The following is a 44,267-nucleotide window of genomic DNA, read 5'->3' as shown; positions in this document are numbered from 1 at the left end:
GAAGGCTATGGCGCAAGATTCTTGCCGCGTATTAATGAAATTGTGGTCATCGACTTCTTTGACGGCAATATCGACCGACCATTTGTGGTGGGGCGCATACATGAAGCACAGCGCAGTCCGACCAAGTTTGACAATAAAGGTCAATTACCCGAGACCAAAAAGCTGGCTGGAATAAAAAGCAAGGAAGTACAAGGTGAAGGCTTTGGACAACTGCGCTTTGATGATACGACTGGACAGATATCTACACAATTACAAAGTACCCATGGCGCCACTCAGCTCAACTTAGGAAACCTCAGTCATCCCAAAGAAACTGCAGAAAGTGAAGGTCGAGGCGAAGGTTTTGAACTAAGAACAGACCAATGGGGCGCAGTACGAGCAGGACAAGGGCTACTTGTCAGCACACACTCACAACAACAAGCGACTGCAATGCACCTCGATGCACAAGTTGCGAAAGAACAAATCGAAGCCAACTTAAACAGCAGTAAAGCATTAAGTGAAGTGGCGAAAAATCAGCAAACAGACCCACTTGAAGTCTTGGATAATTTAAAGCACTTCCTTGGTCAAATCGAAAAAGGCAGTCAAGAAAAAGCCGATGCTTTTAAACAAGCCCTCATGATTTTATCTGCGCCCAACTCAATTGCGATGACGAGCAATGAAGATATACATGTTTCAGCAGATAGGCAGATCAGCCAAAGTGCTGGGGATAGTATTAATATCAGTAGTCAAAAATCCTTAATTGCCCATGCACAAAGCAAGATCAGTCTATTTGCGGCACAAGAAGGATTACGTGCGTATGCAGGCAAAGGCAAAGTTGAAATCCAAGCCCAAGGAGATGGGGCTGACTTGATTGCTCGTAAAGGTATTCAAATTATTTCGACTGAAGATAGCGTGGAAATTAAAGCCAGTAAGAAAATAGTGCTGACTGCAGGTGGCAGTCAAATTGAGATTAGTAGTGCAGGGGTGCTGCCAACAACGGCTGGAAAGTTTGAGGTGAAGGCAGGTCAGCATACGTTTATTCCTGGAGCACAGGTCAATATGCAATTGCCATTTTTTCCGCAAAATGTGTGTTGGGAGTGTTTAGCACGAAGAATGAATCAACGCGGTGCATTTGTGAATAAAGGAGATGGTTTATAAATGTCATATTATATTCACGATGATATTAAAAGAATTTTTTCCACGCAAAGTGATCATGTTGCAGAAGGATTATCTATATATGCCCTTGCTGATGCGGCTCAGGATAAGTTCTTTTTAAGCAAATGGATGCATTTGCCCCAGCGTAATTTGCTTACAGAAGCTGCAGGTGAAAAAGCTGCACAAATATCGCCACATTTAATACAGTTAAATAGTGAAATGACCAGTTTGGAATGGATACACATTCAAAAAAGAGTGATATCTACACCTAAAATGACATTGATTGTATCGCCTCTAAATTTTGAGGAAATGTATGCACATTTAAGGCAATTTACCAATGTGAGATTCGATGGCGGTTTAGAAATGTTTTTGGCATTTTGGGACCCTATCATCTTAGCGACCTTGCTTGGACATCAAGCTGATGAGACTTTGTATATCCAAGAACAAGTATTAGATAAGGAACAAAAGCAGATTTTACTAGGGCCAATACACACGTGGTGGTATTGGGATCGGCTAGGTCAATTACAACAGATAACAGGATTAAACCTCCAATCTTTTCAGCAAAGTTATGATTCACAAAATCCATTGTGTTTCTCTGTGGATCAGGAAGAGAAAATGGTCGAAGCGACATTTCCTGATCATTTAATTTATTACTTAAAATTGAATAATTATTTTTTGGTTGAAAACTTTACCGCTTGGGATTTGTATCAATACGTGATTTCTGCACTTAAACAAGCAAGATGTTTTCACTTGCAAGGAACACGAGATATTTTAAATTTCATTTGTTTAAAATTAGGTTATCAGGAACATTTTGAAATGGATCTACAGCTGCAGACAGTCCTGTTAAGGGTTAAAGAAAAGCAAATCACGATGGATCAAGCCATGGAGATGCTAGAGGATTCCTCGCCAGCTTTGTAATGCGGAAAAATATATTTTTAGATTTAAAAATATGAACTGAATAAACAGTATAGATAATGAATAAGTTAATAAAATTGATGTTATTCCCTGTGTCTTTAACCTTAGGCTTAGCTGGGTGTATGGGTATAGGTCCGAATAAAATTTATGTGTTGACCACAACTTCATTTAACTATGCTCCAAATTATCAAGCTTATATGGTTATGATGAATGGAGAAGAAATGGGCGGAGGCTTTGGCGGAGCGACAAAGCGCTCAGGAGTGATACTTGGCCAACAGAATATTACTTGGGGTGAAGGGAATAGTGATAGAAAACATAAAGCGATTAATGTTGAAAATTTAAGCAAAAAAGATTTAAAGAATAAACGATATTTAGCGGTGCATTTATATCCTGATGAGAGCGTAGAAATTATCACGTCGAATGACTTGCCTGATCCAACGCAAAAAGGCTTAGAGTGGATGAAACACTTAAGAGAACAGAATAAGCAATTATTAAATAAAGAGTATAGAAAATGAGTAAATTAACCAAGTTGATATTATTGCCTGTGTCTTTAACCTTAGGCTTGGCTGGGTGTATGGGTATAGGTCCGAATAAAACTTATGTGCTGACTACAACTTCATTTAATTATGATCCAAGTTATAGAACTTATGAGGTGAGAGTGAATGGTGAGGAAGTGGGAGGAGCTTTTGGTGCTGGAACGAAGCGTTCGGCCGTGATACTTGGTCCACAAATTATCACTTGGGGAGAAGATAACAGCAAGCGTAAACATAAAGCGACCAATAGTGTTAACTTAGCTAAAGAAGACTTAAAAAATAAACGATATTTAGCGGTGCATTTATACCCAGATGATAGCGTAGAAATAACCACGTCGAATGATCTGCCTGACCCGACACAGAAGGGTTTAGATTGGCGGGATAAATTAAGAAAACAATCTAAGAATAAATAAATGAAAATTTAAATTCTGTAATTTTGACAATAATTTATTTCAATAAAGAAATTAACATTAGTACTGCCATGGTTGATATATGAGTATAGAAAATGAGTAAATTAACAAAAATGATGTTATTGCCTGTGTCTTTAACCTTAGGCTTAGCTGGGTGTATGGGAATAGGTCCGAATAAAACTTATGTGTTGACAACAACATCATTTAACTACGATCCGAGTTATAGGACTTATATGGTTAAGATGAATGGAGAGGAAATGGGCGGAGGCTTTGGTGGAGCAACCAAACGATCTGCCGTGATACTCGGCCCACAAATTATTACTTGGGGGGAAGATAACAGTACGCGTAAACATCAAGCCATCAATGTTGTGAATTTAACAAAAGATGATTTAAAGAATAAGCGGTATTTGTCTGTACATTTATATCCTGATGACAGTGTTGAAATAGTGACTTCTGAAAATGGACCTAGGCCAACATCAAAGGGGTTAAAATGGAGAGATACATTATGGGAAAAATAAGTCCCTAATGATGGGGAAAATATTGATTTATAATTAAGGATAATAAGTAGAATATATAATGCGTAAATTTAAAAAAATGATTTTACCAGTCTCTTTGATTTTTGGCTTGGCTGGGTGTATGGGTATAGGTCCAAATAAAACCTATGTGCTGACCACAACTTCATTCAACTATGATCCAAGCTATCGGCCTTATATGGTTAAAGTGAATGGATATGAGGTGGGTGGCGGATACGGCAGTGCAACAATGCGTTCTGCTGTGATACTCGGTCCACAAATCATCACTTGGGGTGAGGATAACAGTACGCGTAAACATCAAGCCATCAATATTGTACATCTAAGCAAAGAAGAGTTAAAAAATAAGAGTTATTTGGCGGTGCATTTATATCCTGATGATAGCGTAGAAATTACGACTTCAAATGACCTTCCGGATCCGACGAAAAAAGGTATAGATTGGGAAAATAAATTAAAATAATCATTGGGAGTTTCTTGTGTCTTTAACGATCTCAGAAAAAATTAAAAATAATAATCAAGATGTGTCTAATCAGCCACCTGTAAGTAAGCAAAGCTGTGAAGATATAGTAAATCTGTCGGTTTATTTTGATGGTACAGGTAATAATTTAAAAAATGATGAAACTGATAAAAAATGGGCAAATCCAGCTCGCTTGTGGCGTAACGCAGATACTTTTAGTCAGTCTGAAATAAAAATAAATAAACTTAGCAATGCTTTAAGTCATGCGATTTATATTTCAGGTGTTGGGACACCATTTAATGGTGAAATGGATCATTTAGAAGCATCTGTATGCTGGATGCAAGACAATGACTTAACGGGAGGAAGTACCGGTATTGGTGGAAGTAAAAGGCTACAGTATGGTAAAGATGAAGTAAATAAGCAGTTACAGAATATATTAGCTCAAAAAATTGAAAAGCTGGAAGCTGAACTGCAACAGGATGTGATGCAGCGAAAAAATGAAGTGAATACTAAAGTTATCAGCAATTTAAATCAGCATCGATTAATCAAAAAAATCAATCTTTCTGTATTTGGCTTTTCACGTGGCGCAGCTTTGGCGCGTGTATTTACCAATGAAATGATTTGGAAAGCTGAAGCAGAAAATTTAGAGCTGAAATATGAAATGGAAGGCTATGCCGAAAAAATACCGATGGAAGTCAAGTTTTTAGGCTTGTTTGATACGGTGGCTTCTTTTGGCCTGCCGGCAACAAATTTGCCGAATAAACTGACTTTCTCTGGGCGGGATATGGTGGTCGATCCTCGCGTAAAAAATTGTCTGCATTTGATTGCGGGCAATGAGCAGCGCTTTGCCTTTCCGGTAGATCTGGTTCGAAAGGATGGGGTATTGGCTAACCCTAAAAACTGGAAAGAAGTGGTTTACCCCGGCATGCACTCCGATGTCGGCGGCGGTTACGAGACAAACTCTCAGCATGTAAGTAATAATTTTGCCCGTATTACTTTAAGACATATGCTGGATACCGCTGAGCAAGCTGGTGTAAAGCTGTTTAATTATGAAAAAACAGCTGTGGAAGCAACAGAATTATTTAATCAGCAATTTAAAATTGAAGCAGAGACGCAAGCCTGTTGGGATGCCTTGCAAAAGGAGGCTGGAGCAAGCACAGGTAAAGTTGAAGATGATATGAAGCGCTATATGCAGATTTACTATAGCGCATATGGAACATTGCATAGACAAAAACAGGCATTGCATGCTGCTGGCAATTCAGATGCGAATATAGCTCAATCCGTTGCGCAGAAAAATCGTGCTGAAAGCAGACGCTGGTGGGGTCCTACTGATATGGCGACTGAAGTTGAACGGGTGAAAAAAGCCAGAGGGTATACCAGTGCAGACAGTAATCAAGTGACTGGATATAAACAGTTATATCGAGTGTTTTACCCCTTGCAAAAATTTTACGAATTTTATATTGGTCTTGATGACTGGGAACTTGAAAGCTTTGAAAAAGAAGCAAAGGAAAACACGATTAAATTTTATTCAAACTATGTTCATGATTCAAAATATGGCTTTATTTATAATGCTGAACCATTCAGTTACTTTAGACAGCGGACGGTGTATGAACCTAAGCGCAGCTGGAAAGGTAAGCGTGTAGATAAAAAATTAGGACCAGTTCATGAGCAAATTGCCCGTGAAAATGCGATGTCTGAAGCTGTGAATCAATCAGAAACTGTACCCGAGACAGCATTAAATTAACTTGCTTTAGATGTATGCTAAGTTTTTTATCAGCGCATCACCCTATTTTTATATGGAGATATTTCTTTTCTGTTTCCTGCAACGCTTAGTAGAAAGCGATATTTTAGATCGTATTATTTATTGAGTCATATCTTTCAGAAGGAATAGCCCTACTCATTTGCAGGTTTGGAGTACAAAAAAAGCGCATGATGACATGCGCTTTTTAATTTACAGCTAATTATTTTTCAACGAATGCACGTTCAATTACGTAGTCACCTAGAACGCCCATTTTTGGAGATTCTTTAAGGCCATGCTGGTCAAGAAGCGCAGCAACGTCGTCTAGGAATGCAGGTGAACCGCAAAGCATTGCACGGTCAGATTCAGGGTTGAAACGTGGCAGACCGATTTTTTCGAATAGCTGACCAGATTCAATTGCAGTTGTTACACGGCCTTGAGTGTGGAATTCTTCACGCGTTACTGTTGGGTAGTAAACCAATTTTTCTTTCGCGCCTAATTCACCAAAGAATTCGTGATTAGGAATTTCATTTTCAATTAAGTCTTGGTAAGCCAATTCTGAAATGAAACGCGTACCATGCACAACGATGATTTTTTCAAAACGTTCGTAAGTTTCAGGGTCACGAATCACAGAAAGGAATGGTGCAAGACCTGTACCTGAAGAAAGAAGGTATAAGTTTTTACCTGGGTTTAAGTCATCAAGTACTAAAGTACCTGTAGGCTTTTTAGAAACTAAAATTTCGTCGCCAACTTTAACTTGTTGCAAAATAGATGTTAAAGGACCATCTGGCACTTTAATAGAGAAGAATTCAAGTTCTTCTTCATAGTTTGCACTAGCAATAGAATAAGCACGCATTAAAGGCTTACCGTTTACTTCAAGGCCGATCATCACAAATTGACCGTTTTTAAAACGTAGTGCAGTGTCGCGAGTCGTTTTAAAAGAAAATAAAGTGTCATTCCAGTGGTGAACGTGAGTAATCTTTTCGACGTTGAAAGCAGCCATTAAAGGTCTCAATAAAATTATCAAATTAGAACAGCTTACTATTCTAATCTAAAATCATTCTCGATAAACTGAATATATTTAATTGAGCTTATCAGAAAAAGTGATTATGTCGGGTTTGATTTTGCCAATTATTGGTTATATGCGTTCTCCTTACCAAGAAAAGTTCGGAATACCGCGTCAGCCGAATTTGGTGCAGGTTGAGTCATATATAGAAATGACAGGTGAATATAATACCTTGCTGGCATTTGAAGGAATTGAAGCCTTTAGTCATTTATGGCTGATTTGGCAGTTTCATGACAATAAAAATCAGGATACTCAAAAGTTCCGTCCGCAAGTGCGTCCACCACGCCTAGGAGGCAACGAAAAAATAGGTGTCTTTGCTACGCGGAGTATGTATCGACCTGCGCCGATTGGTTTATCTGTAGTACAGCTAAAAAAAGTGGAAAAAGTTGGAAAATCTGTACGGGTTTATGTGCAGGGCAGTGATTTACTCAACGGCACACCCATTGTAGATATTAAACCTTATATACAGTATTCGGATGCAGTGGTCGATGCACAAAGTGGTTATGCACAAGACGAGCCTAGGCGTAAAGTGGTGTTATGGCAGCAAGTCGCAGAGCAGCAAAAAATCCACTTATTGCAGACCCAAAAAATTGATGTACGGCAATTGCAAGAACTTGAACAAGTATTGGCGCTTGATCCGAGGCCTGCCTATCAGGAAGATGCAATGCGTGTTTATAAAATGCGCTTTGCTGATGTTGATGTTGCATTTACCGTAAGCGTTGAAGCAGTACATATTTGTGAGCTTAATACAGTAACTGAATAGCGTGATTCCTTATAGGCAATACAGTAGCGTGATGAGCACAGCAATATGCAAAATTTGAATTGGTGCAAAGTAGGCAAAATAGCGATAACCGCCAGTGATAAATGCATTGATCGATTTAGCAATTGCATGTGCAATCATCCCAAGAACAAATGCATAAAATACGGTGCTATTGTCGGGCGTACCTTGTATTACAACAGTTGCCATCGCGGCATGAATTTCAAATAAAGATGCTAGTAAGGTTCCAAGAATTAAACCTGCATAGCCCAAACTCAAATTAAGCGCGTAAACACCTGCCTGAATCACCGTTAAGGTTAAGGCGATAATTGCAGCCTCTTTTAAGCTAAACATACGGCTATCTAAATCTTGATTGGGTGTTGTAAGAGGAGCATCTCTTAATAAGAGCCATGCACAGGATGCCAAAACAACTGTGGCGATGAGAGTAGCAATGACAATGCTTTTTAGCCACAGCATGCTCAGACCAGCCACAATAATCAGTAATTGCAATAGTGTAGCGACACAAGACATGAGTGCAGCACCTGCATTGTGTTTTGCATTGGCACGTCCAGCGCGAACTTCCATGCCTAAGCTTGCAACCGTGGCAGTGCTGGACACAAAACCCGAGGCAATAGCAGATAGCATCATGGCATTTTTAGAAGACAATAAACGTTTTGCAATATGTGCTAAGGATTGCACGACCAAGATCAGTGTAAGAAGTTTTAAAATAATATAAGGATTAAGTACGTCGCCCCAAAGTGGGGTATTGGGAGTAAGTGGAAGTGCGATTAGGATTAATGCCAATAAACACAGACCATCTCTAAATTCGGCTTCAGTAATCCATTTTCCTGCAAAGCTGTGCATGGAGTGTTTGGCTCTTAAAATGATGGTTAACCCCACTGACAAACCTGCAGCCAAAGGCATATTCCATAAACATAGTGCCCCAATAAAATAGGTCATCATAAAAGCCAGTTCTGTGGTAATGCCTGGGTCATCCGTTTGGTTTTTAATTGAAAATACTACCATTGCGCCCACAATGGCCGCGCCCATTAATCCAATATACTGACCAAATAAAAAACAGAGTGCGCCAAGTAAGGCACAAATGGCAAAGGAGCGAAGTCCTGCAAAGCTGTGCTGATTTTCACGTTGTTTACTACGTTCACGTTCTAAGCCAATGAGTAAGCCACAACCTAGTGCAGATGCAAATATAGAAAGCAATGTAGCAAATGAGCCTGGAAATTGTGTGGCAAATGAATAATCCAAAAGGTCACCAATACTGTCGTTATTATCTAGATGTGCTTGAAATATAGGCGAAGTTTTGAATGTCTTTCAAGCGTTGTATTGCTCAAAATAAGAAATATCCTTATTTATTTTAAGATTTTGCTTTAGGCAGATTAATAAGGCAGGACCATTAAATACTTTTAGGTGTTAATTGATGGTTTATTGATATAAAAAGCAAGGTGAAACTTGTTATAGTAAAAGTCTGTTTGGGGACTGAAAATAATGATACATAATTTTGAAATTGACACGGTTTGGTGTTTAGAGCAATTAGAAAAAGATGGCCGAATTACCGAGCGAGATCGATTATTAATTCAAACGACACATCGTCAACGTGAACAACTGAAATGGCATCCATTACAGTGGATTTCAAATTTTAATTTGCCTGATCAAAGTCACCCGCAGTCAGTTTTAACGCTGAATCGCTTATGTCAGTGGTTGGCAGAAAAAAGCCAGTTACCTTTTTATATTATTGATCCATTAAAAGCGGATGTGGCGGCATTAACCAGTGTGATGTCACAAGAATTTGCATTTCGAAATCGTATTTTGGCTGTTGAGTTACAAAATGATGTGGTGCTGATTGCTACAGATCAACCGTATAAAATGGAGTGGATGGCCAATTTAGAACGTACGGTACTACCGCGTAAAATTCAGCGCGTATTGTTAAATCCTGAGCAATTACAGCGTTATTTGGTCGAATATTATCAGGTCAGCCGTGCGGTGAATAATTCGCAAAAAACCTCGGCTTATGATCGTGATAATAAAGGCGTGGAAGCTTTACTCCAGCTAGGGGATACGCAAAACCCAGATGCCAATGATCAGCACATTGTGAAGTTAGTTGATTGGGTACTGCAATTTGCCTTTGAGCAAGGAGCAAGTGATATACATCTTGAGCCGCGCAAAGAAGCAGGTAAGGTGCGTTTTCGTATCGATGGAGTATTACACACCATTTATAATATGCCAGCCAATACACTGACCGCAGTCATTTCACGTATTAAAATTTTAGGTCGAATGAATGTGGCCGAGAAGCGTAAACCGCAAGATGGCCGTTTAAAAACCCGTACACCAAAAGGCCAAGAAACGGAATTACGTTTATCAACCTTGCCAACTGCATTTGGTGAAAAACTAGTGATGCGTATTTTTGACCCTGAAGTGTTGGTACGAAGTTTTCAGCAGTTGGGTTTTGAAGGGCGTTTACAAAATGCGTGGAATGAACTGACCAGCCATAGTCATGGCATTATCTTGGTGACTGGTCCAACAGGTTCGGGTAAAACTACTACGCTGTATTCATCTCTTAAACAATTGGCTACAGATGAAGTGAACGTTTGTACTATTGAAGACCCGATTGAAATGTTAGAGCCTAGCTTTAACCAAATGCAGGTCAATACAGGCATTGATTTGGGTTTTGCTGATGGTATACGAGCTTTAATGCGTCAAGACCCTGACATTATTATGGTGGGGGAGATTCGTGATCACGACACAGCCAACATGGCCATCCAAGCGGCATTAACAGGTCATTTGGTATTGTCTACGCTACATACCAATGATGCGCCGTCGAGTTTAACCCGTTTACATGATTTAGGTGTGCAACCCTTTTTGACGGCAGCAACCATATTGGGTGTTTTGGCACAGCGCTTAGTGCGGAAACTATGCCCGCATTGTAAGCAAGAAACTTTTATTGATCATCAAGAGTGGAAGCATCTTACATTCGATTACAACATTGATATGCCAGATTTTGTGTGTAAGGCTGTTGGGTGTGATGAATGTCGCAATACAGGCTATAAGGGGCGAGTAGGTATTTATGAGTTTATGCCACTGAGTTTGGAAACCAAGCAACTGATTGGCGCCAATGCAGATTTAACCAAACTTCGTTATCAAGCTCGTAAAGAAGGCATTGAACCGTTAAGAATTGCAGGTGCGCGTAAAGTAATGGCTGGTGTAACCACCTTAGAGGAAGTGCTACGTGTTGTGCCTTTAAACTGAGCACTAGGCATTTGCATATATGTCTGATGGTCTAAAATGTTTCTTGTTTTAATGGGGTGTGATTTATTTAGTGTGTCCAATTTCATACGCAAGATGTTTTGATCCTAAGATTCACCTCATCTTACTTTGTTTAAATGCAGTTATCGAATCAAGCATTGAATATTTAAACAGAGGAAATGAGCATGAACACATTAACTAAATCATTGATTGCAACCGTTTTTGCAGGTGTAGCTGTGTATGCAGTTGCAAACCCAACAGCACCACAAGCTAAGGTAAATGCGCCAGCCATCAATCAACAAGCTATTGCTACACCAGCATTGGTGACTGTAAAGCAAGCTTTGACTTTAAAAGATGATACTGATGTTCAGTTAAAAGGCTATGTTGTGAAAGCCTTAGGTGATGAAAAATATCAATTCCGTGATAGCACTGGCAGTATTACTGTCGATATCGATGATAAGTTGTGGCAAGGCAAAGCGATTTCTGCCAAAACACCTGTTGTGATTATGGGTGAAGTGGATGTTGATTTACTACCGACCAAGCATGTAGAAATTGATGTTGATCACATCAAATTTTAACAGCAAGTAAATTACCCAACAGAAAACCGTATGCGTGCATACGGTTTTTTTATTATGCTGACAGAATAAAAAACAGATAGATTTTGATTGCCCACCACCAATGTAAGGAATATCAACATGCGTATATTACTGGCTGAAGATGACGCTTCCCAAGCACAGAGCATTAAAGCATGGTTAGAAATGGATGGTTATAGCTTAGATTGGGTGGCACGTGGGGATCATGCAATTTTGGCTTTACAACAACATCAATATGATTGTGTGTTGTTAGATCGAGGCTTGCCTCAAGCAACAGGCGATGAAGTTATTGTGGCATTACGTAAAACGCAGCCGCAAACGCCAGTCATCTTTATTACAGCCAAAGACAGCATACAAGACCGTGTCATTGGATTAGATTTAGGTGCAAATGACTATTTGATTAAGCCTTTTAGTTTGGATGAACTTTCTGCACGCATACGTGCACAACTTCGTTTAAAGCAAGCCGAACAGACTCAAGCCAATATCATCAGCTTTGACAGCCTAAAGTTGGATGTGCAGGCGAAAACTTTATATAGGGCTGCAGAACGCATAGATTTAACCGCCAAAGAGTTTCAGATTTTATATAAATTGATGCAACGACCTGAGCATACCGTGAGCCGAGATAGGCTTGAGGAGTCCTTATATGCATGGGGCGATGAAGTCGAAAGTAATGCAATTGAAGTGTATATCTACCAATTAAGAAAAAAAATTGGCAGTGAATATATCAAGACGATCCGTGGTTTAGGTTATCGCATGAATAGGGCTACATCATGAGTCAAGCTAAGATTTCACTCCAGCAAAAGCTGATTAAGACCTCCTTATGGAGTTCGATTTTGGCAGGTGCAATTGCACTGTGTTTGCTATTTGCATTGTCGGCCTATCAGACGATGGATACGCAAGATGCCATTATGGATGAAATAGCCGATTTTCTGGTCGCTCAGACGCAACCCACACAGTCGAGCCAAACTATAGGTGAACTCAGTAAGGAATTTGATATTTCCTATGTGGTTCAACATCAGCAACGGATATTGGCACAATCTAAACTTGAAGATCAGCATGATGTGAGCGCTTTTGTATCGGAACGTATAGCTGATGATTACGGCTTTTATTGGCAAGACAGGCAACTGTGGCGTAGTTATAAGCGAATAGACTCAGAATCAAAGCGTGAAGTACTCATGCTTCAACCGATGCAAGAACGGGTTGAACTGTTGTTACAGAGTGTGTTGGGCTATGCTGCGGTTCTACTTTTGTTGTGGGGGCTACAGTGGGTGCTGTTAAAAGTATTAATGAAGCGGGATTTTGCAGTTATTCGGCAGTTTTCAGAACAAATCTCCTTAAAAAATCCGAAAGAATTGAGTCCGATTGATGCCAGTCAGCCTGCAATCATCGAGCTAGAGCCCATACGCTTGCAATTAAATTCCTTAATGCAAAGATTAGGGCGTGCCTTAGAAGCAGAACATCGTTTTACTGCAGATGCCTCGCATGAGTTACGCTCACCATTGTCTGCTATTCAAATGCGTTTGCAAGTACTACGCCGTAAATATCAAGATCATCCACAATTGGCAACAGAAATGCTGGCCATACAGCAAGATGTCAGCCGTGGAACTCAGGTCTTAGAAAATTTACTCTTATTGGCACGTTTAGATCCGTCAAAGGAGGAAGATCTTCCCAAAACTCAGGTTGATGTACAAGCAATCACAGAACGTTTATTGAGTGACTACCAAGAGTCTTTGCAACAGCACCATTTGATTCTTCATAGTAATTTAGAGCCTGTGACCATTGAAGCGAACGCAGAGTTATTGCAAATATGTTTGCGTAACTTAATCGACAATGCGGTGAATTACACTCCAGATCAAGGCACCATACAGATTCGCTTGCAACAACAAGGTCGTCAGCTTTATTGGCAAATTGATAACTCAGGTGAAGGCTTAGACGAAACCGTGATACAGCACTTTGGAGAACGCTTTTATCGCGTATTGGGAAGCCAAGTACAAGGCAGTGGTTTAGGGCTTTCGATATGTAAAAAAATTGTTGAATTACATCAAGGCCAAATAAAATTTTCAGCTTCTGAATTGGGTGGGCTCAAAGTTCTCTTATCTATATAAAGCGGGTTGAGTGAGTAGACTGATGCAGACTGTGGGGACTAAATAACTTCATTGTCGGTGTGATCAATAGATACATTACGTTCGTGTGGAAAATTGTTTTAATCTGGATGTAAAAAAACAGTATGCGCTGACTCATACTGCTTGTTTCCACGTTTATTATTATTAGAAATTGAAAATTATTTAGTTAAAATAAGACGGTTATTGCGTGTTAAACGTAAACGGTATTCTTCGCCTGCATGCATAATGCGAATTTCACGGCCCAATGCAAATAAGTTATTAGAATGTAGCATTGGTAGTGCATGATGAGTTTCGTTAGAATGAGTAAATAAGCTAAAAGGTGCGTTCATTATTATGTGCTCCGTGGTGGGTAGTGAACGAATTAAATGATAATCATTATCGAATAGACCTGTCAACGGTAAATGATAATAATTTAAAAAAATTATAAAGCTGTTTACACTTAAACATATTTCGTCAGATTTTGAGATGTTGCTTTATGGCTAAACCAAATTTGCACATAGCAATTGCTATTTTATTACATCAAGACCAAGTGCTGGTTGGCTGGAGAGATGCACAGCAACATCAGGGCAATAAAAATGAATTTCCAGGTGGTAAGGTGGAAGAGGGTGAAAGCCCTGTAGAGGCATGTAGCCGAGAAGTGCTTGAGGAAGTTGGAATTAATTTAAGTGAATGGCATCATTTTGATTTTATACGCCATGAATACGACGATGTAATTGTGAATTTGCATATATTCCATGGGGTAGTTCCGAGCAGTATGCTGGAATCGATTCGTGAACCATGGCAGTGGTATCGCCGTGATGAACTACTCAACTTAAACTTTCCCAAAGCCAATAAAGCCATGTTAAAGCGTTTGTATTGGCAACAGATTATTAAAATTTCAGATCAATTGAGTCAATTGGCGCAAGTGGATGACACAAAGCTGATGTATTGGCGCACGGATGCCACACAGCAACAGCAAATTGAGTTATCAGAAATTAAGTTGGAAGATTTGTCACGATTGATTGTGAATATTGAACTTTGGAAAAAGTTAAATAGCGTGCAACAGCAAAGTATGGGGGCGGTTCATTTAAAACAGCAACAATGTCTGCAACTCAACAAAGGTGATTTACAGCAAGGCGTACGTTATATTGCTGCCTGTCATGATTTGGCTTCTATCTTGCATGCTAGCCGTATAGGTTGTGATGCTGTATTACTCAGCCCTGTAAAGCATACTGAGACACACAGCGAAACTCAGCCACTTGGGTGGCAGGCTTTTGCAAGCATTGCACAGCAGGTGGATATTCCAGTCTTTGCATTGGGTGGGATGCATATTTCGGATTTGATGGAGGCGAAGCAACATCATGCTTATGGTATTGCTGGAATACGCTTCGTCTAAGGAAGTTTTTTAAGGGTTTTGAAAAGGGCTGTTATAGCCCTTTTAGCGCGTTGAGTGCTTTGTTCACGGTTGCGGTATTGTTTTGTTTTTGCCCAGACTTAAGAATCACTTGCCATAACTGTTTTTTCATAGCATCGGTTTGTGCATAACTTAAACCCCGCTGTGCCAAAGCTTGTGCATTGACCGCTTGGTTTTTACGGTTAGCAATAAGGGCTAAGTATAAAAAGCTTTCAGCAGATTGAGGGGCTAAGCGCTGTGCTTGATTGGCTAAATTCTCTGCTTGATTCAGTTCGCCTTTTGCGTATGCAGTTTGCGTTTGTTGCATCAATTTTTGAAAAGCAGGTAGGTTTCGACCATCATCAAACTTTTGGCTAGGTGCTTTTTGCTCAGGAATAATAATCTGCTTACGTTTAATTTCAGGCACATCATAAGGATGAATGACAACACCATCCGCAGCTTGAATTGGTTTATTGATTGGTGCTTTGTTTGAAACTTCTGTTTTTTGCTCAGGCGTTGGTACGCTTTGACAGCCAACCAACGCCATAAGGCAGACAACTAAACTGAGTTTGCTTACATCACAATGTAATTGCAATTTATTCAATATGACACACCTTAATTTGCATAGTTCCCGCTTGAAATCATTCGGGGTTGATTCGATGAATCAGCATCTGTATCCGATTCGCTTTCATGGATATAACCACCATCTGAATAATTATCATCTTGCGGTACTGAAGGCTGTGTAGAATCGATATTAATTGTGTTTTGTTCTGATTCATATTGTGAAGTAGCACATGCTGATGCACGTGTTGGTATTGAATTACGATTCAAAGGAATATAGACCGCGTTATTACAGCCTGAAGCAGACAAATCACCTGAACCACTATCAATCCATTGCCATGTCACTGCATCAGGTTGACGCAAATTTACCGGTTTTTGACGTAATTGTTTCATCACATTGGTCCAAACTGGCAGTGCACCTGAAGAACCAGTAAGACCTGTCGCTTTGTTATTGTCTAAACCTAACCATACTACGGTTGCATAATTTCCAGAGTAACCAGCAAACCATGAGTCACGTGTATCATTGGTGGTGCCTGATTTACCTGCTAAGCCTAAAGATGACGGTAATGTTGCATAAGCAGAGCGACCAGTACCAGCACGCATAACTTGCTGTAAGCCGTAGTTCAGAATGTATGCATCGGATGGATCAATTGTTGGTTGTACAGATAAACTATAACGATCAAGCAAATGACCATTTGCATCCACCACAGAGCGAATGGCTTTAACAGGGTATTTGAAACCACCTGTTGCAAAGTTGCCATAAATACTCATCACTTCCAGTGGTGACATATCAACAGCACCCAAATATATCGATGGATAGTTTGGAATAGTTGAAGTGACGCCAAATTTTTTCAAGTGATTGATAAATGTCGACATACCAAACTCTTGACCTAAACGCACGGCAGATAAGTTGTATGAATTGGCAAGTGCCGTCATCATTGGCACAACACCATGTTCACCACCGCTATAGTTTTTAGGTGTCCAAGTTTTTCCTTCACTTTGAATGTTAATTTGTGAGTCTTCAATTGGGCTGGCCCAGTTATAACGATTAGACTCGATTGCGCTGAGGTAAATGACAGGTTTGAGTAAAGAACCGACCTGACGTTTAGCATCCAGTGCACGGTTAAAGCCTGTAAATTCTTGAGTAGAACCAACAGCGGCAACCAGTTCGCCATTTTCTGGATGCGTCACCAGTACTGCACCTTGTAAATCTTTTAAACGTGCAGGATTACTTTTGGTTAAATTGGCAACTGAGATTTTAAAACTGTCTTGAATTCGTGTTTGAGCAATCGGATCTAAAGTTGTAAAAATACGTAAGCCTTGATTGGTCAAGTCGCCTTCTTGGTATTCCGTACGTAATTGACGACGGACAATATCTAAGAAATCAGGGAAGCGGGCAGGGCCCAAAGTTGGTTTTGCCAATACATTTAATGGACGTGCAATTTCAGTTTCATACTGCTCTTGGCTTAGCGTACCCATAACTAACATATTGTTTAAGACAATATCACGACGCTTTTTAGCCCCTTCAGGGTTACGCCACGGATTAAATAAAGTTGGACCTTGTACCAAACCAACCAAATAAGCTTGCTGTGCAATATTCAACTCACGTAGAGGCAAACCAAAGTAGAACTGTGATGCCAAGCCATAGCCGTTGATGGAGTAGTTTCCATTTTGGCCTAAGTTCACTTCATTTAAATAAGCTTCTAAAATTTCATTTTTGTCATAGTGTAATTCAATCAACAGCGCCATAAGTGCTTCGTTGACTTTACGTTTTAAGGTTTTTTCAGGGCTTAAATAGAAATTTTTAACCAACTGTTGTGTCAGGGTAGATCCACCTTGACGTTTACCACCAGTCAAATTACTCACTAAGGCACGTGCAGTACCACGTACAGAAATACCGTGGTGTTTATAGAAATTACGGTCTTCTGTGGCAATCAGTGCATTAATTAAAGGCTGTGGTACATTTTTTAATTTAATCAGTACACGGTCTTCATTGTGCTGTGGGTAAATACCACCAATCAGCATTGGCTCTAAGCGAGCAATACCTGTTGACGATGGTTTAGTTGCGCTTACATCGGCAATGGCATTTTCATTAAAGGCAATTTTAAGTACTTGCTCAGGCTCGACGCTATCACCAAAGTCAAAGCCACGCGTGTGTACATACATTTCATTTCCAGAAACAACGTAACTTCCGGTTTTGGCATAACTTTCAGTGTTTTTATAGCCCAACATTTTAAGTTCTTGGCTTAAGTCTTCTTGGTTTACAGGGGCATTTGTATAGATTTCTAAAGGGCGAGCAAATACTTTCGCAGGAATATCCCAGCGTTGGCCTTCAAATTTTGTACGTACAATGTTATCAATACGAATAAGATAGACACTCATTGCGACAAACATGCCAATGATAAGTACACAAAAAATGAAAGCAATTATGCCTATGCCACGTTCAGACTTCATAAACTATGATAAGACCCTGATAAATTGTGCTAATCATGCGAAGCTTTTTGTTAATTTGCAATATTTAAACTGTATAAGAATGCAAAATATACGGTGAAATCCGTTGTAATGAATGGCTTTAAAGTTTTTTTTAAAACAAATGTGTTAATGCTATGATAGGCATGAAGCGTAGTGGAGCAAAGGCGCAGGTGCAAATTTCACACAAATCATTTAGAAATATTGGACTAATAGGACGTCCAGATAAAGTTTCTGTAGTGGATACTTTATGTCTCATTCATGACCATCTTTTAAGTCTAGGTCTGCATCCTGTATTTGATAATGCAACTGCAGCCTTGGTGCCATATACCAATACGCAGACGGTCAGTAAGGCGCTATTAGGCGAAGTTGTTGATCTGGTGATTGTCGTTGGTGGCGATGGTTCACTCCTGCATGCTGCACGTTCACTGGTCAAGCACAATACACCTGTTATTGGGGTAAACCGTGGTCGGTTGGGCTTTTTAACCGATATCAAACCAACAGAAGTATTATTTAAGCTTGATCAAGTGTTAAAAGGTGAGTTTCAGCTGGATCGTCGTTTCTTATTAGAAATGGAAATCCGCTCAAAAGGTGAAACAATCTACGATGCCATAGCACTCAATGATGTAGTGCTACATTCAGGTCGTTCTGTACACATGATCGATTTTGAGCTGAATATCGATGGGCAGTATGTGTATCGTCAACACAGTGATGGCTTAATCGTTTCAACGCCGACAGGCTCAACAGCGTATGCTTTGTCTGGCGGTGGCCCAATTGTACATCCAAGTATGGATGCGATTGCCTTAGTCCCTATGCACCCACATACTTTGTCATCACGTCCGATTGTGGTGGGCGGGCACAGTGAAATTAAAATTTTGATTCGTGAAAACCGTGTATTGCCTATGGTGAGCGCAGATGGTCAAAATAGTGTTTCATTAAATGTGGGGGACAGTTTACATATCCGTAAACATCCATTTAAACTTAATCTACTCCATCCACCAGGCTATGACTTTTATATGGCATGCCGGACTAAACTTGGTTGGAACCAAGATTTTGACTCATTAAAACAGGATTAGATGATGAATATTGAACAAATGCTGGCCGTACTCGATCCTGAAATTGTTAGTCGTTTAAAAACGGCAATTGAAATTGGTAAATGGCCTAATGGCGTGGCGTTGACAAAAGAACAACGTCAAACCTGTATGCAAGCAGTTTATGCGTGGGAAGCTAAAAACTTACCTGAAGATGAACGTAGTGGTTATATTGACCGTGGCACGAAAGAAGAAGATGAGCATTGTGACTCTCATGATCATGCTGAAGAAGAATTTAAGCCAATTAAATTTATTTAAAGTAATACGGTCTTTTTGATCAATAAAAAAGGATGCTTAGCATCCTTTTTTTTATGGCGTTATTCACCGCAATATTTAACGTGCCTGCCAAAGTTTACGAGCATGTTGCATTGCAGTTGGGTAGTCTGCACAAACGCCCATGGTATATAAAGCAATGCCCATGGTTTCAATCACGGCAACTTCGCCGTACTCATGTGTGCGTTGGCCTTCCCAAACAGCTTTAAATACCGCAAGGTCGAGTTCTTCTTCGATAGGACTACGGTTGTCTGTGAGCTTTGCTAACTCATGTTCATATAGCTCGCCATTTTGGATGCCACAAATTAAAGTTTTAGCATCTGGATTGCGTTCAAACTCGCCACCTTCTCCTTTAATAACGGCACTATTTTGATAACCTAAGCGGTAGGCAGACTGTTGGTGTGAACTGCGATATGCAGGATGGAAAATCGCTTGCAAGGTGGCTTTGGCATTAAAAGGATTAATTAAACGCGCAAGTGTATGAATTGGTGAGCGTAAGCCCATCACATTACGCAGTGCAATTAAGTCACTTAGAATTGGTGAAATAGCATGTAAAGGTAAATAGGCAAAATTACTTTGCTTCAGTGCAGTTTCAACTTCAGTATCTGTTTGGCAGATTGGATAGCCTAAATATTCGAGAACTTGCTCTGAATAAACACGGTTAAGCGTGTGGCCAGAAGCCCCATGCATGACAATTTTATAGCCGTTTTTCGCAAGTGTTAGTGCTGCCAATAAAAACCAAGGATAATGTTTACGCTTGCCTGCATAAGATGACCAATCTAAATCTACAGCTAGAGGTTTAAAATTAAGCTGATCACGTGTTGCTTGTACAAAGCCTGCAAGTTCATCCACAGATTCTTCTTTAACACGTAACAACATGAGAAATGCACCCAATTGCACGTCCAAGACTTCATCTTTTAAAATCATGCTAAAAGCTTGATAGGCTTCATCATAGCTTAATGAGCGTGCGCCATTTTTGCCTTTACCAATAATACGTACAAACTGTGCAAAGGGATGTTCAAAATCTTGATAAATATTTCGTTTGGTATTCATAAATATATTTTCAGGCTATGCATGACATTTGATCCTAGTTTACGTGTATGCATGCGAGATTTCAGCTTGATTTTGGCGCTAAAACTAGCACTTATGAGACTATAGTCTAAGAGGTTGTGTTTGTTATTTAACCTAAATTAACAATTATGGGAAAACAAAAAACTAAAAAACAGGTAAAATTTAAACCAATTCGAGTGTATTACTCATCTCCTGATCCATTCTGATTTTTTATCAGGTCCTGAAGTAATTATTAAAATTACGTATACACATTTTTCTGTATTTAGCATGCTAAATACATAGGTATTCTTTTGTCTGGGCAAAAGGGTTTCAACTGTTTATTTGTGTTAAATAAACAAAAACTGAATATTTCTTATCATGAGAAATATGTAGTGAAGTATTATCATGACCAAAAAACCAATTTATAAATCACTTTATTTTCAAGTGATTGTTGCTATTTTTTTAGGTGTTTTGGTGGGGCATTTCTCACCAAGTTCAACTGAAATTGTAAATGGTGTTAAGCAAAGCGTACCTGGTTTGGGTGAGCAATTAAAACCATTGGGTGATGCTTTCATTAAGCTCATTAAAATGATTATTGCGCCAGTTATTTTCTGTACCGTCGTGAGTGGTATTGCGGGCATGGAAAGCATGAAATCTGTAGGTAAAACAGGTGGTATTGCGCTGTTATATTTTGAAATTGTTTCTACATTTGCATTAGTAATTGGTTTACTTGTAATTAACATTGCTAAACCTGGTGTAGGCATGAATATCGACCCAGCAACTTTAGATACTTCAGGTATTTCAAAGTATGTTGAGTCGGGTGCTTCGCAGTCCACAGTTGATTTCTTAATGCATATTATTCCTAACACAGTTGTTGGAGCATTTGCAGAAGGGGAGATTCTACAAGTATTACTATTTGCTTTACTCTTCGGTTTTGCACTGCATAAACTTGGCGATGCAGGTAAACCTGTATTGAAGTTTATCGATCAACTCTCACATGTTTTCTTTAATATTGTAAACATGGTGATGAAGCTTGCACCGATTGGTGCATTTGGTGCAATGGCATTTACGATTGGTAAATATGGTATTGGTTCGTTAGCGCAATTGGCGCAATTAATCATTTGTTTCTATGTGACCTGTTTGCTGTTTATTTTTATTGTACTGGGCGCAATTGCACGCTTCTGTGGTTTCAGTATTTTGAAAATGATTCGTATGATTCGAGAGGAACTACTCATTGTGCTGGGTACATCTTCTTCAGAATCTGTACTGCCACGTATGCTGAAAAAGCTCGAAATTGCAGGTTGTGAAAAGTCAGTTGTAGGTTTGGTTATTCCAACAGGTTATTCATTTAACTTGGATGGTACGTCTATTTACTTAACTATGGCAGCAATCTTTATTGCCCAAGCAACCAATACCCATTTGGATTTGGCACATGAAATTACATTACTTGCAGTATTGTTGATTTCATCTAAAGGTGCGGCTGGGGTTACAGGTTCTGGCTTTATTGTTATGGCTGCAACTTTATCAGCAGTTGGCCATATTCCTGTGGCTGGTTTAGCATTGATTTTAGGTATTGACCGTTTCATGTCTGAAGCACGTGCATTAACTAACTTGGTTGGTAACTCATTAGCAACAATTGTGGTTGCAAAATGGGTAGGTCAATTGGATGTTGAAAGCCTCAATTATTATTTGGCAAATCCAGAAGAAGTTGACCGCAAAATGCTTGAAGAGCAAGACCAAGCACATGCTTAATTCGGCAGAAGTTTAAAGTTGGGTTTAGAAAAGGAAGCTTTGGCTTCCTTTTTTATTGTTTATTGGGTGATATAGAACTTCTTGCAAGACATCATGTCATGGCATTCAGCCAAGTCATTTTTGTTGTGTTCAGCTGTGGGCCATTGGAAAAATATACATTTTGAACGCAAAAGTTTTCCTTCATGACGTGCCTCTAAAACTCCTCTAGGATGGGAGTATTCAAAAACAACAATCTGAAAAGGAACTGTTCAATGCTTGCTTATGATGCAGATTTAGAATTATTTAGAGATAACTTTCGTCGTTTTATGCAAGAGCAGATTGCACCGCATTATGAGCAATGGGAACGCGAAGGCATTATGCCACGCTCTGTATGGAATGCTTTAGGTGATAACGGTTTCCTGTGCGTAGATGTGCCGGAAGAATATGGTGGTTATGGTGTTCCAACACATTATTCATTAATGCTGGTCGAAGAGTCTGCACGTGCAGGTTTTAGCGCACTATCTACAGGTATTTCGTGTCACTCTGAAATTGCGGCACCGTATATTTTACATATTGGTTCAGAAGAACAAAAACAATACTGGTTACCTAAAATGGTAACAGGTGAAGTTGTGGGCGCGATTGGTATGACAGAGCCGGGTGCAGGTTCTGATTTACAGTCAATGCGTAGTAGCGCCATTTTACAAGGTGATCATTATCTATTAAATGGTTCTAAAACCTTTATTTCTAATGGTCAGCATGCAGATTTAGTGGTGTTGGCAGCTAAGACTGATCCGCAAGCGCGTGCTAAAGGCGTGTCTTTGCTGTTGGTGGATACACACTTGGACGGTTTTAAGAAAGGCACAAACCTCGACAAAATTGGTCTGCACTCACAAGATACCTCAGAGCTGTTTTATGACAATGTAAAAGTGCCAAAAGAGCAATTATTGGGTCAAGCGGGTCATGGCTTTGCTTATCTTATGCAAGAGCTTCCACGTGAACGTACTGCAATTGCAGCGACTGCTGTAGGTGCAATCCGTGGTTCGATTGAAGTAACAGTAAAATACGTGCAAGAACGTCAAGCTTTTGGTCAGGCGGTGGGGCAGTTCCAAAATACTCGCTTTGTATTGGCACAAGCCAGAATTGATGAATTGGCAACCATTGCATTTTATGAGCGTAATGTTGAGCTCTACATGGAAAATAAACTGGATGTAGAAACTGCAGCTGCCTTAAAGAGCTTTTCAACGGATATGCAGATGAAAATCGCGGACAATTTACTACAATTGTTTGGTGGCTATGGCTATATGACTGAATATCCAATTTCACGTTTCTTCGTTGATGCGCGCATCCAGCGCATTTATGGCGGAACCAACGAAATTATGAAAGAAATTGTAGTTCGTAGTATGTTGGGCCGTTAAGCTTAGATGGTTATATATTGAGTTTTAGTCATAAAAAAGAACCTTCGGGTTCTTTTTTATTGGCTCAAGGCAATCAAACTTTCACGAATAAAATAAGGTAAATCGGTAGATGATGGTGAAGAAATATAGAGGTTATTATCATTTACTACACTGACATCATAATAGACTGCACCTGCATCTATTAAAGACGATGCATTTGGTTTGTTAATTGTCATTAAGTGACCTGCCACAACCCGTGCTTGAATTAACAGTTGTGGAGCATTTGAAATACTCATAATTAATTTATGCGAATTGGCAAAATGTTGAATAAATTCGAGATAGCGCAGATCTTGAGAGAGGAGGTCATGTGAATGGCCACCGGGAATTAATAATGCATCAAAATTGTTTAAGTCAACTTCTGCAATGCTTTGATCAATTGTAACGGCGCTGGTGCAATGTTGACCATGAATGATTTTACCAGCTTGTGCTTCAATATTTAAAATCGAATGTCGAGCAGCACGAAAGGCTTCTACGGTTTCGTCGTAATGTGTGTCTTCAAAATTATGGGTCACCAGTACAGCAATATTTTTTGGCATGGTCGGAGACTCAAGAAATCTTTTAAAAAATATTACACCGTGTCTGCATTTATAAAGTGCGATATTTGTCATAATAAAGTATGAAAAGGTAACCAAGCCTCGGTACTCTAATCGTGTTTTTTTAAGACCTAGCACTCGGGCATTAGTTTGTGTGAAAGGTATTTCTTTTATGAAATTTTAATTGGAATAACTGAACTATTTTTTATGAATAAAGTGGTTGAGTTGGCTTTTTAGCTTAGATGTTGAATCATGAAAATTCCTGTAGTTTTCATAACTTAATAACAGGGTTGTATATATACAAAACAAGATTGAATGACACAAGAAGATGATAATTTAAGCAAAGCATAAAGGCAGAAATCATGTGGATAGTTTAAACAACTGTCTGTTTTTAAGGCTGAATCAATGAAAGTCGTATTGCGCAACATTTGAAAGCTAACTATTGTTATACTTGTTTGCAAACCATGTTTTTGAAGGGCGATATAACAATGATCAACGACGATCAAAACACGAAGGCTTCTCTTGACCTAGCTCAAATCCGCGAAGATATTGATTCAGTGGATATGCAAATTCAGCAATTGATTAACCGTCGAGCTAAATTGGCAGAGGCAGTAGCAAAAGCAAAATTTGCTTCAGCTTCAGAAGAAGATCCTCTGTTTTACCGTCCTGAGCGTGAAGCGCAAGTTTTACGTAAAGTTATGGATCGCAATGAAGGCCCATTGTCTGATGTCACCATGGCTCGTTTGTTCCGTGAAATCATGTCGGCATGCTTGGCTTTAGAAGCACCACAAAGTATTGCTTTTTTAGGCCCTGTGGGTACATATACTCATTCGGCAGTTTTAAAGCATTTCGGTCAGGATGCTGTCATTCGCCCTTTACCGACTATTGATGAAGTATTCCGTGAAGTTGAAGCGGGCAGTGCGCATTATGGTTTAGTGCCTGTTGAAAACTCATCTGAAGGTGTAGTCAATCACACACTAGATTGTTTCAAGACATCACATCTGAACGTAATTGGTGAGGTTGAATTGCCAATTCATCACCAGTTCTTAATTTCTGAAAATACACGTAAAGATAGCATCAAACAAATTTATGCTCATCAACAAACTTTGGCGCAGTGCCGTGGTTGGTTAGATGCGCATTATCCTGGTGTTGAACGTGTTGCATTAAGCTCAAATGCAGAAGCTGCGCGCCGTATTCGTAATGAATGGCATTCGGCAGCCATTGCATCTGAGGTTGCCTCAAGTATTTATGGCTTAGAAATTTTACATAGCAATATTGAAGATAACCCAGAAAACACGACACGTTTCTTGGTTATTGGTCGCGAGAAAGTGCCACAGTCAGGTAATGATAAAACGTCATTACTGGTCTCTGCACATGACCGCGCTGGGGCATTGTTAGAAATTTTAGCACCATTTGCTAAACACAATATTAGCTTAACAAGTATTGAAACGCGTCCAGCATTGCCAGAAAAATGGGCCTATGTGTTCTTTATTGATCTTGAAGGTCATGTTGAGCAAGACAATGTGAAAGCGGCCATTGAAGAAATTCGACCTTTAGTTAAAGAAGTTCGCGTGTTGGGTTCATATCCAATTGCGGTGCTCTAAGTTCACAACTGTGATGTGTGTGTTTGCATGCACATCACCTTTATTACTTGAAATAATCGGAAGTGTAAAATGACGTTTGTCCCAGCCAATGAAGGCATTGAAAAATTAAAGCCTTATCAACCAGGTAAACCAATCAGTGAGCTTGAGCGTGAGTTGGGGATTACTGATATTGTTAAATTGGCTTCTAATGAAAATCCATTGGGTTGCTCTGCAAAAGTAAAAGAAGCGGTAGCTGCTGAATTAGCTGAAATTGGCCGTTATCCAGATGGTGGTGGTTTTATTTTAAAAGACCAAATTCAGGCACAATTTGGCGTGGCACATGACCGTATTACATTAGGCAATGGTTCAAACGATCTACTCGAGATTTTTGCACGCAGTTTTGTATCTGAAAAGGATTCAGTTGTGTACAGTCAGCATGCATTTGCTGTCTATGGCTTGGTGACTCAAGCAATTAATGCACAAGCCATTGAAGTGCCTGCAAAAGGTTTTTCACATGACTTAGATGCAATGGCTGCTGCGGTTCAAGCCAATACCAAATTAATTTTTATTGCAAATCCGAACAACCCAACAGGGACTTGGTTTGAAGAAGCAGAATTTGATGCATTTATGCAAAAAATTCCAAGCAATGTGATTGTGGTATTGGATGAAGCTTATGTGGAATATTTCCCAGAAAACTTTAACAGCTTGAAGTTCTTAGATCAGTATTCAAACCTAATTGTTAGCCGCACGATGTCAAAGTGCTATGGCTTAGCTGCACTTCGTGTAGGTTTTGCTTTAGCTTCTGTTGAAGTGACCGACTACCTTAATCGTATTCGTCAGCCGTTTAACGTGAACCACCTTGCAATGGTGGCGGCAGTTGCTGCGCTCAAAGATGAAGCTTTTATTGAGCAATCACGTGTCGTGAACAAGGCGGGTATGGCGCAGTTAGAAGCTGGCGTAACGGCATTAGGGTTAAGTTTTGAACCTTCGCGTGCGAACTTCTTATTAATCAATGTAAATGCAGATCCTGCACAAACATTCGCAGCTTTACTTAAAGAAGGTGTGATTGTGCGTCATGTTGGAATTGCAAATCATCTTCGTGTATCAATTGGTACTGAAGTAGAAAATGAAAAATTCTTAGCTACTTTGGCTAAGGTGCTGGGTTTAGAGGCAAAAGCGTAAATTATGGCAACGCCACTGTTTGAAAAAGTTGCATTTATTGGCCTTGGGCTAATTGGCTCAAGTCTAGCTCGAGTGATCATTGCTGAAAAATTAGCAACGGAAATCGTCGCTTCGACGCGATCGCAAAAAACTTTAGATGATGCGAAAGCGCTGGGTCTGATTCAGGCGGGTTATACCAATCCGATTGATGCTGTAAAAGGCGCAGATTTAGTGGTCTTGGCATTACCTGTACGTGCGACACAAAAGGTATTAGAAACTATTCAACCGTATTTAAGCGCAAATGTCATTATTACGGATGTAGGTAGTACCAAAGGCAATGTGGTAGAGGCAGCAAAAGCAGTTTATGGTGAGAAATTACCTGCTGGTTTTGTACCTGGCCATCCAATTGCTGGAGCAGAGCATACAGGGGTACACGCAGGTAAAGTCGATTTATTTGCTAACCATAAGGTTATTTTGACACCTTTGCCAAGTAGCGCAGATTGGGCAGTAGATAAACTCATTCAACTGTGGCAAGCAGCCAAAGCTGAGGTCATTTGTATGGATGTGGACAAGCATGATGAGGTGCTTGCTCACACCAGTCATTTACCGCATCTTATGGCATTCAATTTGGTTGAGCAATTGGCCAACCGTGAAGACAATTTAGATATTTTCCGTTATGCAGCAGGTGGCTTCCGTGACTTCTCACGCATTGCTGCCAGCGATCCACAAATGTGGCATGACATCTTTTTTGCCAATAAAAAGGCAATTTTAAATGCAGTCGATGGCTTTGAACAGCAGCTAACGACTTTGCGCAAGTTGATTGAAGATGAAAACTCGCAAGCATTGATGGGATTGCTCGGACATGCGCAAGCAGCACGACAGCACTTTAATCACATGCTGGCTAAAAAACCCTTGATGGAGAAAAACAAAGTGACGACACAGCAATTTACAATTTTACCGGGCCAAAAGAATTTCCAAGGTAAATTTACAGTGCCAGGGGATAAATCTGTGTCACACCGCTCAATCATGTTTGGTGCGATTGCTGAAGGCACCACACATGTGACTGGTTTTCTCGAAGGTGAAGATGCACTTGCAACTTTACAAGCATTCCGTGACATGGGAGTGAGTATTGAAGGCCCAAAAAATGGTGAAGTTACGATTCATGGTGTGGGCATACATGGTTTAAAAGCACCTGCAAGTGCATTGTATATGGGCAACTCTGGTACATCGATGCGTTTGCTCTCAGGCATGTTATCTGCGCAAGCATTTGATTCGGTGATGACAGGTGATGCGTCATTGTCTAAACGACCAATGGAGCGTATTGCGAAGCCTTTACGTGAAATGGGCGCGCAAATTCAAACGACGGGTGAGCGTGGTACGCCACCAGTGTCTATCTCTGGTAGCCAAGCTTTAAAAGGCATTCAATACGATTTGCCTATGGCTTCAGCCCAAGTAAAATCAGGTATTTTGCTTGCGGGACTTTGGGCTGAGGGTGAGACTTCGGTAACTGAACCTGAGCCAACACGTGACCATACCGAGCGTATGCTTCGTGCATTTGGTTATGATGTAAAAACAGAAGGTAACCGTATTTCGCTACAAGGCGGTGGTAAGCTTGTGGGTACCAATATTCAAGTGCCTTCAGATATATCTTCAGCAGCTTTCTTTATGGTGGGTGCTGCCATTACAGAAGGTGCGGATGTTACGCTTGAAGCGGTTGGGATTAACCCAACACGTACTGGCGTGATTGAAATATTAAAGCAAATGGGTGCGGATATTTCAGTTGAAAATGAACGAATTGCAGGTGGTGAGCCGATTGCTGATATTCGTATTCAAGGTACGCGTACACTCAAAGGTATTCACATGCCTGAAGATCAAGTGCCGTTGGCGATTGATGAATTCCCAGCTTTATTTATTGCGGCTGCTTGTGCAGAAGGTCAAACAGTTTTAACTGGTGCTGCTGAGCTTCGCGTAAAAGAGTCTGACCGTATTCAAGTGATGGCAGATGGTTTGAAGATCATGGGTATTGATTGTACGCCGACTGATGATGGTATCATTATTGAAGGTAAGGGTAAGTCAGGTGAGTGGGGCTCAATTTTCACAGGTGGTGAAATTGAATCACATCACGATCACCGTATTGCAATGAGTTTTTCAATTGCGGGCTTACGAACTTCGGGCGCAATTAAAATTGTAGGTACTGAAACAGTTGCAACCAGTTTCCCTACATTTACACAATTAACAGCGAAAGCGGGCTTAGCAATTGAAGTAACAGAATAAAAATTGTTAAAACTGATTATTTTTTAGACAACAGCCAAGCAAAAGCTTGGCTGTTTTGCATTTATTGCTTATTCTAAAACCATACAACAAAAATGCCTTTAGGGTTTGATCATGAAAAAATTACAATTTGCAGCCAACTGTGAGCAACATCAAGCAAAGGAAGCAGATTCAACTGTGGCGCAAAAGCACGTCGCGGATCTTTTGGCAAGCAAGCTGGGGCAATATGGCTTTGAAGTATTGCCTCAAGGCGCTGACCGTGTTGCGGTCAGTGTAGATAATCATGAGCTACCACTTTCTGTAACCTGCCAAGGGCATAATGCTGAAGGTCATTTAGTCTGTGAAATTACGTCTTATCCTGATGAGGATCAAGATTGGTTGGAGCGCATTACTGAGCAAAGTTTGCTTAATCAATTGGCACAAGCTGTTGAAAGCTCATTGAAAGAAGATGATGCATTCAGTCAATTTAGCTGGAAAGGCTAAATTTTGATTTTGGGGTTCTTCGCGTCAGTATATGTCGCTTCATGCTATGCTGACCGAAATCTAAGTTATATGATGATACTCAAGAGAAAACGAATAAAGAAAAGTGGACTTTAGAAAGTTCATGAACGGAATGTTTGGGTACTTTAAGATGTGTGAAATTCCGTCCAATCCATGTCTGGAGGAAGTCGATGTTTGATTTAAAACGTATCACTGAGCAATTTGAATGGAATCCTGGTTCAGCTTATGGTCGATGGAGTCGGGCCATAAAAGAAAATGACCGTCCCTATATTTGGCTCAGCTGTAGACCAAGTAGCGAAGGGCGCGAACTTTATTGTATTAATCAAAGTGGTTCACCAATTGAGCGTATTGATGTGCTCCACAATACACATGCATTGGTTGATGGTGAGTATTTTAATAAAGCCAATGCTGCGCTGAGTTATACTGAAATCGCACATGATGAAGCCGTTAAAATTGCTCACTATGATGAATATTATGATTTAGATGTATTGCTGGGTGTTACTTTAGCAGTCAGTAGTACAGAGCTTGGGCATTTGGTATTAAAGTCGAAAGAGATTTTAGGTGGTCCTAAGCTTGATGATGTATTGCTTTGGAAAAATCAGTGTGATTCATCAAAGATAAAATAAAAAAGCCAGTTTGAGACTGGCTTTTTTATTTTTAAACGGCTTATTTATATTAGTTAATGAGGAAGCGTGTCATCGCAATACGCAATTGCTTTAAGTAACCTGTGAAGAAGTGGTTTGCACCAGGCAACACAGTGATTAAATGACGTTGTGGTTTCGCCCATTGAATCATATCTGACAATAAAGTGACATCATCTGCTTCGCCATGAATGAAGAGAATATCGCCTTTAATGTGTGGCGTCACATATGGACGTACACCAGCAACAGTTGCTGTAGGTAAACCACATAAGATGGTTTGTACAGGCTGAAGCTCAGTGGCAAGCATGGCATAACATTTTGCCATGACATGTGCACCAAAGCTAAAACCGCCTGCAAAGAAAGGCAAGTCTGCATGTTGGCTACGTGCATAGGCAATGACATCTAAGGTGTCTTTCGTTTCGCCATTACCTTCATCGTGAACGCCCGCACTTTGGCCAGAACCACGAAAGCTAGGACGATACACAACACAACCGCGCTCTAAAAACATTTGAGCAAGTAAAGTTGGGACTTTATGCTGTGGTGTTCCACCTTGTAGGGGATGGGGGTGAGTAACTACCGCGAATCCTTTCACTTCACCCTGTGGATAATCTACAAAAACTTCAATTTGGCCAGCTTGGCCTTGAAGGAAAATTTGTTCAGACATAACAAATAGATTAAATAGCAGGAGAATGCAGTATTCTACCGATAATGCTCAGTAAAAACACAGATTGGAAATAAAATAAGTCTACTGTTATAGTTTGATTACTTAAATTTTAATCAAGTTATCTATGCTCGCTTTAATTTCCCCAGCTAAAACTTTAGATTATGAAACTGCATTACCTACAGATCAGCACACATTACCAAGATTGCTAGAACATTCACAAGCGCTTATCGACGTAAGTCGTAGGCTGTCAGCATCTGAAATAGCCAGTTTGATGGGTGTGAGTGAAAAAATTGCAAATTTAAATGTAGAACGCTTTAGGGATTGGCAGTCAGATTTTAATTTTTCAAATGCTCGTCAAGCGCTATTTGCATTTAAAGGTGATGTATATACAGGATTAGATGCATATCATTTAGATGATGCACAAATTAACTATGCACAGAAGCATTTGCGCATGCTATCAGGTTTGTATGGCTTATTGCGTCCTTTGGATCTAATGATGCCGTACCGTTTGGAAATGGGAACTAAGCTACAAAACTCACGTGGACATAATCTATATGAGTTCTGGGGTGATATTATTACCCAGCTCATTAACCAAGACTTGTCTGAGGCTGGGAGTGAATTGCTAGTGAATTTGGCGTCAGACGAATACTATAAGTCGGTGAAAGAAAGCAAAATCCAAGCACAAATTGTACGCCCAGTGTTTTTGGATCAAAAAAATGGCAAATATAAAATTATTAGCTTTTATGCTAAAAAAGCACGTGGCCTGATGGCACGCTATTTAATTGAAAATAAAATTGAGAAAATTGAAGATATTCGTTCATTTAATTGTGATGGTTATTATTTTGATGCAACCAATTCGACATCAAGTGAATTAGTATTCAAAAGAGATGAACAAGTCGCTTAATTCAGTTTAAATAAACGAGATGAAAGCAGATCATTTGCATGGGTCTGCTTTTTTTTTGTAGAACTAAATATGTCATTCGTCGCTCTTGTATATGGATACTATGTCATATTCCTTATGCTAAAAACTTGAAAAATAAAGATCTTGCTAGAAATTGAAGTTACGTAAAATTACAAAAAAATGTATATTAATTCAAATAAATAAAATAATGTCTATTAAGTCACATTTTTGTATTTCATTTTGTTATTATTAGCAAAAGTTAGCAAAACAATAATTTTTAGTTATGAAGACATTTGTGATTTTAATTTTCTTGAGCCTTGTTGGTGGGCTATGCATGCTGGTATATAACGATGCAGAAGCCAAGCGACAGCAAAATGTAGATCAGCTGGTTGGAGAAGAGCATCTGCAAAATTCAGAAAATTTTTCATCAAGCGTTAAATAAGGCTAAAAAACAAACTTTAAAATCGTGTGCTGACTTTTGAGTTCAAATTTATTTTTATAATTTTTTTCTTAATTTTTTATAAGACTTCAATAAAACCAATATGTTATATATATTAAAAAACGATTAAACTTAAAATTTAGAAACATTAAAAAATCCCTGTGTTATAATTCTGTTCGCATAGGGTTAGATCATATTCATAGTTAAATAAACCTATGATTTAATTCAGGTAAATAGAGCTGCATAACTGTTATGCAGCTTTTTTGTTTACGATTGATAATGATTGAGCTTGTTAAGCTTAACTTATTGATTGTTTGTGCATATTTTGTTCTGAATGAACAGTGCTGGAATTGTAGTGCTTCGACATACACAAATTTAAGCATATGCAGTGCTGTGCTGTGTTTAACTTTGTGGAATGCTTAAGGCATAAAGTTTACTTAATAGGGGCTAGGTCATGACGACTCCTAATCCGTCTTCCGAAAGTGTGCTAGAACGTATGTTCAAGCTGAGTGAAAATAAAACCAGCTTTCGTACAGAAGTGCTGGCAGGTATAACAACGTTTTTAACGATGTGTTATATCATTATTGTCAACCCAATGATCTTGTCTGAAACAGGCATGGATCATGGGGCTGTCTTCGTTGCAACGTGTTTAGCCGCAGCAATTGGTTGTTTGGTAATGGGGATCATTGCAAATTATCCTATTGCTCTTGCACCAGGTATGGGCTTAAACGCTTTCTTCACATACTCAGTATGTTTGGGCATGGGCGTGCCGTGGCAAACGGCTTTGGGTGCAGTATTTATTTCAGGCTTTGTCTTTATTGCGATTAGCTTGTTTAAAATTCGTGAAGCGATTGTCAATGCCATTCCAATGTCATTGAAGCTGGCAATCGGTGGTGGTATTGGTTTGTTCTTGGCACTTGTTGCACTCAAAAATGCAGGCATTATTGTTGATAATCCAGCAACTTTGGTGGGATTGGGTGATCTGAAGCAGCCGTCTGTATTGCTTGCTTTGCTTGGCTTTTTAATGGTGGTTATTTTACATCACTTTAAAGTTCGTGGCGCAATCATTATTAGTATTCTTGCCATTACCGCTATCGCAACTTTACTTGGCTATAATGAATTCCAAGGTGTGGTGGGTGCTATTCCATCAATTGCTCCAACATTCATGCAAATGAGCTTTGAAGGCTTATTCACGGCAAGTTTAATCGGGGTAATTTTTGTATTTTTCTTGGTTGATTTATTTGACTCTACAGGAACTTTAGTCGGTGTTTCACACCGTGCAGGTTTACTGAAAGATGGTAAGTTACCACGTTTAAAAAAAGCGCTTTTTGCTGACTCAACTGCAATTGTTGCAGGTGCTGCATTAGGTACATCTTCTACAACACCATATATCGAATCATCTGCGGGTGTTGCTGCTGGTGGTCGTACTGGTTTAACAGCTGTAGTTGTAGGTTTGCTCTTTATTGCGTGCTTGTTCTTAGCACCACTTGCACAGTCAGTACCTGGTTTTGCAACAGCGCCGGCATTGTTGTTTGTTGGTGTGCTGATGATTCAAGGTATTACGCATATTGACTGGGAAGACATTACTGAAGCTGTTCCAGCTTTCTTGACTATTGTATTTATGCCATTTACGTATTCAATTGCAGATGGTATTGCAATGGGCTTTATTAGCTATGCATTAATCAAATTATGTACAGGCAAAGCATCTACTGTACCGTATATGGTATGGATTATTGCTGTGCTTTGGGTATTAAAATTTGCGTTGTTTGGCGGTTAATTCTCCGAGCACAAATAAGGGTGTAAACTCAGTTTGCACCCTTTTTTATTTTTAAAGAGGAATAAAGTATGAATCGACTTGAGCTCATCCGTGCTTTACCAAAAGCTGAATTACATGTTCATATCGAAGGCACATTTGAGCCTGAACTGATGTTTGCGATTGCCCAGCGCAATCAGATTGAGATTCCCTACAAATCTGTAGAAGAAGTTAAACAAGCGTACAACTTCCATAATTTACAGTCTTTTTTAGATATTTATTATGCTGGTGCAAATGTACTTGTACATGAACAAGATTTTTATGATTTGGCTTGGGCATACTTTGAAAAATGTGCTGAAGACAATGTTGTACACACAGAAATGTTTTTCGATCCGCAAACACATACAGATCGTGGTGTAGCTTTTAAAACGGTTATCGATGGTTTGCAACGTGCATGTGATGATGCGAAAACAAAGCTGGGCATTAGTTCGCACTTAATCATGTGTTTCTTGCGTCATTTGAGCGAAGAAGCTGCATTTACCACACTTGAACAAGCCTTACCTTATAAAGACCAGATTATTGGCGTAGGTTTAGACTCAAGTGAAGTAGGGCATCCACCTGCTAAATTTGAACGTGTATTTGCGAAAGCGCGTGAAAATGGTTTCTTGATTGTGGCACATGCAGGTGAAGAAGGCCCGCCAGAATATGTTTGGGAAGCTTTGGATTTACTTAAAGTAAACCGAATCGACCACGGTGTACGTTCTGAAGAAGATGAAGTGTTAATGCAGCGTTTAATTGCTGAAAAAATGCCGTTAACAGTGTGTCCCTTATCAAATCTAAAGCTTTGTGTTGTGCAAGATATGACGGAGCATAATATTCGTCGTTTGCTACAACAGGGTGTGCATGTCACAGTCAATTCAGATGATCCATCGTACTTCGGTGGTTATATGAATGATAACTTTATTGCTATTGCAGAAGCATTAGACTTAAGCAATGATGAGTTGAAGCAATTGGCTATAAACTCATTTGAAGCATCATTTATAGAAGATGCTGAAAAGCAACAATGGATTTCTAAAATTACATCTTTGGTGTAATTTTAGGTCACAAAAAAGGCAGCTTGGGCTGCCTTTTTATGCTTTTTCTTAATGGTTTTATTCAATTTATAGTTTGAAATGGGTATCAAGTGAAAACAAAATTTAAGTCGATGGTGCTTTTGATGAGCATGTTCTTTAGTGTGACATCTGTACAAGCAGCATCGCAAAGTCTGGCAGTTAAAATGCTAAAGCCAGTGATTGAGCGTCAATGTATAACAGAATTAAAGGACTCTAATGTTTGGAAGGCTTCAACATTTTTAATGACTGATCATAATAAAAAGCAATTTGAAGCAGAGGTATGTCAGTGTGTGGGGGAAAATGCTTTGAATGACGTGACTGTGAATGAAATTACACAGGCTTTGTTGAGTGAGGAGGCGAAAAATCAACTCATTCGTAAGGCAACACTCAATAGCATTAAAAGTTGTGTGATTAAAACTAAAAAATAACAGCACTTTGCCTGTTATTTTTTAGTTATAAACTATAGAGTGCTTGAAACGATTATTTAGTTTCTCGTTTATTTACCTTGTCTTATCATGCTCTTCAGTACATTGTCATTTATCAATGAAGTGGTGTTTGAGTGCAGCTAAAATATGGCCTGCTAATAACAAACCTGCCGCCCACGAAATATAAATATGTAAAGGTTTTACCACAGCTAAAAGTGCGGGATTGTCTTGTACAAGGCGAGGGATTTCAAATAAATACAATACTGGTGCGGGATGGCCTGCACTCCAACTGAATAAACAACCTGTAATTGGTAATGCAAGCAAAACGAAATACAAAGCTAAATGCCCGAAGTGAGCAAGTTTTTTCATACCGTTTGACATGCTATCTGGTAGCGCTGGTGCAGGATGGGTATAACGCCAAAATATACGGACAACGACTAAAAAGATCAGTGTAGTCGCAATATTTTTATGTAAGGTAATGACTTGGCCTTTAAAGCTTCCGTCATTGTCATAACTTAAAAAGTTGCCGCTATAGAAGCCAATAATCCAAGCGACAATGAAAATAATGGCCATGAGCCAATGCAGGACTTGAGCCGTACGTGTGTAATATTCTATGTTTTTATTCATATTGAGTTGCTGGGCAGTTGTGTGTTGAGTCAGTAGAAATGCTAATCGAGTTTGCTGATGCGCTCTATAGTTTAGATAGAACTCAGCGTTGATATACTGCAACGCTGAGTGGGATGACATAAATTGTGCATCTGTATTAAATTTTATAATTAGCAGTTTATTCACTGTGAAAATTTCGGCAAAATAGCGCATCTTTACACCAAAACAAAGGATAAATAGTGAAAAAATTACTAGCTGTACTTGCTCCCCTCGCTTTTGCTTTAACTGCATGTGCGACTGTAGATGGTACAACGGGCGCGGGCTCAACCACAGCAAGCACGGGTAATAGCTTAGCAATGATGGCGGTAAAAGTTGGTGTTTAAGCGAAATGTGTGGCTGAAATTAACAACAACACCTATTGGAAAACAGGCTCTAAATTATTGACCGAGAGCAAGAAGCAAGAGTTGGAAACAGAAGTGTGTTCTTGTGTAGGTGAGAAGGCAACAACAAGCGTGACTGCAACTGATCTTGTGGTTGCAGCAATGGATAAAACATCTCAAGCGACATTGGTGAATAAATTAGTAACAACAACATTAAATGCATGTGTTGTTGAAGTATTGAAAAACTAAGCACAATAAAATTGTGTCAAAAGGCGGTCGAATTCGGCCGCTTTTTATATTTGAGGAAAAAATATGCGTATTGCAGGTGCAGATGAGGCAGGTCGCGGTCCTTTAGTTGGTTCGGTGGTGGCCGCTGCAGTTATTCTAGATCCCAATAACCCAATTGAAGGTTTAAATGACTCTAAAAAGCTGACGGAAAAAAAGCGTGAAAAGCTTTTTGTGGAAATTAAAGAAAAGGCTTTGGCTTGGGCTATAGCTGAAGCTTCAGCAGCTGAAATTGATGAGATTAATATTTTACAGGCTTCGTTGCTTGCAATGCGACGTGCTGTAGAGCAATTAGAGATTCAGCCTGACCATTTGCTGGTAGATGGTAATAAAGTGCCACTGGGCTTAACCATGAGCTGTGATGCGATTGTTGGTGGTGATGCACTGCATGCTGAAATATCGGCAGCCAGTATTTTAGCGAAAGTAACACGTGATCATGACATGGTGGCTTTAGATGCTAAATACCCTCAGTATGGTTTTGCTAAACATAAAGGTTATCCAACCAAGGCACATTTTGAGGCGATTGCTTTACATGGCGTGATTGATGAGCATCGTCGTAGCTTTGGGCCAGTGCGCAAGGTCATAGAGCAAATGCAAAACCAATAAGTATTATGGTTCGAGGTATTACAATAGATAGATAAATTTAAAGCGGCTCAAGAGCCGCTTTATATTCAAACCAGTTTTAATCTTAGCGATTAAAATTGTTCTGTGAAAAATTATCATCTTCAAAAGAAGGTTGATAATCTTGATCGAGATGCTGTAGGTGTTCGTGCATAGCGCGTTCATGTTGAATTCGTTGGTAAATTTCTTCACGATGAACAGAAACTTCTTTTGGAGCATTTACGCCAATGCGCACCTGATTGCCTTTAACGCCAAGTACAGTCACACTGACTTGGTCCCCAATCATCAATGTTTCTCCGACACGTCGAGTCAGAATCAGCATGTTTATCTCCTTGCAAAACGCTAAACCTGCAATTGATCTAGAATGTAAAAACACAACCTGAAAAAGCAAAGAAAATATATCAGAAGTTGTAACCGTCATTGTTACGAATTTTATTCTGATTCTTTTCTTAATATCCTCACAGTTAATATAACAGAGCCACTATAAGAAAAACTATAGTGGCTCTGATTTTTTGTAATGTTTTTCAAATACTGTCTAACAATGACAATTTTTGACACATTAATTACGCACGAGCGCTTGATTCACCATGTTCACGGTCTAAACCGAAAGCAGTATGGAGAGAACGTACAGCAAGCTCTAGGTAATTTTCTTCGATAATTACAGAGATTTTGATTTCAGAAGTAGAAATCATCAAGATGTTGATGCCTTCGTCAGCTAGGGCAGTAAACATTTTGCTTGCTACGCCAGCATGTGAACGCATGCCAACACCAACGATCGATACTTTTACGATGTCATCACGTGTTGCAACTTCACGAGCGCCAATTGCTTGAGCTGTTTCTTCAAGAATTTTTTTCGCTTTCGCAAGTTCGCCACGGTTAACTGTAAATGTGAAATCAGTTGTACCATCTTCTTCAACATTTTGGATAATCATATCCACTTCAATGTTTGCATCGCCAATTGGCTTCAAGATTTTAGACGCAATACCTGGTTCATCAGGAACACCTAAAATCGTTAATTTAGCTTCGTCACGGTTAAATGCGATACCAGAGATAATTGGTTGTTCCATGTTGTCTTCCAATTCAGTCGTAATAAGTGTACCAACGTTCTTTTTGAACTCTTCATCAAATGCGCCGTCATCGTCATTATCAAAGCTTGATAATACGCGTAGCGGAACTTGATATTTGCCTGCAAATTCTACAGAACGAATTTGTAGAACTTTAGAACCAAGAGATGCCATTTCTAGCATTTCTTCAAATGAAATGCGGTCAACTTTTTTCGCTTTTGGTGCAACACGAGGGTCAGTCGTATACACGCCATCTACATCTGTGTAGATTTGGCATTCGTCTGCTTTAAGTGCTGCGGCAATCGCTACACCTGAAGTGTCTGAGCCACCACGACCAAGTGTTGTTGTGTTGCCATTTGCATCAAAGCCTTGGAAACCAGCAACTACAATTACGCGACCAGCATCTAAATTTGAAGTTAACACATCAGTGTCAATCGATTCGATACGTGCCTTGGTAAAAGCGCTGTCAGTCTTAATGCCGACTTGACGGCCTGTTAGTGATGTTGCTGCAACGCCAATAGAATTGAGCGCCATTGCTAACATAGAAATCGTTACCTGTTCACCTGTAGACACCATTTGGTCTAATTCACGTGGATCAGGGGTTTCGGTAATGGCTTTCGCTAAAGCAAGTAGGCGATTGGTTTCGCCACTCATTGCAGAAACAACCACCACAACTTGGTGACCGTGATCATGCCAACGCTTTACACGACGAGCAACATTTAAAATGCGCTCAGGAGTACCCATTGAGGTACCACCATATTTTTGAACGATTAATGCCATAACTATCCTTACCAAGTATATAAGCCGCAAGGCTTAAAGCACTTTTACATATTTAAAGCCGTCCTTTCGGGGCGGCTTTAATATACCACGCATGTTTAAATAACTGTTTTCACGGTTATTTAAGAGAATGCATTTTTGTCCGCAAGTGGGCAGAGTGCTTTCTCGTGGACTCCATCATTTTTATCACGTTAGAACTTATGCATCATTAAAAAATCCACATGAGTCTGACGTTTGTTTGGTTTTTATACAAAAGTTGATCAAAATTGCTTGATCAACTTTTAATATTTGCTCTTATTTTGCAGCTAACCATGCTACAAGGTCGCTCATTACAGCTTCGAGTTTGTCGCTATAAGGCGCACCACCTTGAGCCATATCTGGTTTACCACCACCTTTACCACCTAGCTCTTGGCCAAGGTGTTTGATGATGTCACCCGCTTTAACAGTTGCTGTAAATTCTTTAGCAACTGAAGCAATTAAGCTCACTTTATCGGCATCAATTGCTGCAATTACAATCACTGCATTATCTAGCTTAGATTTCACGCCGTCATGTAAGTTACGAAGCGATTTCGCATCTACATTTTGAACAGTGGTAATTAAAGTTTGACGACCTGCGATGTCTTGAACTTGACTCAAAAGCTCAGCAGCTTGGAAGCTTGCTAATTTTTGGTTCAATTGTTCAATTTGCTTTTGCAGGCTAGATGCGGTGTGAGACAAAGCTTCAACTTTTTCTAAGGTTTGATCTTTTTGCGCTTTAAGCAAATCGTTAATTGCGTGAATATCACGTTCTGCTTTTTGAGCAACTTGAATTGCTTTAGTGCCTGTAACTGCCTCAATACGACGTACACCTGCTGCTACACCACCTTCAGAAGTGATTTTGAACAAACCGATGTCGCCAGTACGCTTAACGTGGATACCGCCACACAATTCGATTGAGAAGTTTTTCTCTTCAATGATTGAACCCATTGAAAGTACACGAACTTCTTCACCGTATTTTTCACCAAACAACATCATCGCGCCTTTTGCTTTCGCAGATTCGATGTCTAGAAGTTCAGTAGAAACAGCAGTGTTAGCAATCACTTCGGCATTTACAAGACGTTCAATTTCTTGAAGCTGTTCAAATGAAACAGGTTGGTCGTTGGCAAAGTCGAAACGTAAAATGTCAGACGCAACCAATGAGCCTTTTTGTTGTACGTGAGTACCCAAGATTTGACGTAATGCAGCATGTAGAAGGTGAGTTGCAGAGTGGTTACGCGCAGTAGCTGCACGAATGTCTGCTTTTACAGTTGCTTCAACATTTTGAGTAACTTTCAAGTTACCCATCGTCACAATACCTTGGTGTACGAATGCGCCACCAGATTTTTTCGTATCTTGAACTTCGAAAATACCTGTATCGTTTTTGAAGATACCTGTATCACCGATTTGACCGCCACTTTCTGCATAGAAAGGTGTTTGGTTTAATACGATTAAAGCTTCGTCGCCTTCAACCACTTCATCAACTTGCTCACCATCTTTGTAGATTGCGATGATTTGACCTTCACCCGCAGTTGCATCGTAACCGTCGAATTGAGTTTCACCTTCAACTTTAACAACAGCGTTGTAGTCGATTGCAAATTTACCTGCATCACGTGCACGTTGACGTTGCGCAGCCATTTCAACTTCAAAACCAGCTTCGTCAATCGTTAATTCACGTTCACGTGCAATGTCAGCAGTTAAGTCAGTTGGGAAACCATAAGTATCGTAAAGTTTAAATACCACTTCACCAGGAATTACAGAACCTTTTAGTTGTGCCAATTCGCCTTCAAGCAATTTCAAACCTTGCTCTAAAGTTTTCGCGAATTGTTCCTCTTCTTTCAAGAGCTGTGCTTCGATACGCGCTTGCTGTGCAGCAAGTTCAGGGTAAGCAGCACCCATCACTTCAATAAGTGGCTTCAACATTTTGTGGAAGAATGAACCTGTTGCGCCAAGCTTGTTACCATGACGTACTGCACGACGGATAATACGGCGTAGTACATAGCCACGGCCTTCATTAGAAGGGTTTACGCCATCAGCAATTAGGAATGAGCATGAACGTGCATGGTCAGCTACAACTTTTAAAGACGCTGGGTATTCAACAGGTTTACCTTCAGCTTGAGCTTTTGCTTCAAGCTCAGTGGTATCTAAACCAATGATTTCAGCCGCAGCTTTAAGCAAGTGTTGGAATAGGTCGATTTCGTAGTTTGAGTTTACGTGCTGTAAAACTGCAGAAATACGTTCTAAGCCCATACCTGTATCTACAGAAGGTGCAGGAAGAGGGTGGAGTACGCCGTCAGCAGTACGGTTGAACTGCATGAATACGTTGTTCCAAATTTCAATGAAACGGTCGCCATCTTCTTCAGGCGTGCCTGGTAGGCCGCCCCAGATGTGGTCGCCATGGTCAAAGAAGATTTCAGAACATGGACCGCAAGGGCCAGTGTCGCCCATTGCCCAGAAGTTATCTGATGCGTATTGACCGCCTTTGTTGTCACCAATACGGATAATACGAGATGCATCTAGACCAATTTCTTTGTTCCAGATATCAAAAGCTTCATCATCTGTGTGATAAACAGTGGCATAAAGTTTGTCTTTTGGAAGACCTAACCATTTTTCGTTGGTTAAGAAATCCCATGCAAATGTGATCGCATCACGTTTGAAGTAATCGCCGAAAGAGAAGTTACCTAACATTTCAAAGAATGTGTGGTGACGTGCTGTATAACCAACGTTGTCTAAGTCGTTGTGTTTGCCGCCTGCGCGTACACATTTTTGTGAAGAAGTTGCACGAACGTAGTCACGTTTTTCAAGACCAAGGAAGCAGTCTTTAAACTGGTTCATACCTGCGTTTGTGAACAATAATGTTGGGTCGTTGGCAGGTACCAGAGAACTCGACGCGACACGTGTATGCCCTTGCGATTCAAAATAGCTTAAAAAAGCTTCGCGAATTTCAGCTGATGTCATAAAACGAGTACTCACAACCAAGTCTCTCCTAATTTCGATTTGGTAATAGCATATCAAGCAAGTCTTACAAAAATTTAAAGCTGGCTTGAGATGCTGACATAAAATTTAAAAACGCTAAATTATAACGGAAAAAGGTGTGGTGACCAATGATTTTCGGCTATCTCTATGACTTTTTATACAATTCAAAGGGAATCATGCATTTCTCTGAAAATTGTCGAATTTTTGCTTTATTTTTATTTTAGATTGTTTTGTGTTTTCAGCTGGATTTTGCTTCGTTATGGAATGACTTTTCAGTATTGAGTTAATGTTTATTTTGCCAGCTAAATTTGAAGTGATATTTAAAATATTCCAAGCTGTTTTTGAAATCTATTGGATGGAATTCCTTATTTGGTGAGGTTAAATACGTAGTAAATTTAATGTTGATGAATTTTAAGCATTTTTAGGAAATTACCCAGCCGTTTGAATAGATTTGACTTCAAGTTAAGGAGTCTTTTTCATCATTGAGATGTTTGATGTAAAAATAAAAAAATGCCCAATAACTAATAAAAGAATTAATGATAACTATTGTGGGTTGAAATCAATTAACATAGAGGTGCTTTAAGGTAACAGTTTCATATTACAAGGTTTGAGTCATGCAACGAGTGGCAATTAATGGATTTGGTCGAATTGGGCGTAATGTGTTACGTGCTTGGTTTGAAAATCCAAAGCACTTTAATTTTGAAGTTGTAGCCATCAATGATGTTGCAGACATAGAAACCTTGGTGCATTTATTTAAATACGATACAACACATGGTCGCTTTCAGGGGCTAGTGAGTGTTGAACAACACGAATACCATCATTATTTAAATATTCAGTCTGCGACGCAAACTTTGCGCGTGGAAGTACTCAATCAAGCTCATCCTTATGATTTGCCATGGCAAAATTTAGATATTGATGTGGTGCTTGAGTGCACAGGTTTATTTCGCTCACGTGAAGCGGCTACACAACATATTACTGCTGGGGCAAAGCGTGTCATTATTGGTGCGGCACCGTTTGATACCGTAGATGCGGCCATTGTATATGGTGTGAATCACCAAGATGTAAAAGATACCGATCAGATTATTTCCAGTGTGTCTTGTACCACCCAAGCATTGGTGCCTTTGGTTAAAATCATTGATGATGCGTTTGGTATAGATACTGCGATGATGACTGAAATTCACGCAGTCACAGCGGATCAATCAGTTTTGGATCATGCACATCGTGATTTACGTCGTGCTCGTGCATCAGGTCAAAATATTATTCCCACTACATCATCTGCATTAGGCGCTTTAAAGCAGGTGTTGCCTAAAATGGCCGATCGAATTAATGGATATTCAATTCGTGTACCCACTATTAATGTGGCAGCCATAGATCTTACGTTTATTTCGCAAACAGAAATTAATGTAGCACAGGTGAATCAGGTTTTAACGGAAGCTGCGCATAGCCGTTATGCTGAAATTATGCAGGTAACCGATGAGCCATTGGTGTCGAGTGATTTTAATCACTCTCCATACTCTTTAATTGTGGATTTAACCCAAACTATGGTGGTGGGTAAGCAAGCAAAAGTCTTTGCGTGGTACGACAATGAATGGGGTTATGCGAACCGCTTATTAGATTTATGTGAGTCTTTTACCGTCTAATGCTTTTAAAACAGCTCAGGATTATACGGTACTAACCATAAGATTACTTTTGAACATCATTTGTGCAGCGGTTTTTGTTATTTCTAAGCCTTATTTCTTGTGCTTGTTTGATCGATTTTTTAAAAGCTGTGCGTGCTGGTTGATGGGTGAGCATATTGGCTAAAGCCGATATTTAATTTTGCTGGCTTCAACATCATTTACTTTCGAATGTGTTTTAAAGGCATTCAAATAATTAAAAAGATGAAATGACGTGAAAAGTAGATGTATTTTATAGAATTAAGCATTCATTGGTAATCCCCCCTAAAAATAATAGGATCTAAAAGTAGAATTTTCTCTTAAGATACGAGCAGGAGATTCTGCATGAAAACATCTAAATTTACTGATAGTCAGATCATGTCCATCTTGAA

41 protein-coding genes and 1 pseudogene are annotated in these 44,267 nt (G+C 39.6%); 30 read left to right on the top strand and 12 right to left on the bottom strand.

Annotated elements, in window-relative coordinates; translation table 11 throughout:
* The 7 genes from HYG93_RS16820 to HYG93_RS16790 form a co-directional block, all read left to right on the top strand.
* On the top strand, positions 1–1,134 hold a 1,134-nt coding region (locus HYG93_RS16820), incomplete at its 5' end, for a type VI secretion system Vgr family protein (RefSeq protein ID WP_178962705.1).
* On the top strand, positions 1,135–2,049 hold the full coding sequence (locus HYG93_RS16815; RefSeq protein WP_106986455.1) for a DUF4123 domain-containing protein: 915 nt from the start codon (positions 1,135–1,137) through the stop codon (positions 2,047–2,049). It abuts the gene before it with no gap.
* Positions 2,050–2,105: 56 nt separating this feature from the next.
* Positions 2,106–2,561: a hypothetical protein gene (locus tag HYG93_RS16810; RefSeq protein WP_120366098.1), complete on the top strand. Its 456-nt coding sequence runs from the start codon at positions 2,106–2,108 to the stop codon at positions 2,559–2,561.
* Positions 2,558–2,992: a hypothetical protein gene (locus HYG93_RS16805; protein WP_106986457.1), complete on the top strand. Its 435-nt coding sequence runs from the start codon at positions 2,558–2,560 to the stop codon at positions 2,990–2,992. Before HYG93_RS16810 ends, HYG93_RS16805 begins: the two co-directional genes overlap by 4 nt.
* 92 nt (positions 2,993–3,084) lie before the next feature.
* Positions 3,085–3,507, top strand: a complete 423-nt coding sequence (locus HYG93_RS16800) for a hypothetical protein (RefSeq protein ID WP_106986458.1) — start codon at positions 3,085–3,087, stop codon at positions 3,505–3,507.
* Between the two features lie 58 nt (positions 3,508–3,565).
* Positions 3,566–3,979 (top strand): hypothetical protein, encoded by a 414-nt coding sequence (locus HYG93_RS16795; RefSeq protein ID WP_106986459.1) that lies wholly within the window; start codon positions 3,566–3,568, stop codon positions 3,977–3,979.
* Between the two features lie 16 nt (positions 3,980–3,995).
* On the top strand, positions 3,996–5,720 hold the full coding sequence (locus tag HYG93_RS16790; RefSeq protein ID WP_106986460.1) for a DUF2235 domain-containing protein: 1,725 nt from the start codon (positions 3,996–3,998) through the stop codon (positions 5,718–5,720).
* 217 nt (positions 5,721–5,937) lie between these two features.
* On the opposite strand, the gene HYG93_RS16785 is transcribed toward HYG93_RS16790, so the two are convergent.
* Positions 5,938–6,717, bottom strand: a complete 780-nt coding sequence (locus HYG93_RS16785) for a ferredoxin--NADP reductase (protein ID WP_106986461.1) — start codon at positions 6,715–6,717, stop codon at positions 5,938–5,940.
* Positions 6,718–6,823: 106 nt separating this feature from the next.
* On the opposite strand from HYG93_RS16785, the gene tsaA reads away from it, so the two are divergent.
* Positions 6,824–7,543, top strand: a complete 720-nt coding sequence (gene tsaA, locus HYG93_RS16780; protein ID WP_106986462.1) for a tRNA (N6-threonylcarbamoyladenosine(37)-N6)-methyltransferase TrmO — start codon at positions 6,824–6,826, stop codon at positions 7,541–7,543.
* Between the two features lie 9 nt (positions 7,544–7,552).
* Here the strand turns inward: tsaA and HYG93_RS16775 are convergent, their stop codons facing one another.
* The gene (locus HYG93_RS16775) at positions 7,553–8,800 is read right to left on the bottom strand and encodes an MgtC/SapB family protein (RefSeq protein ID WP_106986463.1); all 1,248 of its coding nucleotides are present in this window, start codon (positions 8,798–8,800) and stop codon (positions 7,553–7,555) included.
* Between the two features lie 240 nt (positions 8,801–9,040).
* Between HYG93_RS16775 and HYG93_RS16770 the strand changes: the two genes are divergently transcribed.
* From HYG93_RS16770 to HYG93_RS16755, 4 genes are all read left to right on the top strand, one after another.
* The gene (locus HYG93_RS16770; RefSeq protein WP_106986464.1) at positions 9,041–10,798 is read left to right on the top strand and encodes a GspE/PulE family protein; all 1,758 of its coding nucleotides are present in this window, start codon (positions 9,041–9,043) and stop codon (positions 10,796–10,798) included.
* A gap of 182 nt (positions 10,799–10,980) precedes the next feature.
* The gene (locus HYG93_RS16765; RefSeq protein WP_106986465.1) at positions 10,981–11,373 is read left to right on the top strand and encodes a NirD/YgiW/YdeI family stress tolerance protein; all 393 of its coding nucleotides are present in this window, start codon (positions 10,981–10,983) and stop codon (positions 11,371–11,373) included.
* A gap of 117 nt (positions 11,374–11,490) precedes the next feature.
* The gene (locus tag HYG93_RS16760; protein WP_106986466.1) at positions 11,491–12,162 is read left to right on the top strand and encodes a response regulator transcription factor; all 672 of its coding nucleotides are present in this window, start codon (positions 11,491–11,493) and stop codon (positions 12,160–12,162) included.
* On the top strand, positions 12,159–13,493 hold the full coding sequence (locus HYG93_RS16755) for a sensor histidine kinase KdpD (protein WP_106986467.1): 1,335 nt from the start codon (positions 12,159–12,161) through the stop codon (positions 13,491–13,493). Before HYG93_RS16760 ends, HYG93_RS16755 begins: the two co-directional genes overlap by 4 nt.
* A 176-nt stretch (positions 13,494–13,669) precedes the next feature.
* Here the strand turns inward: HYG93_RS16755 and hemP are convergent, their stop codons facing one another.
* Entirely contained in the window at positions 13,670–13,840 is a 171-nt protein-coding gene (hemP, locus tag HYG93_RS16750; protein WP_106986468.1) for a hemin uptake protein HemP, read from the bottom strand.
* Between the two features lie 146 nt (positions 13,841–13,986).
* Between hemP and HYG93_RS16745 the strand changes: the two genes are divergently transcribed.
* On the top strand, positions 13,987–14,886 hold the full coding sequence (locus tag HYG93_RS16745) for an NUDIX domain-containing protein (protein WP_106986469.1): 900 nt from the start codon (positions 13,987–13,989) through the stop codon (positions 14,884–14,886).
* A gap of 31 nt (positions 14,887–14,917) precedes the next feature.
* On the opposite strand, the gene HYG93_RS16740 is transcribed toward HYG93_RS16745, so the two are convergent.
* Both HYG93_RS16740 and mrcB read right to left on the bottom strand, forming a co-directional pair.
* Positions 14,918–15,430 carry a hypothetical protein gene (locus tag HYG93_RS16740; protein WP_106986470.1) on the bottom strand — a complete coding sequence of 171 codons (513 nt, stop codon included), beginning with the start codon at positions 15,428–15,430 and terminating at the stop codon, positions 14,918–14,920.
* Between the two features lie 68 nt (positions 15,431–15,498).
* Positions 15,499–17,898: a penicillin-binding protein 1B gene (mrcB, locus tag HYG93_RS16735; protein ID WP_106986471.1), complete on the bottom strand. Its 2,400-nt coding sequence runs from the start codon at positions 17,896–17,898 to the stop codon at positions 15,499–15,501.
* 152 nt (positions 17,899–18,050) lie between these two features.
* Between mrcB and HYG93_RS16730 the strand changes: the two genes are divergently transcribed.
* Positions 18,051–18,989 carry an NAD(+) kinase gene (locus HYG93_RS16730; RefSeq protein ID WP_106986472.1) on the top strand — a complete coding sequence of 313 codons (939 nt, stop codon included), beginning with the start codon at positions 18,051–18,053 and terminating at the stop codon, positions 18,987–18,989.
* 3 nt (positions 18,990–18,992) lie between these two features.
* Positions 18,993–19,262: a YeaC family protein gene (locus HYG93_RS16725; protein WP_106986485.1), complete on the top strand. Its 270-nt coding sequence runs from the start codon at positions 18,993–18,995 to the stop codon at positions 19,260–19,262.
* Between the two features lie 75 nt (positions 19,263–19,337).
* Here the strand turns inward: HYG93_RS16725 and HYG93_RS16720 are convergent, their stop codons facing one another.
* Complete coding sequence (locus tag HYG93_RS16720; RefSeq protein ID WP_178962704.1) at positions 19,338–20,330, bottom strand: glycosyl transferase family protein; 993 nt, start codon at positions 20,328–20,330, stop codon at positions 19,338–19,340.
* Between the two features lie 402 nt (positions 20,331–20,732).
* Here HYG93_RS16720 and HYG93_RS16715 point away from each other — a divergent pair, with 402 nt between their 5' ends.
* Complete coding sequence (locus tag HYG93_RS16715; protein ID WP_106986474.1) at positions 20,733–22,079, top strand: dicarboxylate/amino acid:cation symporter; 1,347 nt, start codon at positions 20,733–20,735, stop codon at positions 22,077–22,079.
* Positions 22,080–22,330: 251 nt separating this feature from the next.
* Positions 22,331–23,473: an acyl-CoA dehydrogenase family protein gene (locus HYG93_RS16710; protein ID WP_178962703.1), complete on the top strand. Its 1,143-nt coding sequence runs from the start codon at positions 22,331–22,333 to the stop codon at positions 23,471–23,473.
* Between the two features lie 56 nt (positions 23,474–23,529).
* On the opposite strand, the gene HYG93_RS16705 is transcribed toward HYG93_RS16710, so the two are convergent.
* Complete coding sequence (locus tag HYG93_RS16705) at positions 23,530–24,048, bottom strand: DJ-1/PfpI family protein (RefSeq protein WP_106986476.1); 519 nt, start codon at positions 24,046–24,048, stop codon at positions 23,530–23,532.
* 485 nt (positions 24,049–24,533) lie between these two features.
* Here HYG93_RS16705 and pheA point away from each other — a divergent pair, with 485 nt between their 5' ends.
* The 5 genes from pheA (at position 24,534) to HYG93_RS16680 (ending at position 30,187) form a co-directional block, all read left to right on the top strand.
* A complete protein-coding gene (gene pheA / locus HYG93_RS16700) occupies positions 24,534–25,649 on the top strand; it encodes a prephenate dehydratase (RefSeq protein WP_178962702.1) in 1,116 nt (371 codons plus the stop codon).
* 69 nt (positions 25,650–25,718) lie between these two features.
* Positions 25,719–26,810 (top strand): histidinol-phosphate transaminase, encoded by a 1,092-nt coding sequence (hisC, locus tag HYG93_RS16695; RefSeq protein ID WP_178962701.1) that lies wholly within the window; start codon positions 25,719–25,721, stop codon positions 26,808–26,810.
* Positions 26,811–26,813: 3 nt separating this feature from the next.
* Positions 26,814–29,063 carry a bifunctional prephenate dehydrogenase/3-phosphoshikimate 1-carboxyvinyltransferase gene (locus HYG93_RS16690; protein WP_106986479.1) on the top strand — a complete coding sequence of 750 codons (2,250 nt, stop codon included), beginning with the start codon at positions 26,814–26,816 and terminating at the stop codon, positions 29,061–29,063.
* A gap of 111 nt (positions 29,064–29,174) precedes the next feature.
* Entirely contained in the window at positions 29,175–29,543 is a 369-nt protein-coding gene (locus HYG93_RS16685) for a hypothetical protein (protein ID WP_106986480.1), read from the top strand.
* Positions 29,544–29,731: 188 nt separating this feature from the next.
* A complete protein-coding gene (locus HYG93_RS16680) occupies positions 29,732–30,187 on the top strand; it encodes a hypothetical protein (protein WP_106986481.1) in 456 nt (151 codons plus the stop codon).
* 49 nt (positions 30,188–30,236) lie between these two features.
* On the opposite strand, the gene HYG93_RS16675 is transcribed toward HYG93_RS16680, so the two are convergent.
* Entirely contained in the window at positions 30,237–30,866 is a 630-nt protein-coding gene (locus tag HYG93_RS16675) for an alpha/beta hydrolase (protein WP_106986482.1), read from the bottom strand.
* A gap of 124 nt (positions 30,867–30,990) precedes the next feature.
* On the opposite strand from HYG93_RS16675, the gene yaaA reads away from it, so the two are divergent.
* The 4 genes from yaaA (at position 30,991) to HYG93_RS16655 (ending at position 35,499) form a co-directional block, all read left to right on the top strand.
* Entirely contained in the window at positions 30,991–31,770 is a 780-nt protein-coding gene (gene yaaA, locus HYG93_RS16670) for a peroxide stress protein YaaA (protein WP_106986483.1), read from the top strand.
* A gap of 890 nt (positions 31,771–32,660) precedes the next feature.
* Positions 32,661–33,983, top strand: a complete 1,323-nt coding sequence (locus HYG93_RS16665; RefSeq protein ID WP_106986484.1) for an NCS2 family permease — start codon at positions 32,661–32,663, stop codon at positions 33,981–33,983.
* A gap of 68 nt (positions 33,984–34,051) precedes the next feature.
* A complete protein-coding gene (locus tag HYG93_RS16660) occupies positions 34,052–35,053 on the top strand; it encodes an adenosine deaminase (RefSeq protein WP_117007751.1) in 1,002 nt (333 codons plus the stop codon).
* An 89-nt stretch (positions 35,054–35,142) separates the two neighbouring features.
* Complete coding sequence (locus HYG93_RS16655) at positions 35,143–35,499, top strand: hypothetical protein (RefSeq protein ID WP_130125662.1); 357 nt, start codon at positions 35,143–35,145, stop codon at positions 35,497–35,499.
* 68 nt (positions 35,500–35,567) lie between these two features.
* Here HYG93_RS16655 and HYG93_RS16650 read toward each other — a convergent pair.
* A pseudogene (locus HYG93_RS16650) lies at positions 35,568–36,123 on the bottom strand (cytochrome b).
* A gap of 218 nt (positions 36,124–36,341) precedes the next feature.
* On the opposite strand from HYG93_RS16650, the gene HYG93_RS19610 reads away from it, so the two are divergent.
* From HYG93_RS19610 to rnhB, 3 genes are all read left to right on the top strand, one after another.
* Positions 36,342–36,485 (top strand): hypothetical protein, encoded by a 144-nt coding sequence (locus tag HYG93_RS19610; protein WP_306172557.1) that lies wholly within the window; start codon positions 36,342–36,344, stop codon positions 36,483–36,485.
* Between the two features lie 9 nt (positions 36,486–36,494).
* Positions 36,495–36,731 carry a hypothetical protein gene (locus HYG93_RS19605; RefSeq protein WP_306172556.1) on the top strand — a complete coding sequence of 79 codons (237 nt, stop codon included), beginning with the start codon at positions 36,495–36,497 and terminating at the stop codon, positions 36,729–36,731.
* 63 nt (positions 36,732–36,794) lie between these two features.
* Positions 36,795–37,373 carry a ribonuclease HII gene (gene rnhB, locus HYG93_RS16640; protein ID WP_106986352.1) on the top strand — a complete coding sequence of 193 codons (579 nt, stop codon included), beginning with the start codon at positions 36,795–36,797 and terminating at the stop codon, positions 37,371–37,373.
* 82 nt (positions 37,374–37,455) lie between these two features.
* Here rnhB and csrA read toward each other — a convergent pair whose 3' ends face one another.
* The 3 genes from csrA to alaS all read right to left on the bottom strand — a co-directional run bounded on the left by csrA (position 37,456) and on the right by alaS (position 42,217).
* Positions 37,456–37,710, bottom strand: coding sequence for a carbon storage regulator CsrA (gene csrA / locus HYG93_RS16635; protein WP_004989721.1), 255 nt, complete (start codon positions 37,708–37,710; stop codon positions 37,456–37,458).
* A 241-nt stretch (positions 37,711–37,951) separates the two neighbouring features.
* Positions 37,952–39,232, bottom strand: a complete 1,281-nt coding sequence (locus HYG93_RS16630) for an aspartate kinase (protein WP_106986353.1) — start codon at positions 39,230–39,232, stop codon at positions 37,952–37,954.
* Positions 39,233–39,523: 291 nt separating this feature from the next.
* Entirely contained in the window at positions 39,524–42,217 is a 2,694-nt protein-coding gene (alaS, locus tag HYG93_RS16625; protein WP_171406356.1) for an alanine--tRNA ligase, read from the bottom strand.
* 617 nt (positions 42,218–42,834) lie between these two features.
* Between alaS and gap the strand changes: the two genes are divergently transcribed.
* Complete coding sequence (gap, locus tag HYG93_RS16620) at positions 42,835–43,860, top strand: type I glyceraldehyde-3-phosphate dehydrogenase (protein WP_106986355.1); 1,026 nt, start codon at positions 42,835–42,837, stop codon at positions 43,858–43,860.
* The last annotated feature ends 407 nt before the right edge of the window (positions 43,861–44,267 follow it).

The sequence above is a fragment of the Acinetobacter sp. SwsAc6 genome (assembly GCF_013391565.1).
Taxonomy (GTDB): Bacteria; Pseudomonadota; Gammaproteobacteria; order Pseudomonadales; family Moraxellaceae; genus Acinetobacter; species Acinetobacter cumulans.
This window is presented reverse-complemented; position numbering and strand designations above follow the sequence as displayed.

Coding starts and splice junctions, on each gene's coding strand:
- HYG93_RS16815 (WP_106986455.1), top strand. CDS start 1,135: ATGTCATATTATATTCACGATGATATTAAAAGAATTTTTTCCACGCAA.
- HYG93_RS16810 (WP_120366098.1), top strand. CDS start 2,106: ATGAATAAGTTAATAAAATTGATGTTATTCCCTGTGTCTTTAACCTTA.
- HYG93_RS16805 (WP_106986457.1), top strand. CDS start 2,558: ATGAGTAAATTAACCAAGTTGATATTATTGCCTGTGTCTTTAACCTTA.
- HYG93_RS16800 (WP_106986458.1), top strand. CDS start 3,085: ATGAGTAAATTAACAAAAATGATGTTATTGCCTGTGTCTTTAACCTTA.
- HYG93_RS16795 (WP_106986459.1), top strand. CDS start 3,566: ATGCGTAAATTTAAAAAAATGATTTTACCAGTCTCTTTGATTTTTGGC.
- HYG93_RS16785 (WP_106986461.1), bottom strand. CDS start 6,717: ATGGCTGCTTTCAACGTCGAAAAGATTACTCACGTTCACCACTGGAAT.
- tsaA (WP_106986462.1), top strand. CDS start 6,824: ATGTCGGGTTTGATTTTGCCAATTATTGGTTATATGCGTTCTCCTTAC.
- HYG93_RS16770 (WP_106986464.1), top strand. CDS start 9,041: ATGATACATAATTTTGAAATTGACACGGTTTGGTGTTTAGAGCAATTA.
- HYG93_RS16765 (WP_106986465.1), top strand. CDS start 10,981: ATGAACACATTAACTAAATCATTGATTGCAACCGTTTTTGCAGGTGTA.
- HYG93_RS16760 (WP_106986466.1), top strand. CDS start 11,491: ATGCGTATATTACTGGCTGAAGATGACGCTTCCCAAGCACAGAGCATT.
- HYG93_RS16755 (WP_106986467.1), top strand. CDS start 12,159: ATGAGTCAAGCTAAGATTTCACTCCAGCAAAAGCTGATTAAGACCTCC.
- hemP (WP_106986468.1), bottom strand. CDS start 13,840: ATGAACGCACCTTTTAGCTTATTTACTCATTCTAACGAAACTCATCAT.
- HYG93_RS16745 (WP_106986469.1), top strand. CDS start 13,987: ATGGCTAAACCAAATTTGCACATAGCAATTGCTATTTTATTACATCAA.
- HYG93_RS16740 (WP_106986470.1), bottom strand. CDS start 15,430: ATGGCGTTGGTTGGCTGTCAAAGCGTACCAACGCCTGAGCAAAAAACA.
- mrcB (WP_106986471.1), bottom strand. CDS start 17,898: ATGAAGTCTGAACGTGGCATAGGCATAATTGCTTTCATTTTTTGTGTA.
- HYG93_RS16730 (WP_106986472.1), top strand. CDS start 18,051: ATGATAGGCATGAAGCGTAGTGGAGCAAAGGCGCAGGTGCAAATTTCA.
- HYG93_RS16725 (WP_106986485.1), top strand. CDS start 18,993: ATGAATATTGAACAAATGCTGGCCGTACTCGATCCTGAAATTGTTAGT.
- HYG93_RS16720 (WP_178962704.1), bottom strand. CDS start 20,330: ATGAATACCAAACGAAATATTTATCAAGATTTTGAACATCCCTTTGCA.
- HYG93_RS16715 (WP_106986474.1), top strand. CDS start 20,733: ATGACCAAAAAACCAATTTATAAATCACTTTATTTTCAAGTGATTGTT.
- HYG93_RS16710 (WP_178962703.1), top strand. CDS start 22,331: ATGCTTGCTTATGATGCAGATTTAGAATTATTTAGAGATAACTTTCGT.
- HYG93_RS16705 (WP_106986476.1), bottom strand. CDS start 24,048: ATGCCAAAAAATATTGCTGTACTGGTGACCCATAATTTTGAAGACACA.
- pheA (WP_178962702.1), top strand. CDS start 24,534: ATGATCAACGACGATCAAAACACGAAGGCTTCTCTTGACCTAGCTCAA.
- hisC (WP_178962701.1), top strand. CDS start 25,719: ATGACGTTTGTCCCAGCCAATGAAGGCATTGAAAAATTAAAGCCTTAT.
- HYG93_RS16690 (WP_106986479.1), top strand. CDS start 26,814: ATGGCAACGCCACTGTTTGAAAAAGTTGCATTTATTGGCCTTGGGCTA.
- HYG93_RS16685 (WP_106986480.1), top strand. CDS start 29,175: ATGAAAAAATTACAATTTGCAGCCAACTGTGAGCAACATCAAGCAAAG.
- HYG93_RS16680 (WP_106986481.1), top strand. CDS start 29,732: ATGTTTGATTTAAAACGTATCACTGAGCAATTTGAATGGAATCCTGGT.
- HYG93_RS16675 (WP_106986482.1), bottom strand. CDS start 30,866: ATGTCTGAACAAATTTTCCTTCAAGGCCAAGCTGGCCAAATTGAAGTT.
- yaaA (WP_106986483.1), top strand. CDS start 30,991: ATGCTCGCTTTAATTTCCCCAGCTAAAACTTTAGATTATGAAACTGCA.
- HYG93_RS16665 (WP_106986484.1), top strand. CDS start 32,661: ATGACGACTCCTAATCCGTCTTCCGAAAGTGTGCTAGAACGTATGTTC.
- HYG93_RS16660 (WP_117007751.1), top strand. CDS start 34,052: ATGAATCGACTTGAGCTCATCCGTGCTTTACCAAAAGCTGAATTACAT.
- rnhB (WP_106986352.1), top strand. CDS start 36,795: ATGCGTATTGCAGGTGCAGATGAGGCAGGTCGCGGTCCTTTAGTTGGT.
- csrA (WP_004989721.1), bottom strand. CDS start 37,710: ATGCTGATTCTGACTCGACGTGTCGGAGAAACATTGATGATTGGGGAC.
- HYG93_RS16630 (WP_106986353.1), bottom strand. CDS start 39,232: ATGGCATTAATCGTTCAAAAATATGGTGGTACCTCAATGGGTACTCCT.
- gap (WP_106986355.1), top strand. CDS start 42,835: ATGCAACGAGTGGCAATTAATGGATTTGGTCGAATTGGGCGTAATGTG.